The sequence below is a fragment of the Gilliamella sp. BG3 genome (genome assembly GCF_046635605.1).
Lineage (GTDB): Bacteria > Pseudomonadota > Gammaproteobacteria > Enterobacterales > Orbaceae > Gilliamella > Gilliamella bombi.
This window is the reverse complement of the sequence record NZ_JBIDFE010000017.1, coordinates 1-49,889: the sequence shown is the minus strand read 5'-3', so window position 1 is coordinate 49,889 and position 49,889 is coordinate 1. Positions and strand designations below refer to the sequence as shown.

Annotated in this window: 70 protein-coding genes, 1 tRNA gene and 1 pseudogene; 43 read left to right on the top strand and 29 right to left on the bottom strand. The window is 35.6% G+C overall.

The features are described from left to right. On the top strand, positions 1 to 1,095 hold a 1,095-nt coding region (locus ACGH6S_RS09025; protein ID WP_411578717.1), incomplete at its 5' end, for a hypothetical protein. Positions 1,096 to 1,266: 171 nt separating this feature from the next. On the opposite strand, the gene purM is transcribed toward ACGH6S_RS09025, so the two are convergent. The 6 genes from purM to rsmE all read right to left on the bottom strand — a co-directional run bounded on the left by purM (position 1,267) and on the right by rsmE (position 5,716). Further along, the gene (gene purM / locus ACGH6S_RS09020; RefSeq protein WP_411578718.1) at positions 1,267 to 2,304 is read right to left on the bottom strand and encodes a phosphoribosylformylglycinamidine cyclo-ligase; all 1,038 of its coding nucleotides are present in this window, start codon (positions 2,302 to 2,304) and stop codon (positions 1,267 to 1,269) included. A 98-nt stretch (positions 2,305 to 2,402) separates the two neighbouring features. Continuing rightward, the gene (ruvX, locus tag ACGH6S_RS09015; RefSeq protein ID WP_065609713.1) at positions 2,403 to 2,813 is read right to left on the bottom strand and encodes a Holliday junction resolvase RuvX; all 411 of its coding nucleotides are present in this window, start codon (positions 2,811 to 2,813) and stop codon (positions 2,403 to 2,405) included. 3 nt (positions 2,814 to 2,816) lie between these two features. Beyond that, positions 2,817 to 3,374 (bottom strand): YqgE/AlgH family protein, encoded by a 558-nt coding sequence (locus tag ACGH6S_RS09010; protein ID WP_034910961.1) that lies wholly within the window; start codon positions 3,372 to 3,374, stop codon positions 2,817 to 2,819. Between the two features lie 21 nt (positions 3,375 to 3,395). Continuing rightward, a complete protein-coding gene (locus tag ACGH6S_RS09005) occupies positions 3,396 to 3,848 on the bottom strand; it encodes a GNAT family N-acetyltransferase (protein WP_065609711.1) in 453 nt (150 codons plus the stop codon). A 3-nt stretch (positions 3,849 to 3,851) separates the two neighbouring features. Beyond that, positions 3,852 to 4,808 (bottom strand): glutathione synthase, encoded by a 957-nt coding sequence (gene gshB, locus ACGH6S_RS09000; RefSeq protein WP_065609709.1) that lies wholly within the window; start codon positions 4,806 to 4,808, stop codon positions 3,852 to 3,854. 182 nt (positions 4,809 to 4,990) lie between these two features. After that, complete coding sequence (gene rsmE / locus ACGH6S_RS08995) at positions 4,991 to 5,716, bottom strand: 16S rRNA (uracil(1498)-N(3))-methyltransferase (protein WP_174798120.1); 726 nt, start codon at positions 5,714 to 5,716, stop codon at positions 4,991 to 4,993. A 97-nt stretch (positions 5,717 to 5,813) separates the two neighbouring features. Here rsmE and folB point away from each other — a divergent pair, with 97 nt between their 5' ends. The 4 genes from folB to ACGH6S_RS08975 all read left to right on the top strand — a co-directional run bounded on the left by folB (position 5,814) and on the right by ACGH6S_RS08975 (position 7,917). Further along, the gene (folB, locus tag ACGH6S_RS08990) at positions 5,814 to 6,185 is read left to right on the top strand and encodes a dihydroneopterin aldolase (RefSeq protein WP_085163848.1); all 372 of its coding nucleotides are present in this window, start codon (positions 5,814 to 5,816) and stop codon (positions 6,183 to 6,185) included. After that, positions 6,163 to 7,218 (top strand): MBL fold metallo-hydrolase, encoded by a 1,056-nt coding sequence (locus ACGH6S_RS08985; RefSeq protein WP_411579502.1) that lies wholly within the window; start codon positions 6,163 to 6,165, stop codon positions 7,216 to 7,218. Before folB ends, ACGH6S_RS08985 begins: the two co-directional genes overlap by 23 nt. A gap of 62 nt (positions 7,219 to 7,280) precedes the next feature. Beyond that, positions 7,281 to 7,487, top strand: coding sequence for a hypothetical protein (locus ACGH6S_RS08980; protein ID WP_065590490.1), 207 nt, complete (start codon positions 7,281 to 7,283; stop codon positions 7,485 to 7,487). 1 nt (position 7,488) lies between these two features. After that, complete coding sequence (locus ACGH6S_RS08975) at positions 7,489 to 7,917, top strand: EamA family transporter (protein WP_065590491.1); 429 nt, start codon at positions 7,489 to 7,491, stop codon at positions 7,915 to 7,917. Between the two features lie 91 nt (positions 7,918 to 8,008). Here ACGH6S_RS08975 and moeA read toward each other — a convergent pair whose 3' ends face one another. From moeA to rsmI, 3 genes are all read right to left on the bottom strand, one after another. Further along, positions 8,009 to 9,235, bottom strand: a complete 1,227-nt coding sequence (moeA, locus tag ACGH6S_RS08970; protein ID WP_411578720.1) for a molybdopterin molybdotransferase MoeA — start codon at positions 9,233 to 9,235, stop codon at positions 8,009 to 8,011. Between the two features lie 165 nt (positions 9,236 to 9,400). Next, the gene (gene ychF / locus ACGH6S_RS08965) at positions 9,401 to 10,492 is read right to left on the bottom strand and encodes a redox-regulated ATPase YchF (protein ID WP_411578721.1); all 1,092 of its coding nucleotides are present in this window, start codon (positions 10,490 to 10,492) and stop codon (positions 9,401 to 9,403) included. A 205-nt stretch (positions 10,493 to 10,697) separates the two neighbouring features. Continuing rightward, positions 10,698 to 11,525 (bottom strand): 16S rRNA (cytidine(1402)-2'-O)-methyltransferase, encoded by an 828-nt coding sequence (gene rsmI / locus ACGH6S_RS08960; protein ID WP_411578722.1) that lies wholly within the window; start codon positions 11,523 to 11,525, stop codon positions 10,698 to 10,700. A 417-nt stretch (positions 11,526 to 11,942) separates the two neighbouring features. Between rsmI and nlpD the strand changes: the two genes are divergently transcribed. From nlpD to ACGH6S_RS08925, 7 genes are all read left to right on the top strand, one after another. Beyond that, positions 11,943 to 13,013, top strand: a complete 1,071-nt coding sequence (gene nlpD / locus ACGH6S_RS08955) for a murein hydrolase activator NlpD (RefSeq protein WP_065590494.1) — start codon at positions 11,943 to 11,945, stop codon at positions 13,011 to 13,013. A 118-nt stretch (positions 13,014 to 13,131) separates the two neighbouring features. After that, positions 13,132 to 13,884, top strand: a complete 753-nt coding sequence (gene gpmA / locus ACGH6S_RS08950; protein ID WP_065590495.1) for a 2,3-diphosphoglycerate-dependent phosphoglycerate mutase — start codon at positions 13,132 to 13,134, stop codon at positions 13,882 to 13,884. A gap of 113 nt (positions 13,885 to 13,997) precedes the next feature. Continuing rightward, on the top strand, positions 13,998 to 14,576 hold the full coding sequence (locus tag ACGH6S_RS08945; protein ID WP_034910926.1) for a thymidine kinase: 579 nt from the start codon (positions 13,998 to 14,000) through the stop codon (positions 14,574 to 14,576). Positions 14,577 to 14,754: 178 nt separating this feature from the next. Next, positions 14,755 to 15,963, top strand: a complete 1,209-nt coding sequence (locus tag ACGH6S_RS08940) for an aldose 1-epimerase family protein (protein WP_065590496.1) — start codon at positions 14,755 to 14,757, stop codon at positions 15,961 to 15,963. Between the two features lie 225 nt (positions 15,964 to 16,188). Further along, a complete protein-coding gene (locus tag ACGH6S_RS08935) occupies positions 16,189 to 16,782 on the top strand; it encodes a UbiX family flavin prenyltransferase (protein ID WP_034910921.1) in 594 nt (197 codons plus the stop codon). An 18-nt stretch (positions 16,783 to 16,800) separates the two neighbouring features. Then, positions 16,801 to 17,238 (top strand): hypothetical protein, encoded by a 438-nt coding sequence (locus tag ACGH6S_RS08930; protein ID WP_085163852.1) that lies wholly within the window; start codon positions 16,801 to 16,803, stop codon positions 17,236 to 17,238. A 656-nt stretch (positions 17,239 to 17,894) separates the two neighbouring features. After that, positions 17,895 to 19,340, top strand: a complete 1,446-nt coding sequence (locus ACGH6S_RS08925; RefSeq protein ID WP_411579501.1) for a hypothetical protein — start codon at positions 17,895 to 17,897, stop codon at positions 19,338 to 19,340. Between the two features lie 639 nt (positions 19,341 to 19,979). On the opposite strand, the gene fabB is transcribed toward ACGH6S_RS08925, so the two are convergent. Beyond that, the gene (gene fabB, locus ACGH6S_RS08920) at positions 19,980 to 21,191 is read right to left on the bottom strand and encodes a beta-ketoacyl-ACP synthase I (protein ID WP_034910913.1); all 1,212 of its coding nucleotides are present in this window, start codon (positions 21,189 to 21,191) and stop codon (positions 19,980 to 19,982) included. Positions 21,192 to 21,452: 261 nt separating this feature from the next. On the opposite strand from fabB, the gene ACGH6S_RS08915 reads away from it, so the two are divergent. Together ACGH6S_RS08915 and ACGH6S_RS08910 are read left to right on the top strand one after the other, a co-directional pair. Further along, on the top strand, positions 21,453 to 22,718 hold the full coding sequence (locus ACGH6S_RS08915) for a putative DNA modification/repair radical SAM protein (RefSeq protein ID WP_174798126.1): 1,266 nt from the start codon (positions 21,453 to 21,455) through the stop codon (positions 22,716 to 22,718). Positions 22,719 to 22,720: 2 nt separating this feature from the next. Next, positions 22,721 to 23,536: a TIGR03915 family putative DNA repair protein gene (locus ACGH6S_RS08910; protein WP_411578724.1), complete on the top strand. Its 816-nt coding sequence runs from the start codon at positions 22,721 to 22,723 to the stop codon at positions 23,534 to 23,536. A 116-nt stretch (positions 23,537 to 23,652) separates the two neighbouring features. On the opposite strand, the gene ACGH6S_RS08905 is transcribed toward ACGH6S_RS08910, so the two are convergent. Beyond that, on the bottom strand, positions 23,653 to 24,411 hold the full coding sequence (locus ACGH6S_RS08905) for an MlaA family lipoprotein (protein ID WP_411578725.1): 759 nt from the start codon (positions 24,409 to 24,411) through the stop codon (positions 23,653 to 23,655). 125 nt (positions 24,412 to 24,536) lie between these two features. On the opposite strand from ACGH6S_RS08905, the gene ACGH6S_RS08900 reads away from it, so the two are divergent. Together ACGH6S_RS08900 and ACGH6S_RS08895 are read left to right on the top strand one after the other, a co-directional pair. Then, positions 24,537 to 24,608 (top strand) — tRNA-Arg (locus ACGH6S_RS08900). A 147-nt stretch (positions 24,609 to 24,755) separates the two neighbouring features. After that, entirely contained in the window at positions 24,756 to 25,946 is a 1,191-nt protein-coding gene (locus tag ACGH6S_RS08895; RefSeq protein ID WP_411579500.1) for a tyrosine-type recombinase/integrase, read from the top strand. On the opposite strand, the gene ACGH6S_RS08890 is transcribed toward ACGH6S_RS08895, so the two are convergent. The 17 genes from ACGH6S_RS08890 to ACGH6S_RS08810 all read right to left on the bottom strand — a co-directional run bounded on the left by ACGH6S_RS08890 (position 25,935) and on the right by ACGH6S_RS08810 (position 34,739). Then, a complete protein-coding gene (locus ACGH6S_RS08890; RefSeq protein ID WP_065609681.1) occupies positions 25,935 to 26,150 on the bottom strand; it encodes a helix-turn-helix transcriptional regulator in 216 nt (71 codons plus the stop codon). The two genes, ACGH6S_RS08895 and ACGH6S_RS08890, sit on opposite strands and share 12 nt — an antisense overlap. A 125-nt stretch (positions 26,151 to 26,275) precedes the next feature. Continuing rightward, positions 26,276 to 27,124 (bottom strand): phosphoadenosine phosphosulfate reductase family protein, encoded by an 849-nt coding sequence (locus tag ACGH6S_RS08885; protein WP_411578727.1) that lies wholly within the window; start codon positions 27,122 to 27,124, stop codon positions 26,276 to 26,278. A gap of 121 nt (positions 27,125 to 27,245) precedes the next feature. Next, the gene (locus ACGH6S_RS08880) at positions 27,246 to 27,662 is read right to left on the bottom strand and encodes a single-stranded DNA-binding protein (protein ID WP_411578728.1); all 417 of its coding nucleotides are present in this window, start codon (positions 27,660 to 27,662) and stop codon (positions 27,246 to 27,248) included. 85 nt (positions 27,663 to 27,747) lie between these two features. Next, positions 27,748 to 28,047, bottom strand: a complete 300-nt coding sequence (locus ACGH6S_RS08875; RefSeq protein ID WP_174798449.1) for a hypothetical protein — start codon at positions 28,045 to 28,047, stop codon at positions 27,748 to 27,750. Position 28,048: 1 nt separating this feature from the next. Beyond that, positions 28,049 to 28,249 carry a hypothetical protein gene (locus tag ACGH6S_RS08870; protein WP_296318132.1) on the bottom strand — a complete coding sequence of 67 codons (201 nt, stop codon included), beginning with the start codon at positions 28,247 to 28,249 and terminating at the stop codon, positions 28,049 to 28,051. A gap of 2 nt (positions 28,250 to 28,251) precedes the next feature. After that, positions 28,252 to 28,473, bottom strand: coding sequence for a hypothetical protein (locus ACGH6S_RS08865; protein WP_411578729.1), 222 nt, complete (start codon positions 28,471 to 28,473; stop codon positions 28,252 to 28,254). Beyond that, positions 28,466 to 28,699 carry a hypothetical protein gene (locus ACGH6S_RS08860; RefSeq protein WP_411578730.1) on the bottom strand — a complete coding sequence of 78 codons (234 nt, stop codon included), beginning with the start codon at positions 28,697 to 28,699 and terminating at the stop codon, positions 28,466 to 28,468. The genes ACGH6S_RS08865 and ACGH6S_RS08860 overlap by 8 nt, the downstream gene beginning before the upstream one ends. Continuing rightward, positions 28,692 to 29,225 (bottom strand): DNA N-6-adenine-methyltransferase, encoded by a 534-nt coding sequence (locus tag ACGH6S_RS08855; RefSeq protein ID WP_411578731.1) that lies wholly within the window; start codon positions 29,223 to 29,225, stop codon positions 28,692 to 28,694. Before ACGH6S_RS08855 ends, ACGH6S_RS08860 begins: the two co-directional genes overlap by 8 nt. Positions 29,226 to 29,402: 177 nt before the next feature. Continuing rightward, complete coding sequence (locus ACGH6S_RS08850) at positions 29,403 to 30,011, bottom strand: lambda exonuclease family protein (RefSeq protein ID WP_411578732.1); 609 nt, start codon at positions 30,009 to 30,011, stop codon at positions 29,403 to 29,405. Further along, the gene (locus tag ACGH6S_RS08845; protein WP_411578733.1) at positions 29,992 to 30,600 is read right to left on the bottom strand and encodes a DUF1071 domain-containing protein; all 609 of its coding nucleotides are present in this window, start codon (positions 30,598 to 30,600) and stop codon (positions 29,992 to 29,994) included. The genes ACGH6S_RS08850 and ACGH6S_RS08845 overlap by 20 nt, the downstream gene beginning before the upstream one ends. A gap of 13 nt (positions 30,601 to 30,613) precedes the next feature. Beyond that, positions 30,614 to 30,790, bottom strand: a complete 177-nt coding sequence (locus tag ACGH6S_RS08840) for a hypothetical protein (protein WP_411578734.1) — start codon at positions 30,788 to 30,790, stop codon at positions 30,614 to 30,616. Position 30,791: 1 nt separating this feature from the next. Next, positions 30,792 to 31,082 (bottom strand): hypothetical protein, encoded by a 291-nt coding sequence (locus tag ACGH6S_RS08835; RefSeq protein ID WP_411578735.1) that lies wholly within the window; start codon positions 31,080 to 31,082, stop codon positions 30,792 to 30,794. 89 nt (positions 31,083 to 31,171) lie between these two features. Continuing rightward, positions 31,172 to 31,468: a hypothetical protein gene (locus tag ACGH6S_RS08830; protein WP_411578736.1), complete on the bottom strand. Its 297-nt coding sequence runs from the start codon at positions 31,466 to 31,468 to the stop codon at positions 31,172 to 31,174. 85 nt (positions 31,469 to 31,553) lie between these two features. Then, positions 31,554 to 31,838: a hypothetical protein gene (locus tag ACGH6S_RS08825; protein ID WP_411578737.1), complete on the bottom strand. Its 285-nt coding sequence runs from the start codon at positions 31,836 to 31,838 to the stop codon at positions 31,554 to 31,556. 2 nt (positions 31,839 to 31,840) lie between these two features. Next, positions 31,841 to 32,374, bottom strand: a complete 534-nt coding sequence (locus ACGH6S_RS08820; RefSeq protein WP_411578738.1) for a hypothetical protein — start codon at positions 32,372 to 32,374, stop codon at positions 31,841 to 31,843. Positions 32,375 to 32,792: 418 nt separating this feature from the next. Continuing rightward, positions 32,793 to 33,944, bottom strand: a complete 1,152-nt coding sequence (locus ACGH6S_RS08815) for a type I restriction endonuclease (protein WP_411578762.1) — start codon at positions 33,942 to 33,944, stop codon at positions 32,793 to 32,795. Between the two features lie 147 nt (positions 33,945 to 34,091). Then, a complete protein-coding gene (locus tag ACGH6S_RS08810) occupies positions 34,092 to 34,739 on the bottom strand; it encodes a helix-turn-helix transcriptional regulator (RefSeq protein WP_065652859.1) in 648 nt (215 codons plus the stop codon). A 128-nt stretch (positions 34,740 to 34,867) separates the two neighbouring features. Between ACGH6S_RS08810 and ACGH6S_RS08805 the strand changes: the two genes are divergently transcribed. From ACGH6S_RS08805 to ACGH6S_RS08690, 24 genes are all read left to right on the top strand, one after another. Next, entirely contained in the window at positions 34,868 to 35,086 is a 219-nt protein-coding gene (locus ACGH6S_RS08805) for a transcriptional regulator (RefSeq protein ID WP_411578739.1), read from the top strand. Further along, positions 35,083 to 35,310, top strand: a complete 228-nt coding sequence (locus tag ACGH6S_RS08800) for a helix-turn-helix domain-containing protein (RefSeq protein WP_411578740.1) — start codon at positions 35,083 to 35,085, stop codon at positions 35,308 to 35,310. Before ACGH6S_RS08805 ends, ACGH6S_RS08800 begins: the two co-directional genes overlap by 4 nt. Then, a complete protein-coding gene (locus ACGH6S_RS08795) occupies positions 35,310 to 36,026 on the top strand; it encodes a replication protein (protein ID WP_411578741.1) in 717 nt (238 codons plus the stop codon). Before ACGH6S_RS08800 ends, ACGH6S_RS08795 begins: the two co-directional genes overlap by 1 nt. Continuing rightward, the gene (locus ACGH6S_RS08790) at positions 36,023 to 37,432 is read left to right on the top strand and encodes a replicative DNA helicase (protein ID WP_411578742.1); all 1,410 of its coding nucleotides are present in this window, start codon (positions 36,023 to 36,025) and stop codon (positions 37,430 to 37,432) included. Before ACGH6S_RS08795 ends, ACGH6S_RS08790 begins: the two co-directional genes overlap by 4 nt. Then, complete coding sequence (locus ACGH6S_RS08785; protein ID WP_411579498.1) at positions 37,416 to 37,616, top strand: hypothetical protein; 201 nt, start codon at positions 37,416 to 37,418, stop codon at positions 37,614 to 37,616. The genes ACGH6S_RS08790 and ACGH6S_RS08785 overlap by 17 nt, the downstream gene beginning before the upstream one ends. 139 nt (positions 37,617 to 37,755) lie before the next feature. Further along, a complete protein-coding gene (locus ACGH6S_RS08780) occupies positions 37,756 to 38,010 on the top strand; it encodes a hypothetical protein (protein WP_085165771.1) in 255 nt (84 codons plus the stop codon). After that, complete coding sequence (locus ACGH6S_RS08775) at positions 38,003 to 38,200, top strand: hypothetical protein (RefSeq protein ID WP_085165770.1); 198 nt, start codon at positions 38,003 to 38,005, stop codon at positions 38,198 to 38,200. Before ACGH6S_RS08780 ends, ACGH6S_RS08775 begins: the two co-directional genes overlap by 8 nt. After that, a complete protein-coding gene (locus ACGH6S_RS08770) occupies positions 38,200 to 38,523 on the top strand; it encodes a helix-turn-helix domain-containing protein (protein WP_411578743.1) in 324 nt (107 codons plus the stop codon). Before ACGH6S_RS08775 ends, ACGH6S_RS08770 begins: the two co-directional genes overlap by 1 nt. A gap of 2 nt (positions 38,524 to 38,525) precedes the next feature. Continuing rightward, entirely contained in the window at positions 38,526 to 38,768 is a 243-nt protein-coding gene (locus tag ACGH6S_RS08765; protein ID WP_411578744.1) for a DUF3310 domain-containing protein, read from the top strand. Positions 38,769 to 38,771: 3 nt separating this feature from the next. Further along, positions 38,772 to 39,224: a recombination protein NinB gene (locus tag ACGH6S_RS08760; protein WP_411578745.1), complete on the top strand. Its 453-nt coding sequence runs from the start codon at positions 38,772 to 38,774 to the stop codon at positions 39,222 to 39,224. After that, positions 39,224 to 39,394, top strand: a complete 171-nt coding sequence (locus tag ACGH6S_RS08755) for a hypothetical protein (protein ID WP_411578746.1) — start codon at positions 39,224 to 39,226, stop codon at positions 39,392 to 39,394. Before ACGH6S_RS08760 ends, ACGH6S_RS08755 begins: the two co-directional genes overlap by 1 nt. 138 nt (positions 39,395 to 39,532) lie before the next feature. Next, entirely contained in the window at positions 39,533 to 39,820 is a 288-nt protein-coding gene (locus ACGH6S_RS08750) for a DUF1364 domain-containing protein (protein ID WP_411578747.1), read from the top strand. Further along, entirely contained in the window at positions 39,817 to 40,161 is a 345-nt protein-coding gene (locus ACGH6S_RS08745) for a DUF1064 domain-containing protein (protein ID WP_085165764.1), read from the top strand. The genes ACGH6S_RS08750 and ACGH6S_RS08745 overlap by 4 nt, the downstream gene beginning before the upstream one ends. 9 nt (positions 40,162 to 40,170) lie before the next feature. Further along, the gene (locus ACGH6S_RS08740; protein WP_411578748.1) at positions 40,171 to 40,671 is read left to right on the top strand and encodes a hypothetical protein; all 501 of its coding nucleotides are present in this window, start codon (positions 40,171 to 40,173) and stop codon (positions 40,669 to 40,671) included. Positions 40,672 to 40,869: 198 nt separating this feature from the next. After that, entirely contained in the window at positions 40,870 to 41,364 is a 495-nt protein-coding gene (locus ACGH6S_RS08735) for a hypothetical protein (RefSeq protein ID WP_411578749.1), read from the top strand. Positions 41,365 to 41,366: 2 nt separating this feature from the next. Beyond that, complete coding sequence (locus ACGH6S_RS08730) at positions 41,367 to 41,549, top strand: hypothetical protein (protein ID WP_411578750.1); 183 nt, start codon at positions 41,367 to 41,369, stop codon at positions 41,547 to 41,549. 31 nt (positions 41,550 to 41,580) lie between these two features. Then, a complete protein-coding gene (locus ACGH6S_RS08725) occupies positions 41,581 to 42,831 on the top strand; it encodes a hypothetical protein (protein WP_411578751.1) in 1,251 nt (416 codons plus the stop codon). A 455-nt stretch (positions 42,832 to 43,286) separates the two neighbouring features. Next, positions 43,287 to 43,979, top strand: coding sequence for an endonuclease (locus ACGH6S_RS08720; RefSeq protein ID WP_411578752.1), 693 nt, complete (start codon positions 43,287 to 43,289; stop codon positions 43,977 to 43,979). 161 nt (positions 43,980 to 44,140) lie between these two features. Beyond that, complete coding sequence (locus ACGH6S_RS08715; RefSeq protein ID WP_411578753.1) at positions 44,141 to 44,449, top strand: phage holin family protein; 309 nt, start codon at positions 44,141 to 44,143, stop codon at positions 44,447 to 44,449. Further along, positions 44,449 to 44,829 (top strand): DUF5675 family protein, encoded by a 381-nt coding sequence (locus ACGH6S_RS08710; RefSeq protein WP_411578754.1) that lies wholly within the window; start codon positions 44,449 to 44,451, stop codon positions 44,827 to 44,829. The genes ACGH6S_RS08715 and ACGH6S_RS08710 overlap by 1 nt, the downstream gene beginning before the upstream one ends. Positions 44,830 to 45,007: 178 nt before the next feature. Beyond that, positions 45,008 to 45,364, top strand: coding sequence for a hypothetical protein (locus tag ACGH6S_RS08705; RefSeq protein WP_411578755.1), 357 nt, complete (start codon positions 45,008 to 45,010; stop codon positions 45,362 to 45,364). Between the two features lie 426 nt (positions 45,365 to 45,790). Then, positions 45,791 to 46,351: a ParB N-terminal domain-containing protein gene (locus ACGH6S_RS08700; protein ID WP_411578756.1), complete on the top strand. Its 561-nt coding sequence runs from the start codon at positions 45,791 to 45,793 to the stop codon at positions 46,349 to 46,351. Beyond that, on the top strand, positions 46,330 to 47,013 hold the full coding sequence (locus ACGH6S_RS08695; RefSeq protein ID WP_411578757.1) for an ATP-binding cassette domain-containing protein: 684 nt from the start codon (positions 46,330 to 46,332) through the stop codon (positions 47,011 to 47,013). Before ACGH6S_RS08700 ends, ACGH6S_RS08695 begins: the two co-directional genes overlap by 22 nt. Next, on the top strand, positions 46,959 to 47,399 hold the full coding sequence (locus ACGH6S_RS08690) for a GNAT family N-acetyltransferase (protein ID WP_411578758.1): 441 nt from the start codon (positions 46,959 to 46,961) through the stop codon (positions 47,397 to 47,399). The genes ACGH6S_RS08695 and ACGH6S_RS08690 overlap by 55 nt, the downstream gene beginning before the upstream one ends. Here the strand turns inward: ACGH6S_RS08690 and ACGH6S_RS08685 are convergent. Beyond that, positions 47,352 to 47,660: a hypothetical protein gene (locus tag ACGH6S_RS08685; RefSeq protein WP_411578759.1), complete on the bottom strand. Its 309-nt coding sequence runs from the start codon at positions 47,658 to 47,660 to the stop codon at positions 47,352 to 47,354. The genes ACGH6S_RS08690 and ACGH6S_RS08685 overlap by 48 nt on opposite strands. A gap of 96 nt (positions 47,661 to 47,756) precedes the next feature. Here ACGH6S_RS08685 and ACGH6S_RS08680 point away from each other — a divergent pair, with 96 nt between their 5' ends. From ACGH6S_RS08680 to ACGH6S_RS08670, 3 genes and pseudogenes are all read left to right on the top strand, one after another. Next, positions 47,757 to 48,197: a hypothetical protein gene (locus ACGH6S_RS08680; RefSeq protein ID WP_411578760.1), complete on the top strand. Its 441-nt coding sequence runs from the start codon at positions 47,757 to 47,759 to the stop codon at positions 48,195 to 48,197. Between the two features lie 5 nt (positions 48,198 to 48,202). Next, the gene (locus ACGH6S_RS08675) at positions 48,203 to 49,432 is read left to right on the top strand and encodes a PBSX family phage terminase large subunit (protein WP_411578761.1); all 1,230 of its coding nucleotides are present in this window, start codon (positions 48,203 to 48,205) and stop codon (positions 49,430 to 49,432) included. Positions 49,433 to 49,434: 2 nt separating this feature from the next. After that, positions 49,435 to 49,889: pseudogene (locus ACGH6S_RS08670) on the top strand (DUF1073 domain-containing protein); the annotation flags it as partial.

Below are 49,889 nucleotides of genomic sequence, written 5' to 3'. Positions count from 1 at the left end.
TATGGTCGAGATGATGACGGGGATGATGGCATTAATGCAACTGGCAAATTAACGATTAAATGGCAAGATAGCAGTGGAAAAGATATTACGGAGGATGTTAAAGCTAACTCAAATAGGGAATTAGATTTTTGCAATGCACCTTATCAGCTCACATTAAGTGCAACGGAGGGCTACTTATCAACTGAATACGGTATACCTAAAACTACTTACTTTAATAATGCTAACCATAGTTACTATATTAATCCGAATCGAATAAATGCAAAAGTCTGTTTTGCACAGCCAAGTTTACACGCACAACAAGGTGATGAACAAAGGGAATATTGGGTTAGAAAAAAAGGTTTTAAAGTGCAACCATTTAACAACCCAACTAATAATTTTCCAACGACAGGCTCAAACAAAATGTTTTTCTACCTGCTGTTGGCAGGTATTACACCAGAGCAAGTTATTGCAGTCAATGGCTCAACAGTACAGGGAACTGAAGGGAACGTAACATTGCAATTAAGTGTGGCAACTACGCATGGTTGGGGAAGTATTAGCTATCCAGAGAGGGTGCGGGCTCTAAAAGTTGAACTAATTGGACCGACTCGAAGCTGGGAAAATAAAAAATTCTTACCAACAGAATTTAAATTATATTCTGATAATATTGGTGGTCACTTAATTTATAATTTTAAAATAGAGCGTTGGTTTATCCCTCTCTCTGGAGAAGCAAACGGGTATTGGAATGCACATAATTTTTGTAACAGTTTAGGATATGGTTATCGGATTCCTGGTGTTGAAGATTATACTAATGCGAATCGTCCAGATATTGGTTGGAATAGTGGTATACCTGGCAGAAATATCGATATGTACCGAAGAGCTTTAAGTTACCGAGACGGTAACCACTGGGTTGGAGGATTCTTTAATGAGTGGGGCGTTATGAGCGACGCAAATAGTGGTTATCCTGGTACTGACTGGAATGTCTACGACTATTGGGCTTATCAAATGCGAAGTAGGAATGAATGGTATAGCGTTGGTTCGGGTGGTGGTAACATTAATACTGTGGCTATTTCTAGTCATTTATATAATACAAATAGAGTAGCATGTGTAAGTCCTTAATGTGATAAAGTAACTCGATCGTTTGTCACAAAATAATAGCTAAAAAAGATTTATTAAATGGTACAGTTAGATGTTTGCAAATTGTTACCAGCTGGCAATAATGATCTGAAAAAGTAGCATATTATCCATCTAATTCATTATATTAATGGATGGATAATATGAAAATACAATTTATTTTATTACAACGCGCTCGCCTGATGTAGCGTGTTTAATTTCACCTAATAACCATGCCTTTTCACCATGATTATTTAGTAAAGTAATTGCTTTATCGGCTAACTGTTTTGGTAAAGCAATAATTAAGCCAACACCACAGTTAAAAGTTCGATACATTTCGTGACGGCTGACATTACCTGCTTTTTGTAACCAATTAAATATTTCAGGCCATTGCCAGCTTGCTTCATTAATTATGGCTTGTGTATTATCAGGTAATACGCGAGGGATGTTTTCCCAGAATCCGCCGCCTGTAATATGGGCAATGGCGTGCACGTCAACTTGAGCGATAAGATCAAGAACAGATTTAACGTAGATCTTAGTTGGTGCAAGTAAATGATCAGCAAGTGGTTTGCCGTTTAGTTGTTCGGTAGCAGGGTTTACGCCACTGACTTCAATTATTTTACGCACTAATGAATAGCCATTAGAATGAGCACCGCTTGATGCTAATGCAATTAATGCATCACCATCTTGTACTTTACTACCGTCAATCATAGCTGACTTTTCAACAACACCAACGCAAAATCCTGCTAAATCATAGTCATTACCATGATACATACCCGGCATTTCGGCTGTTTCACCGCCAACTAAAGCACAACCCGATTGTTTACAACCATCAGCAATACCAGTTACCACAGTGGCTGCAACATCAACATTAAGTTTGCCGGTAGCATAATAATCAAGGAAGAATAAAGGTTCAGCACCTTGTACAATCAGATCGTTAACACACATTGCTACTAAATCGATGCCGATTGATTCGTGGCGATTTAAATCCATGGCTAGACGTAATTTAGTTCCGACACCATCGGTACCAGATACTAAAATAGGTTCTTTATATTTTTGTGGAATAGCACACAGTGCGCCAAAGCCACCCAGTCCACCCATAACCTCAGGTCGTTTGGTTTCTTTAACAACAGATTTAATACGATTAACAAGTTCATTGCCAGCATCAATATCGACACCAGCATCTTTATAACTAAGAGAATTGTTGTTTGACACGGTAAGTAGTCCTTACAATAAAAAGTTGTTACTATTTTAGCAAGGATGAAATTTAATGGCGATTAATTATTTACAAAATAACCAATTAAATAAAATTACTAATTATTTTCAAACCAACTTTCCAAAATAATAATGGCAGAAGTTGCATCAACATGACCCTTTTCAAGTGCTCGATAACCTCGTGAAGCAAAAATATGTGATTTTGCTTCAACGGTCGATAACCGCTCATCTTGCAAATGTACTTGATAACCAAATCTGCCATGCAACCGATTAGCAAATTTACGAGCTCGGGCTGTTAATGGTTGTTCGGTGCCATCCATATTTAGGGGAAGCCCAACGACTAAAAAATCAGGTTTCCACTCATTTAATACCTTTTCGATAGCTTGCCAGTTAGGAATACCATCGCGAGCTTTAAACGAGCATAAAGGATTGGCTGTTTTAGTTATATCTTGTCCAATAGCCGCTCCAATACTGGCAGTGCCAAAATCAAATGCGATAATGGTTGCCATGGGTCATGCATTTCCCATTTGGTGTGAAATAGTATTCATATTGATTCCAAGTGATTGAGCGGCTTTTTGCCAACGTTCATCAATGGCAACTTCATAAATAATTTGAGGATCGGCATCAACCACTAACCAATCATTACGAGCAATTTCATTTTCGAGTTGTAGAGACTGCCAGCTTGAATAACCTAAAGCCAAAAAGATATTTTGGGGCTGTTCAGGAGAGCCGATTGATTTAAGTGCATCAAGCGAAGTACTAATCATCACATCATCTGAAATCTGAATACTAGAAGCAAACCCATCTAAAGGTGTGTGTAAAATAAAACCCTGTTCATCAGCAATGGGGCCACCACAAAATACAGGTTGTTCTAGTTCTGCGCAACTTGTAGGTGATGTAATTTCTAAACGTGCAAGAACGGTTGCCACATTAAGTTCAATAATTGGTTTATTAATCATAATCCCCATAGCGCCATCACGATTATGTTCACAAATATAAATAACTGAATGACTAAACATAGAATCATCAAGTGTTGGCATTGCGATAATAAAATGGTTTTTTAAATTCATAGTTTCACATTCAAGTTAATTTTATAATGCACATTTGCCAATTTTAACGTTGTGTTCAACATTACAGTGCATTAATAATTCTGGTTCATTTGTTTCTTCATTGATCGATTCTGAAACAATTTCAAAATTTTGAGAAAGATAAAAGTTAATCGCATTAGTATTTTTTTTATAAACATGTACCAACAGTTCGTTATGGCGTTGTTTTGCTTTTTCAACAAGAGCTTTACCTGTTCCTTGTCGGCGAAAAGCTTCATCTACAAATAGACCTGAAATATAATTTTCAGTTATACCGATAAACCCTTTAACTCCATCAAGGTCTTGAACGTATAAAGTAGACATTGGAATTAACATTTTTACTAAATCACAATTTTGTTTAAAAAACTCAGGATTGATAAAGTTATGAGCTTGCAAATTACCTTGCAACCATATTGTCATTACACTGTTTAAATCTGTGGTTTTATATTCTCTAATCATTGTTTAACTCTTTTTATTTAATCGATGTTCTATTGCGTCCATTAACATACCTGTAATTGAAAGGCCTGGGTTAGCTGCTTCAATTTCACGAACACAGGTTGGGCTGGTAACGTTAATTTCGGTTAACTTATCACCAATGATATCAAGTCCTACAAATAGTAGGCCTTTTTGTTTTAAAACTGGGGCGATGCTTTTAGCTATATGCCAATCGCTTTCGCTTAAGGCTCTAACTTCACCATGTCCTCCAGCAGCAAGGTTGCCACGAGTTTCACCTTTTTGAGGGATTCGTGCTAAACAATAAGGTACAGGTTCACCATCAACTACTAATACACGTTTATCACCGTCTTTAATCGCAGGAATAAAGTTTTGAGCCATACAATAACGTGTGTTATGTTCGGTTAACGTTTCAATAATCACTGAAACATTGGGATCGTCTTGTTTGATTCGAAAAATGGATGATCCCCCCATGCCATCAAGTGGTTTTAAAATGATATCATGGTGTTGTTCGTGAAAAGTTTTGATATGCTGCGTTTGACGTGTAACCAAGGTTTTTGGTGTAAATTCGGCAAACCAAGCGGTAAAAAGTTTTTCGTTACAATCGCGTAGACTTTGTGGTTTATTAACAATCAACACACCTTTAGCTTCGGCACGCTCTAGAATATATGTAGCATAGATATACTCAGTATCAAAAGGTGGATCTTTACGCATTAAAATTGTGTCAAGGTCACTTAGTGGAATCGTTTTTTCTTGCCCAAGTTCAAACCAATGATCTTTATCGTTATAAACTGTTAAAGCGCGAGTTGTGGCATAAGCTTCGCCAGTATCTAGAAAAAGGTCATTCATTTCAATATAAAAAAGTTCATAACCCCTTTTTTGCGCCTCAAGTAACATGGCAAAACTGGTATCTTTTTTTATTTTGATGTGACTAATTGGATCCATTACAATGCCCAGCTTTATCATGATGACTCCTTACCTATTTTGTCTTTATAAAATTGTTTTATACTGAAACATGGGTATTCCTGAAACTTTTTAACAGGTTTTTAATCATAATACCCAAATTAAAATTTAATATTTGTTGTTATCATACTCGTTACAAGTTCAGTTGCAAAGCAATCATTACTTATCATTTGTATAAGATATATTTATCCAAGATCGCCTAAATGTACTTGTAAGGCGGTGAGAGCCGTTAATGCTGCAGTTTCTGTTCGCAACACTCTAGGACCGAGTAAAATGTCAGAAAAATGATAGTTATGTGTCATGCTAATTTCATTATCAGATAAACCACCTTCAGGTCCAATTAGTAAGTAAATTTGTTTATGCGTATTAGTTAACTGTTTAATACCATATTCAGCTTTGGGATGTAGATTGAGTTTTAAGCCTTCGGTCAAACTAGCACACCAACTTTCTAACTTCATTACTGGATGAATAACTGGAATCACGTTTCGACCGCATTGTTCACAAGCAGAAATAACAATTTTTTGCCATTGCTGAATTTTCTTTTCGAGCCTTTCTTCATGAAGTTTGACGCCACAACGTTCAGAAAGGAGTGGGGTGATACTCGCTACGCCTAATTCGACTGATTTTTGAATTGTAAACTCCATTTTTTCACCGCGTGAAATCACTTGCCCTAAGTGAATATCTAATGGTGATTCACGATTATCTAAAATGGGCAAAGAGGTTTTTACTGTAACTGTTTTTTTATTGATTTCATGTATAACTGCAGGAGTAATATGGTTTGAACCATCAAATAAAATAATATTTTCACCTACTTTCATGCGTAACACGCGAATAAGATGGTTAAATGCATTATCATCTAGGGTAACAAGACTATTTGGCTCAATGGTAAATGGTTGAAAAATTCGAGTCATAATTTTGTATATCTTATATTATTTGCAATAAATTATAGCGTAATTTAACAAGATTCGGTAATCTCTATTTAATGTAACTTATGTTTTGGAATCAGGTATGAATACATATAGCAAAGATAGGGTATTAATCGAAGGATTAACTGTTTTAACCACCATCGGCGTATATGAGTGGGAAAAGACCATCAAACAAAAATTAATTATTGATCTTGAAATGGCGTGGGATAATAAACCTGCTGGAGAAAGTGATAACGTATCACTTTGCTTAGATTATTTTGTGGTTAGTCAAACTATAACACAATTGGTTGAATGTTCGAATTTTGAATTGATTGAATGTGTTGCTGAGCGTATTGCTGAGCGTATTATTAAACAATTTTCGGTTAATTGGCTTAAAGTTAAAGTATCCAAACCGAATGCAATAGCTAATGCTCGAAATGTTGCTGTAATAATTGAACGTACGGCAAATAAATAAACTAACTAGTGGTAAAGATACTGTAACAATGATAGATAATAAAAAGCAAGATTTAATTAATAACAAAAAACATCATACAGCTAAAGGGTTTAGGCACGACGAATCTTTTAAAATAAAAATAAGTGAGTTTTTGCGTTGGCGTTTTGAACGTAAAGTTTTACCTCCTAAAGAGGGTTATCACAACTTTAATCAGACGTGGTTTGAGAAAATAAATCTTGACTTGCCCGATGATAGAGTTTGGTGGATTGGTCACTCAACAACATTGATTCGTTTGGGCGGTAAAATGATTTTGACAGATCCTATCTTTTCTAAACGAGCTTCGCCATTACAATTGATCGGACCGAAACGTCGCACACCTCCAGCTTTAGAAATAGAACAACTACCGCAGATTGATTTTATTGTAATTTCACATAACCATTATGATCATCTTGATTATCATAGCATTCGGAAATTAATTGCGCGTTTTCCTAATATTGCAATAATGGCTCCTCTTGGTTTAAAAAAAGCATTATTAAAATTGGGAGCAAAACAGATTACTGAATTAGATTGGTGGGATAGTGTAACTGTTGATGGGCTTACTTTTTCCGCAACATCGGCTATACACTGGAGCAATCGTGGGTTATTTGATGTAAACAAAGCATTATGGTGTGGTTGGGTGATTCAATCTAATATTGATAATCAAGATCAATCAAAGATGGTCTATTTTATGGGTGATACATGCTACTCTGCTGAATTAAAAGAGATCGCTAAGCGTTTTCCTTCAATAGACTTGGCATTAATTCCAATTGGTGCTTATGCACCACGTTGGTATATGCAATCACAGCATATCGATCCTAAACAAGCTGTGCAGTTATATGACGAACTCAATTGTTATTGTGCAATAGCCATTCATTGGGGGGCATTTGAATTAGCCGATGAACCATTAGATGAACCACCTCAATTATTAATTGAATACAAAGCCGAGCGCGCTTTTCATCTATTAAAAATAGGTGGTACTTTAGCTATTAAACGTATCAATTATGAATTAAAATAACTTCAATAGAAACAAATGTAATACCTATAATTATTTAATGTATTTGCCAAAAGGAGAAAGAAATGAAAGTAGCAGTTATTGGGCTATCTTGTTTAATGTTTAGCCTAGCATTAGTTGGATGTGGAGGAAAAAACGACGAAGGCAAAACTTATCATTGGTCAAAAGCGCACGGTGTTTTAGAAGATTGTCGTGGTGTAATGAATAAATCTCAACAATGTAGCAATAATTCGAATAATCAACAATATTTATTCAAAGTAGATAAATATTAATATGAGTGCATGGCTGATTTACGCATTACTTTCTGCCATTACTGCGGCCAGTGTTGCTATTTTAGGGAAAATTGGTTTACAACATCTTGATGCTAACACCGCTACTGCAATTCGTGCCGTTGTAATGGCCATTTTTTTAGTCGGTGTGGTTGTTGTTCAAGGTAAATTAAATCTTATCAACACTTTTTTTAATGATAAAAAGGCATTACTTATTATTGCGCTAAGCGGTATTGCAGGTGCGTTATCTTGGCTATTTTACTTTATGGCGATCAAAGAAGGCAAGGTGTCGCAAGTTGCGCCAATTGACAAATTAAGCGTAGTTTTTGCTGTTGTGTTTGCTGCTGTTTTATTTGGTGAAAAGATCTCGTTGTTAGCTGGCGTTGGTGTCGCTATGATTGCAGTTGGTGCGATATTAGTGGCACTATTTTAATTGTGCACCAACGAACGCTATTGCCTTGGTTTATTGATATGCGTGGCTTTATAGGAGGCAGAATTCATAAACCATGGCTTGAACTATAACATCACTTAAGTAATGTATTAAACAGTTCAACATTCACCATTTCGCCTTCACTAACATTACCACGATCTTGTTCAAGCACAATAAAACAGTTAGCTTGGTTAAATGACTGCGTAATATGAGAACCTTGTTGACCAGTTGTTGTTACTTCTAACTCACCTTGTTTATTAATTTGTAATATTCCTCTTTGAAAATCTAATCTCCCGATTCTTTTTTTGACGCTGGTAGCAATTTTTACTTTGAAAGATAAATCGATTGATGTTAGTTGTTGTCCTGAAAGCACTAAAATAAGTGGTTGTACCAATTGATAAAAAGTCACTAAAGTTGAAACGGGATTACCAGGTAAACCACAAAATAGTGCATTGCCAATTTTGCCAAAGGCAAAAGGCTTGCCTGGTTTCATTGCAATCTTCCAAAAATTGATTTGTCCTAATGTTTCAAGTGCAGTTTTGGTATAATCAGCGTCACCGACGGATACGCCTCCACTTGTTATCACCAAGTCAGCTTGACTTGATGCAGTTATTAACGCTTTTTTGATTTCGGTAAGATCATCAGCAATAATACCGAGATCAATAACCTCACAGTTAAGTTTGGTTAATAATAATTTTAGTGTGAAGCGGTTGCTGTCATAAATAGCGCCATTGCCAGATAATGGCTGACCAATGGGGGTTAATTCATCACCCGTTGATAAGATGGCTACCTTTAATTTTTTAAAGACAACAAGATCACTAATGCCTAATGTTGCAAGTGTCGATAGTGTTGGTATCGTTAATTTAGTCCCTTTTTTGACTGTGATCGCACCTTTTTTAACATCTTCACCTATACGACGAATATTATCGCCAGCTTTTACGTTACTTAAAAAGGTAATCCCTAGATCAGATTTTTCGGTCTGCTCCTGCATAACAACCGCATCGGCATCATTTGGCACTGGAGCACCTGTCATAATGCGTAAACAAGTGCCTTGTGGCCAATGAAGATTGTTTATATCATCACCTGCAAAAATAGCACCAGCCAGTGGCAACAATTTTGATTGTTTAAAATCTGCTAACCGAACCGCATAACCATCCATAGCTGAATTATCAAAACTAGGTACATTAATAGGGGAAATTACAGGTTCAGCGGTAATCCTTTCTAATGCATCAAATAACGTAACTTTCTCACTATGCAGCGATTTTATGGTTGATGCGCTTTGAAGTAGTTGTTGCTTGGCTTGTTGAAAAGTGAGTAACATAAAAGTGGGCTGTCCTTATATTTACCAATCTATTATTGGTTCAGTTGACAAAAAGTTTCAGGTAACACTACGTTTAAGTAAAAAAATAAATTTTATATCAATATTAATTAGTTATTATGGACATCAATATAACAACGTCGCCAAAAGGCGACGTAAAATAATCAACTATACATTAAATAAGAAGTTCATAATATCGCCATCTTGCACGATATAATCTTTACCTTCAGCACGCATTTTGCCTGCCTCTTTAGCGCCTTGTTCACCACCGTATTTAATAAAATCATCAAAAGCAATGGTTTGCGAACGAATAAAGCCTTTTTCAAAATCGGTATGAATTTTGCCTGCTGCTTGAGGGGCGGTATCGCCAACCGAAATTGTCCATGCACGAACTTCTTTTACGCCTGCGGTAAAATAAGTTTGCAGATTAAGTAAGCTATAGCCAGCACGAATTACACGATTTAAGCCTGGTTCGGTTAAACCTAAATCTTGCATAAACTCATCACGATCGGCATCATCAAGTTCAGCAAGTTCTGCTTCAATGGCTGCACAAACAGGTACGACAACAGCTTTTTCTTGTTCCGCTATTGCTTTTACTTTATCTAAATAAGGATTATTTTCAAAACCATCTTCATTAACATTGGCAATGTACATAGTTGGTTTTAACGTTAAAAAACTAAGGTATTTGATGGCTTCAAGTTCTTCTTTGCTAAGATCTAATAAGAGTAGCTTTTTGCCTTGCTCAAGATGAGGTAAACACTTTTCAAGGATTTCCACTTCAAATTTGGCGTCTTTATCACCACCTTTAGCGCGTTTTTGTTGGCGAGTTATTGCTCGTTCACACGCTTCAAGATCGGCTAATGCTAGCTCGGTATTGATAATTTCGATATCTTCAGCAGGATCGATTTTACCCGCAACGTGGACAATGTTCTCGTTTTCAAAGCAACGCACTACATGACCGATAGCTTCTGTTTCACGAATATTAGCTAAAAATTGATTTCCTAAACCTTCGCCTTTTGATGCGCCTTTAACAAGCCCAGCAATATCAACAAATTCCATGGTAGTAGGTAATGTGCGTTGTGGTTTAACAATTTTAGCTAACTCATCTAAACGGGGATCTGGCATTGGTACAACCCCAGTATTTGGCTCGATAGTACAAAACGGAAAATTAGCCGCTTCAATGCCAGCTTTAGTTAGTGCGTTAAAAAGCGTTGACTTACCTACATTCGGTAATCCGACAATCCCACATTTAAATCCCATACTGTTTGTTACCTTTTTTGTTTTAAAATATCTTAAAAATAAGGGGCGATTATATACTAAATTGCACTATTTGTGCTAATCTTCTTATCAATAAATCAACCGATAATTAAGCAAATTAGTAATAATCATTTAGTTTATTATCCAGTCAACGCTTTCTAAAAACCGTTTTATAAGCCATACCAAGTAATGTAACTTAACGACCCAATTATTGTTCGGAATCTAAACCAATTTGATAAAGTTGATTCTTTTTAAGTCCATATATTTCAGCAGTAATGGCTGCTGCCTTTTTTAGCGGTAATTCTTTTTGCAATAGTTTAAGGGTACTAATTGCCTGAGGATCAATATCATCATCGCATTTGATATGACCTTGAACAATCAATACAAATTCACCTTTTTGGCGAGAAGTATCCTCGTTTAGCCAATTAATCAGCTCATTAACCTTAAAACTGACAATGGTCTCCCATGTTTTGGTTAGTTCCTTAGCTAAAATGATCTGCTTATTTGGTCCCCAAATAGTTTGCATATCGTTAAGCGTGTCTAATAAGCGATGTGTTGATTCATAAAAAATCATTGTTCGAGGTTCGTCCAACAATTTTACAAGACAATCTTGGCGAGCTTTAGCTTTAGCTGGTAAAAAACCTTCATAAATAAACTTATCTGACGGCAACCCTGATGCACATAAAGCAGCAATCGCAGCACAAGCACCAGGAACGGGAACTACTTTTATGTTATTTTCGCGACAAGCCTTAACTAAATGATACCCGGGGTCATTAATTAACGGAGTGCCAGCATCAGAAATCAAAGCAATTGATAAGCCAGATTTAAGTTTTTCAATCAAAATATTGGACTTTTCTTGTTCATTATGATCATGTAAAGAAAACAATTTTGCTTTTATTCCAAGATGTTGTAAAAGTAAACCACTATGGCGAGTATCTTCAGCCGCAATAAGATCGACACTTTTCAGTGTATTGATGGCTCTGAGCGTAATATCATCTAAGTTTCCGATGGGGGTGGCAACAATATATAAAGTCATTTTTTTAAATCACATTAAATTTTTATAGAAATACGGCAAAGGTACTGTACGAAAACCTATTTTATTGTATATACTCGTTACATTCAAAATAAATCCGACAAAGCCTGAATAATTAGTTAATCAAAAGTAGAAAAATAGCTTGCTTATAACAAAATTAAGTATAAGCTGATTGGGATTATACCTTTGGATAATAAAGAAATTATATTAGCTCAGTTTGAATTTTAGTGGTTATAGATCGCAAGAATAATCAAATAACAAATTTAAGGTTTTCATCGTGAAATTCTAGATGAATTTATTGATTTAACTAATAACTAATCAATATAATAGCGTTTTTACTATAAAAACGCTAAAATGTGCTGATAAAATAAGATGTATAAATGCTATTGGACGCAAAATAGTCAAAAACAAAATTTACGAATGAAAGGTGTTGCTTTGAAAAAAATACTTACATTAAGTTGCTTAAGTTTGTTGATTGTTGCTTGTACGCAAACTGAGCAGGCCGAAATTGAAGATATTTCTGGCGCAGGTGGATCATCAACTTCTTCTGTCTATACCAAACCACCTGCCAATATATCAACAGGCGGTAGAACAGTTTCTACTCCTACTAATCATAACCTTCCATCATCAAGGCAGGCGACGGTTTCAAATTCCAACACCGCTAATAATACTAGCACGGTGATTAGTAATGAGCGTATTGTCTATAATCGTAATTACGACGACATTCCAAAAGGCGGATATCAAGGCGATACTTACACTGTTAAACGAGGCGATACTTTATTTTATATTGCATGGGTAACTGGTAATGATTACCGTTCACTAGCAGCTAAAAATAATATCAAAGAACCATTTGCCGTTAATGTTGGGCAAGTATTAGACGTTAGTGGCGGAACTGTTGTGGTAACACAAAAAACCACAACCAATAATACAACGACAAATAAATCAAACAACAATAATTCATCTGTAGTGATTGGACAAGCTAAAACTAAACCAACAATAACCAAAACAACAACGACTTCAATTACCACAATAGATAAAAATAAACGTCCAACAACAACTGAAACAACTGAAACAATCACTGAACCGCTAGATGATTCTACTAGAAGTCCAACTATAAATTCAAAAGCAGTTAATATTTCATGGCGATGGCCTGCACGAGGCAAGATTATTGAGAAATTCTCAAAGGCAAGTAAAGGTATTGATATTTCGGGTTCAATTGGCGATAAGGTTTTGGCTGCGGCTGATGGACGCGTTGTTTATTCTGGTAATGCGTTACCAGGTTATGGTAATTTAATCATTATTAAACATAATGATGACTATTTAACAGCATATGCGCATAACCAATCTATATTAGTAAAAGAACAACAAGCCGTTCGCGCAGGTGAGCAAATAGCCACAATGGGTGCAACGGGCACTTCGTCAGTGAGATTACACTTTGAAATTCGTTACAAAGCGCAATCAGTTGACCCGTTAAAATACTTACCCAAATAATAAACGTTTTGAGTCAGTCTGGTTGGCTCAAAACAAATGAGCATGCACGGTAATAACCTAGTATGTCTATGACAGAATATACCAAAAATTTAATCTACGTAACAAAGGAGTTATATTCATGGCAGTTAAAAAATTAGTGCTAATTCGACATGGAGAAAGTGTTTGGAACCAAGAAAACCGTTTTTGTGGTTGGACTGATGTTGATTTATCTGATAAAGGTAACAAAGAAGCGGCTGAAGCAGGTAAATTACTAAAACAAGAAGGTTTCGCATTTGATTATGCTTACACTTCAGTATTAAAACGTGCAATTCACACATTATGGCACGTTTTAGACGAAGTAGATCAAGCATGGTTACCTGTTGAAAAAAGCTGGAAGCTAAACGAACGTCATTATGGTGCATTACAAGGTTTGAATAAAGCTGAAACAGCAGCAAAATATGGTGATGAACAAGTAAAATTATGGCGTCGTGGCTTTGCAATTACACCTCCTGCACTTGAAAAATCAGATGAACGTTTTCCTGGTCACGATTCACGTTATAGCAAACTACCTGAATCAGAATTACCATTAACCGAAAGCCTAGCATTAACTATTAAACGTGTACTACCTTACTGGGAATCAACAATTGCTCCACGTGTAGCTAAAGGTGAACGTGTTATCATTGCTGCTCATGGTAACTCACTTCGTGCATTGGTAAAACATTTAGACAACATCAGCGATGATGATATTATCGAACTAAACATCCCAACTGGTGTGCCATTAGTGTATGAATTTGATGACAATATGAAAGTTATCAAACACTACTACCTAGGCAATGCTGACGAAATCGCTGCAAAACAAGCTGCTGTTGCCAACCAAGGTAAAGCAAAATAATTATTCAATAAACTATTAAAGAGGTAGGTTATTTAACTTACCTTTTTTATTATCCAAATTATCATTTTATTTAACCACTTTTATTGATTTAATCTAATTTTGAGAATTTAATTTTGTCTAAAATCTATTATATATATGGCGTAATGAATGCCGGAAAATCCACAGAGCTTTTACAAATTGACCATAATTATTTAAGTAATAATATGCAGACTTTATTACTTAAATCATCAGTCGATACTCGTGACTCGGCAGTTGAAATTGTTTCTCGCTTAGGATTACGCAAAAAAGCGTTACAGCTTGATGACACAACGGTTGATGAAATTATTGAGCATATCAAACAAAGCAATTATGCCTGTATACTAATCGATGAAAGCCAGTTTTTATCGCGTAATACTATTTGGAAGTTATCTGATGTATGTGACGAATATGGCGTACCAATCATGTTTTTTGGTATCAAAACCGATTATATGGGACACCTGTTTGAAGGTTCTAAAACACTACTTGAAATAGCCGACAATTTTAGAGAGCTCAAAACTGTATGCTGGTGTGGCAAAAAAGCAACTATGATTTTATTGGAAGGACAAGACGGTAAAATTGTTAAATTCGGAAATTCTATTCATCTAGGTGATAGCGAATACCACTCAGTATGCCGAAAACACTGGAAAGCAGGGCAAATAAGGCCTAAAAACTGATCCTCTTAAAATTTCACACTTATTTCTTTCAACAAATTGCTTGTACATATGCAATATGCTTTTGGAAAAGTGTGAATAAACTCTCATTTTTGCGATTTTCTTTTTGTTGATTCTTTTTATTTTATGTCATATTAACTGACACGATTCAGTATTATTTTGTTAACTATGAGGAATCACCATGAAAATCAAAATTATTTCACTAGCTGTTGTGATTAGTTTAGTTAGTTATAATGCCAATGCTAAAGAATTTGTATTAACTGATAACGAAAAAGGTATTGCCAAAGGTAATTGGTCAGTTTCGAGTCAAGATTTAGGAATAAAAGGTTCAAAATTCGCTATTCAAAATACGATCCTTAAAGGTGGTAAACAAGACGGAACTGAACTACTAACAATTTCTAGTGATAATTTCACTATTAAATTAATTCCAACTCGTGGATTAGGTATTTTGTCTGTTGTTGGTGATGGTGTTCGCATGGGATGGGATTCACCAGTAGATGAAGTCGTTCATCCTAAATATATTAACTTAGAAAGTCGGGCAGGGCTTGGTTGGCTAGATGGCTTTAACGAAATGATGGTTCGTTGTGGTTTTGAATGGACAGGTCATGCTGTGCAAGATAGTGGCATCATGTATACGCTTCATGGTCGTGCGCAAAATACACCTGTTTCTAAATTAATTGTTGATGTATCGGACAAAGCACCGTACACCATTACAGTTAAAGGGTTAATTAAAGAAAATACTTTCAAAAAAAGCAATTTAGAAACTTGGGCATCGCTGATCTATGTGCCAGGAAGTAGAGAATTTACGGTCCACGACGTTCTCACCAATAAGAGTGATTATATCCGTGATTATCAAATTATCTACCATAGTAATTTTGGTACACCTATTCTTGAAGATGGTGCTAAATTTGTTGCACCAGTTAAAGAAATATCTCCATTTAACGATTATGCAAAAGGTGGCCTTGATACATGGCAAACTTATCTAGGTCCAACTAAAGATTTTGATGAAATGGTATTTAATGTTTATCCTTTTTCTGAGGAGAATGGCGAAACACAAGTTATGGTGACCAATAAAGCAGGTGATAAAGCAGCTGGTATTAGTTTTAATACTAAACAGCTACCCGTACTATCATTATGGAAAAATACCGATACCCTCAAGCAAGGTTATGTTACAGGCTTAGAGCCAGGTACCAGTTTTGCTTATCCAGTGACTATCGAACGTGAGCAAAAACGTGTACGTCAGCTTAAACCAGGACAAAGCACTGAATTTACTTTAACTTATAGTTTATTATCTAGCAAAGATGCTGTAACAAAATATGAACAAAAAATTAAAGCTATTCAAGGTAAGCAAGAAACAAAAATTGTAAATGAACCAATAGCTAAAGAATAAATTATTAAAAATGGCTACCAACCTTATATGGTAGCCATAAAACAACCTAATAATCTCAACACTTAATATTCATGATAGTAGCCTTAGCTACTTGATTCGCTATCAATAGATAGGTATAGTCACTAAATTAATAACTAGCTTTAATATCGCTTATTTTTAAATGTACAATATAATTTGTAGACTAAATAAAATAATGATTAACAATTTTATTAATATAGGATAAACATGACTCTCCAGCGGATAGTGATTGGCATTAGTGGTGCAACAGGGTTTGCTTATGGAATAAAAGCGTTAGAGCTTTTAAAATCACTTGATATTCAGACTCATTTAGTAATATCAAAAGCAGCACAAATAACGCGCGCTTACGAATTCCCTAACACCAGCATAGCACAAATAGAATCACTAGCTGATAAAGTATATTCTGTCAATAATATTGGTGCGGCCATTGCAAGCGGATCGTTTAAAACTATGGGTATGCTAATTGCACCTTGCTCAATGAGGACTCTAGCTGCCATAGCACATGGCTTATCAGATAACTTACTTACTCGTGCTGCTGATGTTGCATTAAAAGAGCGTCGTCGCTTGGTATTAATGGTTCGTGAATCACCCTTAAATTTAACGCACCTAAAAAACATGGAAACCGTGACACTTATGGGTGGTGTAATATGCCCGCCAGTACCAGCTTTATATCAGCATATTGAATGTTTGGATGATATCATCACCCATAGCGTAGCAAGAGCACTTGACCTATTTGATATTAACATCCCATCGCTACCACGATGGGGCGAAGATCTGCACCTAAACACTAAAACCGAATAACACCAATAAATAAAAAATATGCAAGCCGACTCTAAAATCATAAAATTTATTAAAAATAACCATGTATTATCGCTAAACGTAATCTTACCTGACAACAAACCATGGGCATGTAACACCTTTTATGTTTTTGATGAATCGGTAATGTGCTTGTATCTTCTTTCCGAATTAAAAACCGAACACGCTAAAGCCATGTTAACAAACCCACTAATAGCGGGCACCATCAGTATTACTCCTAAGACGGTTGCACAGATCCAAGGGATCCAATTTCAAGCTCAAGCAACACGATTACAAAAACAACAAGCTGAGCATGCCTATGCGCTATATTATCGGGCATTTCCCTTTGCAAGAGTTATTAAAGCACCAATTTGGGCATTACAGTTACATTATGTGAAAATGACGAATAATTTGCTGGGATTTGGGCGTAAAATTTATTGGAAAAAAGAAGAAGATTTTTAGATTTCTCTAAAAACTATAATTTTACTCATCCCTCCTGTAATTAACTTATTTGAATAAAAGCAAATAAAATTAATACCTTACCTGAATAATTTTGAGTAAAAACACACTTATAGCACCACAATGCTAATAAGTTTGCCTTATCAGAGCGCCAAAATATGCCGATAACGAAGTAAAGCTAGCACGCCAAACAGGGCTGTTTGGTGTGTTTGCGTGTTAGATGTTATCATCAATATTAATCATTCCGTAAAAGTCAAAAAGTCCTAAAGCTAACACCACATTTTAATTAAAAAATTCACCTATTTTTATAACTGAATTGTTTTTATCTTTATGTTTCTTTAAATTTATTTACATTTCTTTACAAAAAAGTCCGCAAAAAAACTAGCCAACTATTTTATAAATGGTTATACTTTCATCGCTTTAGTAAGGTAAGCTTATTAAATAAGCGAATAATTATAAAAATCGAAATAAAACAAAATATTACTTGACAGGTGGAACAAAATGCAGTACCATTTTAGGCACAAGGCACAAGGCACAAGCACTGGCAAACCTATGTCTTAAATTTATCAAATAATCCTATTCGACGAGTTTTTACCCGAAACTTATTTATATCATCGAAATTATCCACAAAATTATTTTCAAAAATCCCATTGGCATTAGTGCCGTTGTTGTTATTGTCGTACTCTTTTGAATCGCAGGCATTATCGGCCACGACTTCTGAGCGCATTCACGGTACTGCGCCTTATTTAACCTTTGATGGTGGTGTTACTAAAGTGACTAAAACAGAGGATTTATTAGGTATTAAGTTATCGGATGGTCGAACATTCGCACCGCAAGATAATCCTTCATCACCAACCTCGCCAATCGAGTTATCTAATGTAGGGGATACCTTGGCTGATATTGAAATGATAGTCCCGCCATCAAGCGACTCAATAAATATAAATGATTTAGTGACACAAGGTAAATGGAGAGACGATGATGGAGATGGACAGGGAGCAAGTGAAATTACTGCATCAGGAAGTATATCGTTAGCAATAACGGATAAAGATGGCAATACCATTAATCGTAGTGATGCATTAGATATATGTAATGCACCTTATAAGGTAACTTTAAGTAGTACTGGAGGTAGTTTAACTACACAATATGGTTTGCCAGATAGTAGTACTTTTAGTGGAGGAACAGCGGAGTATTATATCACTCCACCGTCACAACCCGTTATTTGTTCGGTCAGGCCGAATTTGTTGGTGGGTGGAACAAGTGGTATTGTTTCTTACGACGGCCCACGTTATGCAGGCCCAGCTAACATATGGAATCCAGCTAAGGGCTTTTTAGTTCAGTCAACAAACCCGTCATCTTACGGATTGAATTTTCCAACTACGGGGTCAGATGGATTGTATTTTGATTTGCTTATTGCTGGGGTAGATGCAAGTCAGTTGAGTTGGACAGTTACCACACGTGGTGATATAACGGCAACGGTGAGTTGGGTTAGGCCGCATACAGGAACATTCACAGACCCACAAGGGAGCACTATATCAGCTGATATTTGGATTAGAGATAAGTCCAAGAACGTAACGAGGGTAACGCTGAATGGTCCTAAAGCTAATAGTACTCAGATAAATTCAGATAATCCAAGTTCACTTAGACGTCCATCTTTGCCACAAACCTTTGAATTGGTTGGAAGGGATAGAAGTGGTAATGAGGTTCGGTATGGATTTGAATTGAGGCAGTGGTTTGTTAATCGAGGAGGTCAAAGAACTAGCCATTCTAATCAAACTACATGGTGTAATAGTTTGGGTTATCGAATGCCAAGGGTAAGCGATTTAACCAATGCGAAGTGTGGTGTACATAGTTACTTTCCTTGTATAAATGGCATAGATGGCGCCATTCCGTCGTCTGATGGTAATTATCACATGCGTCACATAGGAGCAGGCTTTTTCACGGAATGGGGCGTCATGCTCTACTACGCTGATGCGGGCTTCGTCTTCTACGATTACTGGACAAGTGACGCAGCAGGTAACTACTGGTTTGCTGTCGTCTCTCACTCAGGCGACCTCTACAGCGACAATCCTAACAAAGGCCTTTGGGCTGTTTGCACCACACCTTAGTTATTAGGTGTTTAGTCCTTAATCCCTAGGGCGAAAAGGGGGGGGCTTATGGTGCCTGAGAGGAAAATATAAGAAAAATAAAACCCCAGCGCATGTTGGGGCTTTGAGCAGGCAAAGCCTGCGAGCCTAGTGCTTTAATGACTAAAAGCCAAAATAACGCCAGACCGAGACAATTTTAAAGTTTGCGCTTTTGTTATTAACAAGTTGTTATTAAATAGCTATTATCAAATAACAAAAGCGCCTTTCTTAAAAAGCCAAATTCAATGTAATAAACAACTAGCCTATAAGTATATGACTTTATTTAAAAATAAAAAATCAATAAAATCAATAGTCTAACTGAACAATTTTAAAGTAAGAAAGACGTTTATAGCACCATAATTTTGATAAGTTTGCCTCATCATGGCATCAAAGCCGAATGCAGATAATTATATGGATGTCAAAAAGATGATTAAAATCGATGCTATTGCTAAAGCCGAAGCTTTGCTTGTTGCTATTGCCGTTGTTGATTAAGATTGCTGCTGAACAAACACGGCTATTTTTAAGTAACGTTTTATAAATATTTAATTTTTATTATCAACCTTACAAAAAACCGTTCAATCTAGAACGGTTTTTTTGATTGATATTAATTAAATTTACTTATCAAGCTTTATATTTTTTCATTACAATTGAGGCATTAGTACCACCAAAACCAAAGCTATTTGACATGACTGTTGTTAGTTCACGCTCGGTTGGTTCAGTAATAATGTTCATGCCGATTGCTGCTTCATCAAGTTCATCAATATTGATACTTGGTGTAATAAAGCCATGTTCTAACATTAATAATGAATAGATAAGCTCTTGCGCACCTGTTGCACTTAATGAATGACCAGTCATTGATTTGGTTGATGAAATAGCAGGGATGTTATCGCCAAATACTTGTTTGATTGCCCATAATTCTTTGACATCACCAACTGGGGTTGATGTGCCGTGGGTGTTGATGTAATCAACTGGAACATCTAAATCTTGAATAGCAAGTTGCATACAGCGCATTGCGCCTTCACCTGATGGGGCAACCATGTCATGACCGTCCGACGTTGCGCCATATCCAACCAGTTCGCCATAAATATGAGCACCACGAGCAAGCGCATGTTCTAATTCTTCAACTACAACCATACCTGCACCGCCAGCAATAACAAAACCATCACGGTTTTTATCATAAGCACGTGATGCTTTTTCTGGGTTGTCGTTATATTTGGTTGATAAAGCGCCCATGGCATCAAATTCGCAAGACATTTCCCAGCAAAGTTCTTCACCACCACCCGCAAAGACGATGTCTTGTTTGCCAAGTTGAATAAGTTCAGCAGCATGACCAATACAGTGAACTGATGTCGCACAAGCAGATGTCATTGAGTAGCTAATTCCTTTAATTTTAAATGGAGTTGCTAAGCAAGCCGAAATCGCCGATGACATTGATTTGGTTACAGCATAAGGACCTACACCTCGTAATCCCTTTTCTTTCATTCCAGCTACTACATTGTATTGTGTTTTAGTTGAGCCACCATAACCAGCAATTAAGCCAGTACGAGGGTTAGAGACTTGTTCAGGGGTTAATTTTGCGTCTTCAATAGCCTGTTGTAAAGCAAGATAACCGTAAATAGAAGCATCATTCATAAAACGAACAACTTTGCGATCAATGAGTCCAGTAGTGTCAAGTTTTACATTTCCGCATACATGGCTACGCATCCCGCTATCTTTCATTTCTTGAGAAAAGGTAATACCACTACGACCTACTTTTAGTGATTCTAAGACTTCTTTAGTATTATTCCCAATACTTGAAAGAATTCCTAACCCTGTAATTACAACTCGTTTCATTTACTATTTAGCTCCTAAGTTATCTGGCTTCATATAAAAAAGTTTGTTGATTATAGCGTACAGTTGTAAGCTGAACAATACCTTGCCATGTTTTTATTTATATCTTTTGATATTGTCTTAATTATTTATATAAAAGTAATCAAATCAATAGAATTGCCTAAGTAGCGTAGGTAACAGTGATTTTGTCGACAATATTTACTTGCTAAGCTTAATATAATTACTGTATACTGTATAAATAAACAGTTATTTTAATGGCACAATATGAACGAAAAAATGATAACTAAACTTGAGATATTAGCTGAATCGGCAAAGTATGATATTTCTTGCTCATCAAGTGGCACTTCAAGAGGTAATAAAGGTAAAGGCATTGGTAGTGCACATAAGTCTGGTATTTGTCATACATTTACTGCCGATGGGCGATGCGTTTCGTTACTTAAAATTATGCTCACTAATTATTGTATGTTTGATTGTGCTTATTGTATTAATCGTCAAAGTAATGATATTCCAAGAGCGGGTTTTACACCACGTGAGTTGGCTGATGTGACCATTGAATTTTATCGCCGTAATTATATTGAAGGTTTATTTATTAGTTCAGGCATTGTAAGAAGCCCAGATCATACTATGGAAAGAATGATTAAAGTGGTAAAGATTTTGCGAAATGAATATGGTTTTAATGGCTATATTCATATGAAAGCGATTCCTGGTGCTAGTAATGAGTTAATTAATCAAGCAGGTTTATTGGTTGATAGAATGAGTGTTAATTTAGAAATTCCAACTGAAGAAAATCTTAAATTATTAGCACCTGATAAAGATCATCAAAGTATCTATCAGCCTATGCGTCAAATACATCAAAATGTGTTAGAAAATATCGAAGATCGCAAAAAATTTCGCACTACACCCAAATTTGTACCTGCTGGGCAAAGTACTCAAGTTATTATTGGCGCAACCGATGAATCAGATAAACAGATTTTGCAATTAACCGCCAAGCTTTACAAACGCCCAAGTATGAAACGAGTTTATTATTCGGGATTTATTCCTGTTAATGGTTACGATAAGCGGTTGCCTGTTGTACAAGACGTACCAAGAGTACGAGAAAATCGTTTATATCAAGCCGATTGGTTATTGCGTTTTTATGATTTTAATGTTGATGAAATTGTTAACGATCAATATCCTGATCTTGATTTAAGCGTTGATCCTAAACTGGCTTGGGCTATCCGTAATCCGCAGTTTTTTCCCGTTGATGTTAACCGTGATAGCTATCAAAAAATTTTGCGAGTACCAGGCATTGGTGTTAAATCGGCCAAGTTAATTGTGATGGCAAGACGTCATCGTAAGCTTACTTTTGATGCGCTTAAACGTATTGGTGTTGTTTTAAAGCGAGCAAAATTTTTTGTTGTTTGTCATGAAATGAGAAAATTTAAATTGCTTGATTCTTCGGCCGAATATATCCGACTATCGTTGCAAGATCCGCCTTTGTTAGAAGATAAACAAGATAATATTTCACAGCAATTAGTCATGGAGTGGTAGACATGTTGGCGTTTTATTATGATAAAAGCTTTGAAGGATTGCTATGTGCGGTATTTGATGCTTTTAAACTCAAAAAGATGCCTGAATGCCTGTTGGCTATTGGGCAGGTTGAACCGCTATTAGTGTCTAATAGGCATAATGTTGAATTTTGTGATCTTAAATATGAGCGTGTACGTTTGGCGTTAATTAATAAGATTAGTAAAGCGGCGCTTCGTCATTTAATGTATGTTTGGTTATCAGAATTGCCTGAAAGTGATTTAATTGTTTTTCGTTATATTTGCAAGGTATTTAAATCATCTAAATCAATCGAAACGGATTTTGCCGATAAAGATGTGTTATTTGTACATGATATTGCCAAAAAAGTTAGTCGGGAGCGACATCGTATAATGCAATTTGTACGTTTTAGTGCAATTGACAATCCTCTTAAAGATACGACAATGCCTAATGAAAGGGAAGATAAGATCTATTTTTCGAATATTGCTCCTATTTATAACGTATTGCCTTTGGTTCTTAAATTTTTTAAAGATCGTTTTGCCGATCAAAAGTGGGTTATATATGATGAAAAGCGCAAATATGGTTATATCTATAATTTACACAGTATTGAACCGATCTCGCTCGTTGATAAAGATGATCTGATTATTAATAGTCAGGTGAATCAACATTACCTATCTAAGGACGAAGTACTATTTCAGAATATGTGGTTACGTTATTGTAATGCATTAACTATAAAAGAACGAATCAATCCTAAATTACAACGTCAGCAAATGCCAAGCCGATTTTGGCAATATTTACCAGAAATGAAATCAATATCAAAATAAATATGTAAATAAAAAATGACTAAATTAGTATCATCATAAATAAAAGAACATAAAAAAACCGCCAAATAACGGCGGTTTTTAACATGATTTAATAAAAGTACATAATTTAACAAAAGTTATTGCGAATCGATATCATTAATAACATCATTAATCGATTCTTCACGTTGTTTTTGTTTATTTTCATCTACTTTACCACCCGATGCAATAAAGTCATTACGCTGGAAGTAAGCATTACGCATAAAGTTATAAGGATCATCGCTATTTTTAATCAGATCTTCATACTCGATTGCCATTGCACGTGCTTCAACGCCATCAATTACACCACGTGCCAACATCCATTGCCAATCTATCCAAACAAGTGGAGGATAAAGGGTGTCAACAATACCACCACCTTCTTCTCTCAATGTTGCTGAACCATAAAATGGCAGTACAACATAAGGACCATAAGGTACATCGTAATGACCAAGAACATCACCAAAAGTTCGTTTGCCGCCTTTTTGTAATTGTGGATCAGACATGCTAGCAACATCCATCAAACCAGCAAAACCGAAAACGGTATTTAAAAAGAATCGTGCTAAATGTGTTCCAGCTTTATGAACGTCACCTTGTAATAAGTTGTTCACCATTGAAGCTGGTTCAGAAAGGTTAGATGAAAAGTTAACTACACCTGTACGAACAGGAGACGGAACATAATCTTTCCATGCTACTGCGGCAGGACGCAAAACATAGGGATCAAGCGCATGGTAGTTAACATCAAACATGGTTTTGTTAAAACCTGATAACGGATCACTATAGGAATTAGTTTCGGCTTGATAAGTAGCACAACTTGTGAGTGCCATTACAGAAAACATCATACCAACAATTCGTTTTTTCATAGTATCTTCGATTAAAAGTAATGAGGTTAATTATGATGCGATTGTATCATGATTACTTAAAATAGAAAATTTTTCGTTATTTAAATGGCATTATCTAATAAAATTTATTAAAATGTACAACCTATGACCTCATAGTTAAATGGATATAACAAGCCCCTCCTAAGGGCTAGTTGCAGGTTCGATTCCTGCTGGGGTCGAAATCGCAAACAAGATTAAAAACGATATTCTACGATTTAAGCTTTATTTTAACAGTGTTTTAAGGCATTTTGACACGATTCAGCACGATTCTAAACGATTGACAACGCAAACACTTAAACGGTATATTTACGGTATATTTTAATACCGTGACCAAAAATACCGTAATTATGCTAACTGTAAAAGCCATAGATTCAGCCAAGCCCAAAGAAAAACCGTACAAGTTACCAGACTTTGAAAACCTATATCTCTACATCACACCCACTGGCACTAAATCTTGGCGTTATGATTATCAGTTTAACGGCAAAAGAAAAACGTTAACGATCGGTAAATATCCGTATATTAGTTTAGCAGATGCACGCAACGAAAAAGAATTAGCTCGGCAGATGCTTGCTCATGGCAAAGATCCTGGCGTTGAGCGAAAAAGAAAAACTTTACTTGCTAATATCGCGCAAGGAAATACTTTTAAAAAAATAACCCTTGAATGGTTTGATACAAAAAAACGAAATTGGTCTATCAATACCCGAGAGATGATTATTCGGTATTTTGAAAAAGATATATTCCCGTTTGTAGGTGATATGGATATTGCGCAAATCAAGCCTCTAGAAATGCTAAACTGTTTAAAACAAATAGAAAATAGAGGCGCATTGGAAATTGCAAAAAAGATGCGTCAACGATGTACTGAGGTTTTTCAATATGCAATTATTACCGAAAGAGCTGAAAACAACCCCGCGCGTGAATTAGCTAAAGCTATGGTCACACATACACCAGAAAACTATGCGTTTTTAATGGAAGATGATATGCGTGAATTTATGAAAGCGTTACAATCGTATTCGGGTAATATTTTAGTTCGTTATGCTACAGAATTATTAATATTAACTGCTGTCAGGACCATGGAATTATTGAGCTGTAAATGGGAATATGTAGATCTGGATAAACGATACATAATTCTACCAAAAGAATCAATGAAAAAATCAAGGGTTCACGTGGTACCGCTATCTAATCAAGCTATTAATATTCTGAAATTTTTACAACCAATTACAGGGCGGGGAGAATATGTTTTTTCTGGTAGAAATAGCAGTTCAAAACACATGTCTAACGGCGCTATTTTAGGTTTAATAAAACGATTGGGATTTGCTAACCGTGCAACTGGGCACGGCTTTAGGCATCAGTTTTCAAGTGTGTTAAATGAGCATGGTTTTAATCGTGACTGGATAGAAAAACAATTAAATCACGAAGAAGGAAGTGTGCGTGGCATTTACAATCACGCACAATATTTGGAAGGACGTCGTGAGATGATGCAATGGTATGCGGACTATATAGATAGCCTAACCGCATGATTGATATTCTTGTTCTTTTTGGGCAAGATAAGCGTTGATGGTAGACAGCTTCCAACGCGGATGTCTACCTAAATATAAATCGGGCCTTGGAAATTCTCCTTTCGCCACCCATTTGTCTAACGTGGTTTGATCTAATCCGCCCATGTATCCGCAAACCTGTGATTTGCTATATCTTGGGTCTTCAATTGTTAAATTATTTACCATTATTTACTCCTATAATCTTTTCTCATCTCTCATCAACAAATAACACTAAGTAATTCGCTGTATTAAAATACTTTGATTTAATTTTTAGTTCGTGTGTAGTCATAATTGTTTCCTTTAGACATTAGTTATTCACTTAAATCAAAATCTAATTGACACGAGAATATTTCGCATGATTCAGAGCATGAGCCTGATTCAAATCCTTTATTGCCTTTGATTGTTGCCGCTATGTCTTCTCTTGAATGATTTTGATACATTGCCATAATTGAAATTAACGAATTATTACCTCGATACATGATTTTATTTTCCTGTTGTCGTCGTTCTACTACTCGGATGTTTGGGTCATTTATTAGATTAATAAAATCCTCTGCCATTTTCGGCTCATCACGAGTAGCTAAAGCAATTTTGTTAATGCCTTTTTTGATACAGAAAACACAGTTACCAAGATGGTCGGGTAGGTCTAAATCGAAAGGTTGGCTTTTCCAAAAGTCGATAACATCTTGTTTATCAAAATCGCATATGTCAGCCAAATAACGATAACCTTCTTTTTGTTTTAAGCGTCGTGGTTCATCAGCACGAATGCCAAGCCACGTTTGATAGTTGTTTTTGCCATATTTATCGTTACAGTATCGAGTAAATGGCTCAAGCTTCATCGTTCTTGTACAGAATGCACCATGTATGTACGGCGTTCCGTATTTATAACAAATATCACGGAAAGGCTGCAAATCTTGCGTTAATTCATCTAGTGAGATGATTCTGTATGAATTACCCTGTCCCAGTTCTGAATTAACGACTACACGCAAACATGTTAGATTTATATCAAAATGCTTAACTACATTTTTAACAAACTCATATGTTTTTGGATGTTCTGCGCCCGTGTCCATGAAAATAAAATCAGTATCTGGATATTGATTTTTCATTAAATAGACTAGTAAAGCTGACGAGCGACCGCCACTAAAGCTAACGACATTTTTCATGATTTTTACCAAAAGAAATAGCACGCCAAATAATCAGCGCAGATATTTAATAATTAATAGAATAGGGTGGTTGTTCAGTGAGTTATTAACAGATTTTGTGGGTAACTTTATAACTTATTGATTAAAAAGGAATCTCATCATCTATAAACTCATTTTGCTGAGCCTGAGCTGGTGCTTGCGGTTTAGGTTGTTGTTCTGACTGATTACCGCTTTTATCGAACGTTAACGCTTCGAAATCATCAACTATAAAATAAATAGCTGTTTTGTTGTTGCCGTATTGGTCCTGCCATTTATCTGTTTTGTATCGAGTTGTAACACGAATAAAAGCACCTTTGCCTTTATCTCGCACTTTTTCCGCAATCTTACCGAACGCTCGTAAGTTAGCCCAGTCTGTGACGTTTTCGTAGTTATCACCATTCTTCTTGTAGCTACCGATTGCCATAGTGAAATTAACGATTAACTTGTTATCAGAGGTGTAACGCTCCTCGATTTTCCCGATTCTACCCGTGAATAAACACTGATTTAAATTATTTGCCATTTTTTCGCTCCAGTTGTTCATAGCTCTTTGTAAAAAGAGATTTATTAGACTCTATTTCGTTTATCTTTTTTTATAATAATCATAATCACTCCGTTTTTTCAGCCCAATAACATGCTGAATAATAGCCATTATTCGAGCTTTCACAATGCACATAACCTGTAACGCCAAGTTTTTTATTAACAATAGCGATCCTGTCTTCACCGTCTATATTGCTTAAATCTGGAAATTCGCAAAACTCCCAATCAGTTAGATCATCATCTGTTATATTCTTACCGTTATTATCATGAACAGTTATACTTGCCCAGTCACAACAGCAACCACCACAATCATAGCCGACTAAATACTTATTTTTATCATCTATTAAATTGTTGTCTATCCATTGCATATTATTTAACCTCTTTTAACTCAAGCACTGCATCATTTGAATACACAGACTCTTTTATCTCACCCCAACAAATATCAACGAAATCATGATTGTCGTTTTGCAAATAAAAATCCAAGCATTGTTCAGCATAGCTTTTTGCTTCTTCTTCTGTGTTGTGATATTCAAAACCATCGCCGTTGTGGTCATACGTAAAATATTTCATAATTACTCCTCAGGTAGCGGTATCTCATCTGCATAAATCCAGTGAGTTATTTCATCGTGATGTATATCCCATTCATTTTTATTGTTGTCGTACCAGTCATAACAGATTGTCCGACATAGTTCACCCAGACTGTTTTTAAACTGAATTACAACAAAACACAATTTACTGCCGATCCCACCATCATTTTCGGGAGATTCTTTGCTAGCATCACGCCAATTAATCATTACCCACCTCCGTTAAATCAGTTTCTGGTACTAATTGAATGCTAATAAACCCGTCTATAAAGACTGGAATGTAATACCATGGGCACATATTGCCTGATTCATTATAAGCATAACCAATATAATCATTTGCGATTTCTGTTCTCATGCCACAATATAAAACAGCGTCGAACATTCCGAACTTGAACTTGGGTCTTGGAAAATCAATGTTATCGAATTTCTTACTCACTTAAACCTCGCTTATAATTAACAATTACATTTCCACATTTAAAAGGAACAAGTAGAATTAGACACGTATCAAAATTACAGTTATTTACAGACTTTTCACCGCTTGGTAGCAAATACTGATAACGACCGTCGGGAACGTAAATAATACAGTTTTGTCCGTGTACGTTGTCACTCCATGCTTTTGTTGCAGGAGTGTAGGGCAGGACCATTAATACCTGCTTGCTCCATTTATTCACTTGCTCAAGTGCTTTTTGGAAAAACCCCCATTTCCGTGAAAAAGGAGGGTTGCAAAATGAGGTATTACTTGGATAACTAGCTAAAAACCATAAATTACTCTCTAACGCATTGTCAGATTCAGTTATATAACAAGTTGCGCTATTTATTTTCACATCTTCACTTGAGCAACATACATCAGTATCAAAGCCTTTTATATTCAGCAGTGTTAACGCATCATTGATCAATAACTCTGATGTTCGCCAATAATCTTTATTCTGCTTCTCTGTTTGTGATTTGTTTAGAATAGCCATTATTTTTCCTCTAAAATTAATGTCACTCTGTCGCCAACGGCGTGACTACCGTCATGTCAAACAATACGGCTTGTATATTTCAAACTAGTGCGCTAACTGCAATTGCGGACAGTGTCTCTGCTAACACTAATCATCGACGCATATACCGGACGTTATTAAAAACCGTCCAAGTGACGGTTATGCGGCTTCTATTTGTTTGATTTTCTCATCTAGTTCTTGCAGAAATTTGATAACTTCTGCTTCTATCTCTTTAGCCAACGCTTCGTCGTAATGAATTCGTACGCATCTAAAGCTCAAATTATCTGGTAACCTATCGTCATAACTGACAAAATCGCACCATTTTCGACCCGTGCACATCATTTGCCATTGCATTTGTAAGATGTACTCACGCTTTGGCTTTAGTGATTGCATAAATTCTAAGTGCGTCCACGTGTTTGGGCATTTGATTTCAATTAATCCATCATCATTTACTAGCCCGTCTGGGCTTGCTCCTGCGTTTTCGATTATGGGGTGGGGGATAAAGCCAACTTCTTTAACGGTTACGTCAAATTGGTTTAGTATGTACATTTCTCTTGCTGTTGGCTCTAACTCTGTGCCGCGTTGCATAGCGGCATTGGAGTATGATTCGGTTGGTTTTTCTGTTAGACGTTCGCAAATTAGCTGAGCCATGTAATTTTGGCGGCTAGTTGAATAACCGCTTTTTGTTTTAGCCATCACATCACTAATTCGGCTAGCTGTAACTTTACCTAGTCGTGCGTTAAACCATTCATCCGTTCGCTGTTCCATTATCAGCCTCTTTTGCCATATCATAGATACGACGTTTTTCATTTGACCCGATAAGTTTTTGCTCTTCAATTGATAATGATTTCCAAAACTCACCCATTGCATCAATGCCTTTTTGTGCAGATTGTTCAACTGCTTTGATTAATGACTCGCGTTTTTTGTTTAACGCATCTTCATTGATTTTTTGCGCCTGCTTTTCTTCTTCTGGCAAATCCTCACCAGCGTAAATATAAAAACCCAATCCAAACATTGATATAGCCTTGGTTAAACATCGCATTGTCGCTTTGTTGATATCTACTGAATTTGGCGACTTAATAGCGTGGTTTTTAAAATCCATAACTGGTAGCCACATAAATCGAGTTGCTTCGTTGCTATCCTCTTTTATTGTTAGTGTTACGCTAACCATCATAGAGCCATCCAGTTCAGTTGTGGGTGGGTTAATTATGTATGATGATTGAGGGTAATATTCCATTAAAACACCCCATGCCCACGCCCAAGACAGATATGTTAATCCGTTCTTTTTTTCTACTTTGTCATTAACATTAACTTGTGATAGAGTTTCCCAAATTTTCTTTTCAAACGATTCTGCCATTTTTATATTTCCTTTAATTAGTTGCCACTTCTAACATCCAGCGAATAAGCATAAACAATCCGCCGAATGTCACAATTAAGACACAAAAAAGGGCGTATAGTTGTTCGCCCTTTGTCATTCTGTAATTAATATTAAATCGGTCTGTTTGATAAACATTACAGCCGACGTAGTCAATTGGTATTGTGTTCATGCTATTTCCTCAATTCTTCGAAAAACCAATCTGTTATGTCTTGATGTTGCTTTAAATCTTCATCAGTTAAACCAACATAAAAACACAGATTATCATTCCAATGTTTTGACGACTGCCCAATTAGAATGGGAAATGGATCACTGTATACAATATCTGTTGCACTTCTTCCATCGTACCAACCAACACTAGTATCTAAACAAGCATTTAACACTAACGCTAATTCATGCTCAGTTTTACATTCAACATACCAATCTAATTGCTGTAATCGCTCAATAATCTTTTTACTTGTCATTGTTTAATCCCCATGAATTCTAGCCGCTAAATCTGTAAAAAAGCCCGTTACTCAATTCACGGGCAAATACACTAAGAAAGGTGGCGTTTTTACGGCAGACGCCAAGCCGTGTTTTGTTTTAGAATTAAATTTAGATATATTATTCTTCTAGCAAAAACTATTGCGCTATCTAGAACGCTCATGAAATCTGGTCGGATGTTGATTTCTTTCTTTAATGCAATTTTTACATCATTAAATTGAGTAGCTCCGAGTTTTGCTTTGATTGATGATACTAATTCATCAAAATAATCTATGATGTAATCGTCGTTATTTGATTGAAGATTTTTAACAGCATCTGATATTAATTTGTTAGTTAAATCGCTAGCTTCTTTAATTTTTTTATTCATTTAATGAATCCCTCAAAAAAAGCCCTCAAAAGAGGGCAAAGGATTTGCATGTACTCGTCTTTCCGAGTTGTCAAAATTAGTTAGCTTAATAAAATGATTTTTTATTTTTTTCATTAAAAATAAATTCAGCTTTTTCATAACATATGAGCTTTAATGCTTTTTGAACTGAATCAGTGTCAACATCATCCCAACCAAACGCTTTCATTATTTTTTCTTCAATTTCTAGATAATCACTATCGCTGAGTTTGTCATAAAGTTCGTTTGATTGAGCTTTAATTTCTGCTTCTTTAGCGTCTTGCATTTCAGAATTATTCATCATTTTGCAATATGCTCTTTCGTAACTGTTCTCTACAGTTCTATGTAATTGCATTTTTACATCCTCACTGGCATTAGGATTGCTATTGCTTCTTGATTCCAAAACTCAAAAACAGCAGGACTTTTATCGTCCATCGGCATTAATATTTTTACCGAAGGGAATTTTGGATTGATTATTTTTCCAACTTTTAATATGTCACTGAGATATTCAGTATTAAAACCGATGCTAGACGTATGTTTTCCCTGTGAAAGCTTAGGTATTATCTTTTTATAATCAGGATAAACCCCGTCAACAACCTCAATTAACCCAACTGATAAAGTTTCATCTTTTTCTGATTTGTAAAAGATTAGTCCTTTTTGTGTGTTTATTTCTGCATAATAAAATTTTGTTGGGATTTTATCTTTTATTGATATAATTACGCCTGTTTTCATTTTACTTAAATGCTTTCCAACAAAAAGCTTGTGCCCGTTTGTTGCTGCTAATGTTCCGTCCTTGTCAAAGAAAAGTCCATTTAAGTAGTGTCTTACGTCTTGATATGCTCTAAACAATTGAGCTGACAATAATTGAGCTTTTTCAACTTTGATAATCATCTTTTTATCTCCTCTTACCTCAAACTCAAGCGCACTTTTTAAATGCGCTTTGATTTGAATACTGGTACATACCCCAGCAGGTGTTGCGCTCCCTTATTCCTTGTCATTCGTTCATCAGCTTAGAGGGAGCTAGGCATTTCGTTCTAAGATGAGCTTCGCTTTCACACTGTCTACTTGAATAACACTTTATAAGTTGTTCCGACTTTTCTAATTTTTAAAGAGCTTCAACTTTGGTAAGTTGATTTGTTTTGATGAAATAATAATAACTTTAGTTATCAAATTAGTCAATAACAAAAGTTATCAATATTTAAATAAAAGTTATCGTTTGGTTGTTTTTTAATCTGTTTGGTGAGTTTTTTTGGGGGGGGAGGTATAAAAAAAGCCCTTATTGGGCTTTGAAATAAATTAAAATAAAAGTTTATTTTCTTTTGAAATTTTCATCATTTTTTGTGTATTCATATGCGTCAAGAATCAATCCAGATATTCTTAATACGTTTTCAGGTTTATCAATAATAATTTGATCTCCTGCGCCAATTTCTAATCCAGCTCTCTTAACTTCGTCTTTTATGTTGTCTGTTAGATCAATGGGCAATTGAATTGATGGGCGTTGTTTATTATCAAAATATCGGACCATCCATCTGTTGGATTTATTTTGATAAAGCACACTAAAATATGATTCGGTATCTTTGTATGTTAATTCATCGTCATTTGTTATCGAATGTATGTGATCGAAAAAAACTCTTTCAGAGTAAGTTGTGATAATTTTATTATTTTCAGGATCTACAATATCGGCTTTTTCATCAATTATTGTTGTTTGTTCTTGGTCGCTTGGTGTATCGTCTGAAATTTCTTTTTTTCCTGTTAGACCCACAACCACCATATTGCTTACAGCTCTTTCAATTGCATTTTTTACAATTGGTGTAATACTATCAAGAAATTTTTGATTTAGTTGTCTTGATATGTTTGATTTGTTTGCTACATATTTAACAAAATCAATCGGAGCTTCTCTCAAGGTTGAAGTTATTGTTTTAGTGAATAATGAAAAATAAATACTTTCTTCTGCTAATGTTCTTAATGCTTCTGGTTTGAATTGATCGTATCTAAATTGATAAAGTTGTTCATAATCATTATCTTGTAATTCTTCGATCTTAATTTTTAAGAAAGGGCTTGAGTCCATAATGTTTTTTTGTTCTAAATCTGTAAAAAATCTCCATTCTCTACCATTTGTTATTGCCGCCACAGCTACTTCTGGGGTTGCATTAAAATATCTTGAAAGTTGTGGGCAGTGATTTGTTAATTCTTCATTCCATGATTTTGCCTCTATGAACATTACAGGTAAATCTTGGCAGAAAAGAGCATAATCAACTCGCTCATTAGCTTTTTCTCCGGGGAAATCAGCTTTAAATTCTGCTTTTACTTTTGTTGGGTCGTATGGTGTAAAACCTAATATATCCAAAAGTGGTAATATTAAAGCTTGTTTTGTAGTTTCTTCTGTAGTGCAGTGATTGCCAACTTTTTTTACATGCTCCGAGTGATTATTTAGTTTACTTTTGAAGGTATTCATATTTATTGCCTTATATTATGGGATTATTTGTTTTATTTTGATAAAAATTTTAAATTACTTCTATAATGCTAATAATTATTATTGTTTTCACGTAAATCTTCTATTTTTAATAACCGCCTATAAAGCGGTTATCTATTATACTTACTTTTAAGGTTAGATATCATGAACATCAATAAATCTTGATGATTTAACAATTGCAGCTACATACATAACTTTATCTACTAATTCATCACTAATTGTAATTGGAGGGTGATCTTGGTTGATGCTAGTGAAACGATATTCAGAATCTCTATGATACTCAAGTTTTTTTATCATATTTCTTCCGTCTTTCAGCCTTACAAAAACTTCATCTCCTGACGCTGGCATGACTTTTGGTTCGATGACAACAAACTCTCCAGAGTTTATTCTAGGAAACATTGAATCGCCCTTTACTCGTAAGCCGAATGCGCTAGGATCGTCACTATAAAATTTTAAATAACCATTTAAAGATTCGTCCATTTCAAAAGCTCCATTAGCTCCCATTACAGCCTCTCCTTTAACTTTTACTGCTCCATTCTTAACTGTGCCTACAAATTCAAATTGTTGATCATCTAGTCCAGAATCACCCGTTCCAGCAGACAACCACTCTAAATTTACTTTTAGAGCCTGAGCTAATTCAGATATTTTTCTAAAACTTTTTGACTCACCTGCTACCAACTTTCTGATTGCTGGTTGAGAAACATTAACTGCCTTAGCTAAATCGTGCTGTGATAAACCAGATTTATCAAATGCAATTTTAAAACGTTCATTAAATGTATTCATAACGACTCCTTATGTTTTGATTATATAACTTTTGTTATAAAAAATAAAAAAACATAAGTTATCACAATATTGACTTAACCAATAACTTTAGTTATCATTATCTTAGTTGTTAAATAATGGAGGGCAAAATGGAGCCTTTAAAAAAAGCAATAATCGCCGTTGGAGGACAGAGAGAGTTAGCTTGCCTTTGCGGTGTTAGTCAGGCAGCAGTAAGTAAATGGCTGAATGGCATTAGTAAAATTGGGGAAGATAAAGCTATTTTGCTGGAGCAGGCTTTAAACGGTTTAGTAACGTGCGAAGAGCTACGCCCTGATGTCAACTGGTCCGTTATTAGAGGTCGCGCATGAGCACATTGAACAATGAAAGCACACAAAGCCAATGCAAAAACATTTTGCGGCATTTGCAAAGCGGTAAAACCATTAATCCGTTACAAGCATTGAATGAATATTGTTGCTTTAGACTTGGTGCGCGTATTTATGACTTAAAAAAACGTGGTCATTCAATTAATAGTCGCATGATAAGAGCTAAAAACGGCAAGAAGTATGATGAATATTCGATGAGGGTTAATTGATGAATAAGTTTATATCTAACTCATTTCAAGTTCCCAACGCTGTTATTGATGAATTAATGGCTGATATGTCAGCTAATGCGTTACGTTGTTATTTACTGATTACTCGCAAAACCACGGGGTGGGGCAAAACAAGCGATAAAATCAGCATATCTCAATTTATGCAATATTTAGGGATAAAAGACAAGAGAACTGTTTATGCCGCTCTATCTGAATTAACAAATTTAGGTTTGATCAATGCAATTAAAAATAATGGTGAAATTACTGAATATTCACTAGTGTTAGAAACATCAGAACCAGTAGCAAAAAATGTAGGTACAAAAAATGCTACTGGTAGCAAAAAATGCATGGAACCAGTAGCAAAAAATGTTACTGCCACCAGTAGCAAAAAATGTCACTCTACAAAAGACACTATTAAAAACAATATTACAAAAGAAAATAACATTGATTTTGATTTGGTCATGGATGCATACAACGATGCTGTAGAAAACAGATTGCCTCAGATTCAAAAAATGACCACCGCACGAAAAAATCTAGTTAAAAAATTTTTTAAAGACAACAAAAAACTAAATATCAATGATTTGATTAACTATTTTTATGATTTTGTAGAAAGAGCACCAGCTTGGATGTTTGGTGAAAACCAGAGAAACTGGGAGGCTAAATTTGAATACATTGTTAAGGATGAAACTTATACAAAATTCAAGGAGGGTACGCTATGAACGTGATTCCACATGACTTAGTTGCTGAACAAGCCGTGCTTGGCTCAATGATGTTAGATTTTCAATCAGACCGCTGCCAAAAAGCGATCTATTCATTGAAGCCAGAATCATTCTACAGCAGACATCATCAAGTTATTTTTGCTGAAATGCTTGAATTAAATCGTAAAAACTACCCAATTGACCTGATTACCTTGTCAGACAGTATGGAAGCAAAAGGAACTTTGAAAGATTGCGGTGGTTTAGCTTATCTAGCTGAATTATCCAAAAATACGCCGTCGATGATCAACGTTACAGCCTATGCTGGAATTGTTCGAGATAAAGCGATTGAACGCTATACATTGCAAAAATTAAACGACTGTAGTGCGATGATTTTTGAAAAATCAAATTTATCTACTAGCGACAAAATATCGGCTATTCATGCGCTATTTACGCAAATTGATGACTATAACAAAACTGGTAAAACAACTGGACTTAAGTCGTTAAAAACAATCGCTGATAAGTGGACCGAAACCCTTGGGCAACGATTAGAAAACGCAGATAGTGCACGTGGTTTATCAACTGGAATCAAAGCATTAGATGAGAAATTAGCACCTAAAGGGTTGGTTAGAGGCTCGCTGTTTGTGGTTGGTGCTCGTCCAAAAATGGGTAAAACCACTTTTGAAATAAACATGGCTCGTCATTGCGCTATGAATGAGAAATTACCTGTACTGATGTTTTCGTTAGAAATGCAAGATGAGCAAATGCTTGAAAACATTTTAGCCCAAGAATCTGCTGTAAACAGCAATATTTTCTATGACGGTGGTTTAGGTTCGGATTCAGAGTTTGCGCGCGTTATGCATCATCTCAACGAATTATCAAACACCGATAATATTTACATTGATGATACACCTGCAATCACACTATCGCATGTCCGCTCAGAAGCTCGCCGCATGGCAAGAGAAAAAGGTCAAATCGGCATGATCATGGTTGACTATCTAACTCTAATGGAAAAAGAAAAAACAGGTGATGACACGCGTAACGACTTGGCTTACGGAGCAATCACTAAAGGGCTAAAAGCATTGGCTAAAGAGCTTAATTGCGTTGTTGTTATGTTAACTCAATTAAATCGTAATCTTGAATCAAGAGCGGATAAACGACCGATACCAAGCGACAGCAGAGATACGGGACAAATTGAGCAAGATTGTGACTACTGGGTGGGTATTTATCGTGATGCAGTTTACAACGATAACGCAGATATGAACCTGATGGAAATAAATGTAGCTTTAAATCGCCATGGCTCAGGTAATTTCACTGTTTTTGCAGGCATTAGCAATGGTCGCATTTATGAAGTAGATCAGCTCGAATCACAAGCTAGAGCAAACCCAGAACCAGTTAAGAAAGAGCGTAAATATGCGAGAGCAGGTTAACCACTGCCCGCTTGGACGTTATCACATGCTCGACAAAATAGCGTACGACTATGTGAGAGAGATAAAGAGCAGGGGGGCAAATACGGCAAAGATTAAGCAGCAATTAGCAGAACGAGTTAAAAAATATTCAGAAGAAGATAAGGCAAAATTGAGGGAGTTGATACAGAAATGGCTTACAAAATAACAGCAACAGTACAAGTAGGGCTTCAGGAGCAAGTAAACATTACCATGTTTCGTGTTAACAAGATAACTGAATCAGACATCAAGAAGATATACAAAGGCGCGACAGTTGATAATTATTCTTGTGTAAAGGTGGCATAAATATGGATTATTTTTTTGCTGTAATGATTTTTATAGCTTTAACTTTAAATTTTACTTTACTGTGCGGATTAGTTGGATCAGGTGCAAGTTCATCAATTCTTGATTTATTTGACAAAAAATTTAAGCAGTATCGATTAGCTGGAAGTTTGGCTAAAGCAGTAGAGAAAGCTAATAAGGACTTTAAAGCTGTGGTGATTATTCATGGTGATTATGAAATTTTAGTTGCCAGGAAAGTAAAGGACTCAACCAATGACTAAATTAACACAGCAAGAGTTAGAAAAAGAGCGCGCTCTTTTTGAAAAATGGCTTTCGAGCTTTTATGGTTATAGTTTTGTTTTTGGTCACGATTATTTAATTGATGAAAATCGTTATGTGAGCGGACCAATAAACATGCGTTGGTCAAGTTGGCAGGCACGGGCTGAATTAGACGGGGATCGGGGTGAGTAATGAGTGATTTATTAATAATTGGTGGTGTAGTTATTGTACCACCCGTGGAACGAACTGGAGAACTCGGTAAATTTATTGCTAAAACTAGAATAGATTTAGGGTTTACTCAGGCTCAACTGGCGGAAAAAATGGGTGTGAGCAACACAATGATATCAATGATTGAAAAACGACAAAAGCCAATTAGTGCAGAATTAATTGAGGCATTTTTCAATGCGGTGAATCTTGATGCTGGTGAGCGCACTAATTTTATTCAACTAGCGGTGACGAATAACGTAGCAATATACGCAGAAAAAACTATAAAAAAAATAGTGTGTAGATGTTGATTATGAACGACAACGTAAAAAAACCAAAGCACTATCAAATAATCGAGGGTGTCGAATCTATCGACATCATAGCACGAAGCATGACTGTAGAGCAGTTTAGTGGCTTTTGCCTAGGTAACATTCTGAAATATCGAATTAGAGCAGGTAAAAAAGATGCTTTGGAGCAAGACATTGCAAAAGCGAATGAGTACGAGAAGATTTTTGAAAATAAAAAACATCTTTGCATTGATTTGGAGGGCAACTAAGTAATGGCAAATAAGAAAATATTTAAACTAGTTAGCGAAACAGTAAAAAACAATTTAATTAATTTTATTCGCTCATTACCAGTTGATAGTAAAAATCCATTAGTAGTTTGTATTCAAGAGATGACTAGAACTTTAGAGCAAAACGCCCGCATGTGGGCAACATTAACGGATATATCGGAACAAGTTAATTGGCACGGATTAACGCTAACTCCAGAAGAATGGAAGCACGTTTTTACTGCAACACTAAAAGGACAAAAAACGGTACCCAATTTAGATGGGACAGGCTTTATTGTTTTAGGTCAATCAACAAGAAGAATGAGTAAAAAAGAATTGAGTAATTTATTGGAGTTAGCATATGCATTTGGAGCTGAGAAAGGCGTTAATTGGAGCGAGCAGTCTAAGACAGATTTATTAATATTTGATTGGTACAAAGACCAATTATCAAAGGTGGCATGATGAACAACGAACACAAAGAACAACTGAAACTATATGATGATAAAGAGCAAGAATTAGAACGGGCAATAGCAATAGTTAGAGAACAACGTAGAGAATACATTAATCAGCATAATTTAAACAAGGTTAACGACAATGCCGAAAAAACACAAATTAATCAAAACGGATTTTAAATGCCCTGAATGTAATGGTGCTTGTTTATATAACGTTGATTGGGATTTGTATGTCTGTAATAGACCATTGGTTGGTGTTAACGGAGAAGTAAAAGGCTCTTGCGGTAAGTTTTACAAGAATAAAATAAGGGTGAAACAATGAGCAGACTAACTAAAGAAGCAAGAGGGCGAGAGTGCACGGTTCGATTACCGTGCTGTAATCATAATCCAGAAACTACGGTGCTAGCGCATTATCGATTAGCGGGAACGTGTGGCGTAGGAATGAAACCGAATGATTTGCAAGGTGCGTGGGCTTGCTCTGCTTGTCATGACGAAATCGACCGCAGAACACGAATATTTGAGAATAAACTCGTTAGATTAGCTCACGCTGAGGGCGTTATTAGAACACAAGACATCTTGGTTAAAGAGGGGAAAGTTAAATTATGAGACCAGCAACGTTTGCACTCGGTAGATTGAAATCTGGGCAGATGAATAAAACTGAAACTGAATACTATCAGTATCTAAAAACGCTTGAACAAGCTAACGAAATAACATGGTTTAAATTCGAGGGTCTAAAATTCAAATTAGCAAATAACACAACATACACACCCGATTTCGTTGTAATGAATAAAGATGGATTAATTGAATTGCATGAAGTTAAAGGGTTTTGGATGGATGATGCAAGGGTAAAAATAAAAGTGGCTGCCGACATGTATCCGTTTAAATTTTTAGCGATAAAAAAGAAAGCGAAAAAACTAGGTGGCGGTTGGGAAATTGAAGAATTTTAAGGATAACAAATGCTAGCAGAATATGTATACGTTGATGATGAGCCAGATGTTAAGCAATTTGAAAATTATCTCAATAGTAAAAATTTATTTATTGAGAAAGCTAATGAGAACAATTTACTAGCCAAAGCTATTGATTTGTTAAAAATGTGGGGTGCATGCAATGCATATTCTAGCAGATGTGGCTATAAAAATGTTAGCGCTATGTTTTCAGAATTATACCCTAAACATAACCTTGTTTATATAGAAAACGAGCTAGAATTTATTGATGAATGCATGAGAAATGCTAAAAATTCTAAAGATTTAGCGTTAAGAGAACAATGGGAATTAGCAGATTTGTATTACCGCGGCATTGATGTTGTTATTGATGGCTCAGATGGGAGCGAGAGATTAACATTAAGAGAAATAGCAAAAATGAAAGATATATCAAAAGATACAGTTGACAGGCGGTTAAAATCATTTGAAAGTTATATTGTTGCTAATTTATCAAAAAGGAATGATATTTTTTATTAAATGCTGTTGACATGAGACAGAAACTGTACTAAATTAGCCATGATAGGATTTTTATATATAAAGCTCGCAAATGCGGGCTTTTTTATTATCTTCTTAGAGATAAATTTATTCAATAGCACAAAAAGCTAAAAAACAATAGTTGACATATAACGCCCGTTATATTATTATATACTCATAAATTGATGAGAGGGCGTAAAAATGAAATTATTCCATGGTTCAAAAGAAAACAACTTAAAATATGATAATGGTGACATATGTAATATCTATAGTGGTTCATTGTTTTTTTCTGACTGTAGAGAGTCCGCAGCGTCTCATGGTAATTACATCTATTCAGTAGATGTTGATGAGGATGACATTTTAAGTCACAAAAAACTAGTTTCTATGCAATATTCTGGTGATATTAATATATTCGAAATGTTGCGAGAAGTGGCATTAGATGAATATTTAAATATTGATACTGATGAAAAATTAGAAAGATTAGCGGAGTTAGTTATTGATAATATCGGTACTTATGATTGGTGCGATGAAGATGTTGAATTATTAAATGCGTTTGATTTAACTTACATGGGTTGGGAAGCGCAGCGTCTTCGCTCTATTTTAGCTAAAAAATTAGGTTATAATGCTGTTGAAGTTTTAGATGAGCACGGAATCAGTTATATGGTTTTAAATCCATCGCTAAAAAAGGAGTTTTAATAATGGCAACAGAAGCGCAAAAAAGAGCGGTTGCAAAGCGTAGGGCTAAACTGGAATCATTAAGATTTGATTTTAATGTTGAGAAGCAGTCTGATATTGAAGCGCTTGATAAGTTTAATAGATTATCAGAGCAGTTTAATAGTAAAAAAGAGGCGTTTATCTATTTGCTAAATAGATACAATTAATTTTTAATAAATAGCTTAAGATGAGGTAGCTATGATTATCACTCACTCAAATAAATTTTTAACACCAAAAAGTAAGGTTATAGGCTGTCTGTTTAATTCTAGTCTAGATATACCTGATTTTCTAATTAGTTCAAACTGTGTAACACAGTCCAAAAAGTTTTGGGCTAACCCTGTTTCCGCTGCTTATTACAAAGAAGCAAAAGAAATGGCTGAAAAAGCAAATATAGATGGGGTGGATGGTAGTGGCTTTCCTGATTTTATTGATACATACACTAAACAATTGTTTTTAAAAACTAAATCTGGTTATATTGTACATTCACCGCTAACCTCATGCGCGTTAGTTGATGAGTTTACAACAAAGGCTAGAGCTTTCCATCAAATTTTAATGGATAGATATTTAGAGCTTAAAGAGGTTGGTAAAAAAAATAAAAATTTTAAATATAAATTTATTGGTTCCGGTTATTTTAGTCATCAAATACAACCGCGGGGGGTTGCTCTAAGTAATCGCGGCGAATTAGCCTTGGCTCATGGCGGGGTGTTTTTTGTAAAACAAACTCCTTTTTTGAGGTCATCTAAAAAAAGGGTAGTTAACTTAAATGAAAATAAAAAATATCTCTTTTTTTACGGAACGCTCAATGATGCTAATTTTAATTCCGGATTCATATCGTCAGGATTGCCAGCGTTAACGGCTATCGGCGGTATGATTGAGTCTATTGAGCTTAAACTTGGTTATGAAACTCCGATACCGTTTGCTTTTGGGTTAAAAAATTACAGTGCATCAAAAGGAGGTAAGCTTGGCTCAATTTTTAATAAAAGCAAAGTTACACCTCACCTTGCATTAGAAGAAAAAACTGGCTCTTTAGATTTTGTGGTTGTTTTAGACGTTACTAAATTTAATAGCGATGATATTGCTACTGAATTAATGAAAGTAAGGAGATTGGCTGGCGGAGCAATATTTAATTATCATTGCACTAATGAAATGATAAATGAAGATAGTAACTATTTTTTCATTAGAAATTTTAAATCAAAGATGAAAAATGCAATTGATAGCAAGGATGTTATTAATTATATTATCACTCGCCGTTTGCATCCGATTGCGTGCGGTTACGCCTTATTGCAGAGACCAAATTTTAAAGGAGGGGTAAGGGTTGATAAAGCTAATGAGCAACACCTCCACGCTTTTTCTGAAACGTTATTTATTCCTGTTCGATTGAGCAAGAAACTTGATTCTAAATCTTTTTTTAAGAGGCGGATTTATGAAAATTGCACCGCTTATATTTAATTAACGTTTGCAAAAATTTGTTGTACTTGTTATATTTATATTGCCGCTGAACAAGCGGTCTAGAAATATTAAATATTGTCAAGTTAAATAATGTTGACCTTCAATGCCGTGCAGGCAGTTTATAAAACATTTCGATTGATATAACAGCCGAATAGGTTGCTGAGAAATTTTAAGTATTTACTTTTCTTTGAATGAAAAATTACAGCTGAATAAGCTGCGGAAAGCCCGACTTTAATAAGCTGGGCTTTTTTGTTTTCATTTTGTAATTTTTTATATTAAACTGCGTGTTTTTTAAACGCAGGTAATATTAAATTATGAAAAAAATAGCTTTAATTTTGGTTTTATTTTTATTATTCCCGTCGATTTCAAATGCTAAGAATTGCAGAAAAGGCATACCGTGCGGCAATTCTTGTATATCAGCGTCTAAAACTTGTCGAATTGGAACGCACTCAGTAGTGCCGACGCCCAAGGCGAAAAAGTCAAAATCAACACCAACAGCCGAGCAGGTTGCAATTAGTAAGCAAAATTTTGACAATGCGAAAACTCAGCTGACTAAATTATATAAATTAAATTCAACACAAACCGAATTTTACTGCGGATGTGATATTTCATGGGCAGGTAAAAAAGGTGTTGTCGATTTTGGTAAATGCGGATATGAGCCAAGAAAAAATCAAACAAGAGCAGAACGCATTGAATGGGAGCATGTTATGCCTGCCGAAAATTTTGGTAGACATCTGCAATGTTGGCGAGACGGTGGACGTAAAGCGTGTAAAAAAGATGTTACTTTTAATAAAATGGAAGGTGACATGCACAACTTGCAACCAGCTATCGGTGAGGTAAACGGTGACCGTTCTAACTATCGTTATTCGCTGTTTACAGATATGTTTGATCAATACGGACAGTGTAAAACTGCTGTAGATTTCAAAGAAAGAAAATTCCAACCTCGTGACGAAATTCGGGGTATAATAGCACGCACATATCTATATATGTCTGATAAATACAAAATTAATTTATCTAATCAAGAAGAAAAATTGATGGCAGCGTGGGATAAAATGTTTCCGCCTGAAAAATGGGAATGCGAGCGCAACAAGCTAATAGAAAAAATTCAGGGTAATGATAATAAGTTCATTACTTCACAATGTAATTAATTCAAGCCGACGAAAGTCGGTTTTTTCATGTCCAAATTTCATGCATGTTGGCGACATTGATGTCGTCAACATCTACAGAATCGACAGCAAAGCTAGACACACACATAACTAACATTTAGCTAGTACGCTGTCACATCATTAACTAACAAGAAGATTTAATTATGCCAATAAAAGACCCTGATAATGTCAACTGGGTTGTTGTCATTTATCTATTTATTATTACATCCCTCGGCTCATTAGCTAGCTATTGCTACCATGTGCTGAATGGCGACAAATTCAATATTTGGGGGTTAATTGCTCAGATATTTATTTCAACGTTTGCTGGTGCTTTAGTTGTTTTGGCCGCAAGTTATTTTAATTGGCAATTCGAGTTTGCTGGCGGTGTAGCTGGTTTAGCTGGTTGGTCTGGCGCTACTCTTATTAAAGCGCTGGAGGAGCGACTAATTAAAAAAGCGAAAGGAGGAGATTAATGAAGCTAACAAGATTAAAAACAAGTGAGCGCGGTACGTTTGGTAAACTAAAACTACCATCGGGTACGATTTTATCAACATTAGAGCTACCGTGGAAAGATAATCAGCGTCAGATTTCATGTATTCCATCTGCTATGTATCAATGCGATATTGTTAACTCACCAAAGTTTGGTCGAGTATATCAAGTTAAAGACGTCCCTAATCGCTCTCATATTTTAATCCATGCAGGTAATTGGACCAAAGATACACAGGGCTGTATTTTAGTCGGCATGAGCAATAACGATACCCAGTTATTTGAAAGCAGAAAGGCGTTAAATTTGCTGATGAACGAACTTAATGGACAGTCATTTAAGTTGGAAATTATAGAAGCTTATGAATAGATATAGTTGAGTGATTCGTCATGTTCAAATTGTCTAAAGTAAAAAGAGGTAAGTATGAATATAAAAATGAGTAAGTTCGATGATTTATATAGAGCTATTATTTTGTTTCTCATATGTCTTGGCTTGTTTGTGTTTGGTTCGGGGTTATTTATTGGTTGGTTAATCTGGGGTTAGCTCTATGTCTAATATGTCCAAGCTGAACGCATCGCTTTTGGTGATTCTTGTTTTCATTAGTTATTTTGCATACAACAATTATCAAGAGAAAAAGCAGCTCAAAAAAGATAAAGCTGAACTGTTCGGAAAAATCGAACGGTTAGAGCAGAACATTGCTAAAAACAATCAAATCATAGCAGATAATGAGCAAAGCAAACGCGAGCTAGAAAACCAATCACTAGAACGTCAGGAGCGAATCAATGAGCAACTCAAGAATAATGACTGTGCTAATCAGTTTGTGCCTGTGTCTATTTCTAGTAGCCTGTACAACCGAGCGAAAAGTTTACGTCAATCGACCGATACCAGCAAATCTATTAAATGACTGTTTACCGAATTTACCACCCAAATCGATGACGTTCGGAGATAGTCTCAGATATAACGAGCATTTGCTAAATGTTATTGAAAAGTGCAATGCGGATAAAAGGGCGATAAGGGAGATTAGTTATTAGTTATTGCATTATTGCTAATCAGGGAAAAGTAAGTTATCATCTAATTGCGTTTTAGGTTAACTCACTTATTAAACATGTTACATTTTTATCCGTATCATGTTTAATTTCTTCGTACTAGGGGATCTGGCTTCTAAGTTTGGCGACCGTGAACCAACTCCCCTTAAAACTATCAACTTAGATACTCCTCATTAATAGCTTTTCAATAATAAATAACTATTCACTTTTACCGCATAAAGTATAAAAAATCCTGGGCGGTTATAAAAAATAACTGCATATTTAATCAAATTAGCGACATTCTAATGAATTCATTAAAAATTACTTATAAAAAAGTTAGCGACTTAAAAAAACATATCAAAAATTCAAGAACGCATTCAGACGATCAGATTCAGCAAATAATTAATAGTATTATAGAGTTTGGTTGGACAAATCCGATTTTAATCGATGAAAACGATATTATAATTGCTGGACATGGACGTCTAGATGCGGCAGAAAAGCTCAACCTTGATAATATCCCTTGTGTTGTTTTGAGTGGTTTAACGGATGTGCAAAAAAAGGCTTACTTAATCGCTGATAACCAGTTGGCTCTTAATGCTGGATGGGATTTTGATATTTTGCAAGCTGAGATTGAGAGCTTAAAATTTAATAACTTTGATATTGATTTGTTAGGATTTAGCAAGTCAGATCTAAACAAGATTTTTTCAAATGAAGATCTTAGTATAGATTGCGATAGTAATCTGCCAGATAAATCTTTAGAAAATAAAATTATAGTTGAAATTGAAGTTAAAACGGAAAAAGAGCAAGAGCAGTTATATAATGAAATGACAGAGAGGGGGTACGTATGCCGTCTTTTAACATTGTAAGAACAACACAGCCTAGCAACTCATTTAGAGTAAAATCAATCGCTGGTAAGTTTGATTTAGATGATAATCACAACACGGAACATTTTGACGGTAATATTGATCTACCAGAACATTGGAATGTAGGTCTTATTGTGGGCGCAAGTGGTACTGGTAAAACAACTATAGCCAAGGAATTGTTTCCTGATAGTTATGTTTATGGTTATGAATATAAAGAAAAATCAGTAATCGATGATATGCCTAAAAACTTATCTGTTGATGAAATTTGTAAAGCGTTTAATTTGGTTGGTTTTTCTTCTCCTCCTTGTTGGATAAAGCCCTATCATGTATTAAGCAATGGTCAAAAAATGCGTGTTGATCTAGCAAATGCTTTACTATCAGATCAGGAAGTTGTTGTTTTTGATGAGTTTACTAGTGTAGTAGATCGTCAAGTCGCTAAAATTAGCAGTTTCGCAACACAAAAAGCTGTTAGAAAAAAGGATAAAAAATTTATAGCTGTTGGTTGTCACTATGATGTAGAAGATTGGTTGATGCCGGACTGGGTATTTGACACCAACACCATGACATTTCGTATAGGGAATAAAAAAAAAGACCAGATATTAGTTACACCTTGGCTAGAGTACATAGAAAAGAGTGGAACAGGTTTAGTAAGTACCATTATCTAAGTCATTACCATCACCCTGCAGCTGAATGTTACGGTCTTTTTATTGATAAGGAATTAGCTGGGTTTTGTAGTGTTTTGCGCTTTCCTCATCCAATATTAAAAAACCTAAAAAGAGTTCACCGCCTAGTTATACACCCTGATTATCAAGGCTTAGGGATAGGTTTGAGGCTGTTAAATGATGTAGCAAAGTTATATATACCTAAATTCAAATTTGGTATAATTACATCGTCTCCTCCGTTAATACTATCACTATCTAATTCCCCTGATTGGGTTCTTATTGATCAAGGTAGAAAAGTATCAACAGGAGGCAAGATACACGGCTCAAAAAGAAGCAAAACATCAGACAGTCGATACAGATATACAACTTCGTGGAGATTTAAACGCTAAATGTATAGCAAGTAAATCAGCATCTATTGGTAGAGCTTGCTTCACATACTCAGGAGCTTCAATCCACTTTATTACTTCAAGTTTTACAATTTTAGCCTCTATTCTAGGGAAATTATATCCATTGGCTAATATTGCGATTTTCCCAACGGATAGAGTTTTAAAATTCCACCTTTTCCCAAAGTAGCGGTATTCAGTGTTTTTATCTCCACAAAGAAACATGTTGAAATACTGCTTTTTAAGTGGAAAAAATGCTTTAGTCATATTACACCTCTTTATTAAAAGTTAGCTTAAAAATTGTAAGATTCTAAAATTAAAAATAATAGAGGTAATTTAAAAAAAAGAATATTAGGTAAGAACATGGCAAGACCAACAAACTACAGAGAAGAATACGCTGAACAGGCTAGAAAACTGTGCTTGTTGGGTTATACAGATAAGCAATTAGCTGATTTTTTTAATGTTTCAGAGCAAACTATTAATACATGGAAAACTAAACATCCTCAGTTTCTTGAGTCCATAAAAAAAGGTAAGGAGATCGCTGATGTTAATGTAGTTGAATCATTATATAAAAGAGCCATTGGCATTGAATATGAAGAAGTTGAGCTGAAAACTGACGGGGCAAATAAATCTAAACGAGTAATAAAAAAATTAATTCCACCTGATACAACCGCTCAAATATTTTGGCTTAAGAACCGACAGCCTCAAAAATGGCGAGATAAACAAGAAATCGATCACCAGTCATCAGACGGCTCGATGTCACCAAAACCAACACGAATAGAGTTAGTAACACCAAAAGAGTAATTATTATGACAACAGCACAAATACAGTTACCTAAAAAATTGATATCTGTGTTTGTGGCTGAAAATGTCAGATATCGTGGTGCGTACGGCGGTCGAGGTAGTGCTAAAACCCGTACATTTGCATTAATGACGGCGATTAAAGGCTATCAATTTGCAGAGGCAGGGGTAAGCGGTGTAATACTATGCGCTCGTGAGTTTATGAATTCGTTAGCTGATTCTTCTATGGAAGAAGTAAAGCAGGCTATTCGCTCGGTTGATTGGTTAGCTGATTATTACGATATTGGGCAAAACTATATCAGAACAAAAAACGAATTAGTTAGCTATGTGTTTTGTGGTTTACGTCATAATCTCGACAGTATTAAATCAAAAGCACGCATATTACTATGCTGGGTTGATGAAGCGGAAAACGTATCCGAAATAGCGTGGCGAAAACTCACTCCAACAGTTCGTGAGACTAATTCTGAAATATGGGTAACATGGAACCCTGAAACCGAGGGAAGCCCGACTGATGTAAGATTTAGGCAAAAACCGCCAGATAATGCCATCATCGTTGAGATGAATTATAACGATAATCCTTTTTTCCCCGATGTATTAGAGCAAGAGCGATTAAACGACTTAGCCAGATTGGACTATGCCTCCTATGCTTGGGTGTGGGAGGGTGCTTATCTTGAAAACTCAGATAAACAAGTTTTAAGCGGTCGATATGTTGTTGAAGAATTTGACGACAACCTGCACAAACAAGCTGACCGTTTATTGTTCGGTGCTGACTTCGGCTTTGCTAATGACCCGAACACATTAATCCGCTCATTTATTCTTAATGATTGTCTGTACATCGAATACGAAGCGTACGGCGTTAATATCGAACTTGACGAAATGCCAACTTTTTATGATTCAGTACCAGAAGCGAGAAAATGGCCGATTAAAGGTGACTGCTCAAGACCTGAAACAATTAGCCATATCAAGCGCAAGGGTTTTAATATCTCAGCCGCAAAAAAATGGCAGGGCAGTGTTGAGGATGGTATCGCATATCTGCGAGGATTTAAGAGAATTATTATTCATCCTCGTTGTAAACATACTGCAACAGAAGCGCGGTTATATAGTTATAAAACTGATAGGGTAACAAGTGAAGTGTTGCCCATCATTGAAGATAAAAACAATCATTGTTGGGATGCGGTCAGATATAGCCTAGATGGTTATATTAAACATAAACGTTCAGCAGGATTATTTATGAGGTAACAATGGGTTATTCGAATTTAACAGATGAACAGTTATTAAATACTGCCCAAACAGCAATTAATAGCAATCAGGATATAAGTAGACAACGGTTAGCGTATGCATCACAAGGATTGGTTAATAACACTAAAAGGGCATTTATCGATCGCGAGTTTGGTTATCCAGAAAATCTCACTTTCTCAGATTTCTATAAACTATATAAGCGAAACAGCGCAGCCCGTGGCTTTGTTGAGCGATTGAGTGATATTTGTTGGCTAGATTACCCTAAATTTATAGATGGCGATATTCGAGAACAAGACTCAAAGCTAACAACTTGGGAGCAAATAGTTACTGATTTATTTAACGATAAATTGTGGTCAGCTATCACCGAAGCGGATAAGCGTGGAATTGTGGGTAGATATTCAGGACTCATTATTCAATTACGAGATAGCAGAAAATGGGAAGAACCAGTTGATACGGT

Coding starts and splice junctions, on each gene's coding strand:
- ruvX (WP_065609713.1), bottom strand. CDS start 2,813: ATGGCAACCATTATCGCATTTGATTTTGGCACTGCCAGTATTGGAGCG.
- ACGH6S_RS09010 (WP_034910961.1), bottom strand. CDS start 3,374: ATGAATTTAAAAAACCATTTTATTATCGCAATGCCAACACTTGATGAT.
- ACGH6S_RS09005 (WP_065609711.1), bottom strand. CDS start 3,848: ATGATTAGAGAATATAAAACCACAGATTTAAACAGTGTAATGACAATA.
- gshB (WP_065609709.1), bottom strand. CDS start 4,808: ATGATAAAGCTGGGCATTGTAATGGATCCAATTAGTCACATCAAAATA.
- rsmE (WP_174798120.1), bottom strand. CDS start 5,716: ATGACTCGAATTTTTCAACCATTTACCATTGAGCCAAATAGTCTTGTT.
- folB (WP_085163848.1), top strand. CDS start 5,814: ATGAATACATATAGCAAAGATAGGGTATTAATCGAAGGATTAACTGTT.
- ACGH6S_RS08980 (WP_065590490.1), top strand. CDS start 7,281: ATGAAAGTAGCAGTTATTGGGCTATCTTGTTTAATGTTTAGCCTAGCA.
- ACGH6S_RS08975 (WP_065590491.1), top strand. CDS start 7,489: ATGAGTGCATGGCTGATTTACGCATTACTTTCTGCCATTACTGCGGCC.
- moeA (WP_411578720.1), bottom strand. CDS start 9,235: ATGTTACTCACTTTTCAACAAGCCAAGCAACAACTACTTCAAAGCGCA.
- ychF (WP_411578721.1), bottom strand. CDS start 10,492: ATGGGATTTAAATGTGGGATTGTCGGATTACCGAATGTAGGTAAGTCA.
- rsmI (WP_411578722.1), bottom strand. CDS start 11,525: ATGACTTTATATATTGTTGCCACCCCCATCGGAAACTTAGATGATATT.
- nlpD (WP_065590494.1), top strand. CDS start 11,943: ATGAAAGGTGTTGCTTTGAAAAAAATACTTACATTAAGTTGCTTAAGT.
- gpmA (WP_065590495.1), top strand. CDS start 13,132: ATGGCAGTTAAAAAATTAGTGCTAATTCGACATGGAGAAAGTGTTTGG.
- ACGH6S_RS08940 (WP_065590496.1), top strand. CDS start 14,755: ATGAAAATCAAAATTATTTCACTAGCTGTTGTGATTAGTTTAGTTAGT.
- ACGH6S_RS08935 (WP_034910921.1), top strand. CDS start 16,189: ATGACTCTCCAGCGGATAGTGATTGGCATTAGTGGTGCAACAGGGTTT.
- ACGH6S_RS08930 (WP_085163852.1), top strand. CDS start 16,801: ATGCAAGCCGACTCTAAAATCATAAAATTTATTAAAAATAACCATGTA.
- fabB (WP_034910913.1), bottom strand. CDS start 21,191: ATGAAACGAGTTGTAATTACAGGGTTAGGAATTCTTTCAAGTATTGGG.
- ACGH6S_RS08915 (WP_174798126.1), top strand. CDS start 21,453: ATGAACGAAAAAATGATAACTAAACTTGAGATATTAGCTGAATCGGCA.
- ACGH6S_RS08910 (WP_411578724.1), top strand. CDS start 22,721: ATGTTGGCGTTTTATTATGATAAAAGCTTTGAAGGATTGCTATGTGCG.
- ACGH6S_RS08905 (WP_411578725.1), bottom strand. CDS start 24,411: ATGAAAAAACGAATTGTTGGTATGATGTTTTCTGTAATGGCACTCACA.
- ACGH6S_RS08890 (WP_065609681.1), bottom strand. CDS start 26,150: ATGGTAAATAATTTAACAATTGAAGACCCAAGATATAGCAAATCACAG.
- ACGH6S_RS08885 (WP_411578727.1), bottom strand. CDS start 27,124: ATGAAAAATGTCGTTAGCTTTAGTGGCGGTCGCTCGTCAGCTTTACTA.
- ACGH6S_RS08880 (WP_411578728.1), bottom strand. CDS start 27,662: ATGGCAAATAATTTAAATCAGTGTTTATTCACGGGTAGAATCGGGAAA.
- ACGH6S_RS08875 (WP_174798449.1), bottom strand. CDS start 28,047: ATGCAATGGATAGACAACAATTTAATAGATGATAAAAATAAGTATTTA.
- ACGH6S_RS08870 (WP_296318132.1), bottom strand. CDS start 28,249: ATGAAATATTTTACGTATGACCACAACGGCGATGGTTTTGAATATCAC.
- ACGH6S_RS08865 (WP_411578729.1), bottom strand. CDS start 28,473: ATGATTAATTGGCGTGATGCTAGCAAAGAATCTCCCGAAAATGATGGT.
- ACGH6S_RS08855 (WP_411578731.1), bottom strand. CDS start 29,225: ATGGCTATTCTAAACAAATCACAAACAGAGAAGCAGAATAAAGATTAT.
- ACGH6S_RS08850 (WP_411578732.1), bottom strand. CDS start 30,011: ATGGAACAGCGAACGGATGAATGGTTTAACGCACGACTAGGTAAAGTT.
- ACGH6S_RS08845 (WP_411578733.1), bottom strand. CDS start 30,600: ATGGCAGAATCGTTTGAAAAGAAAATTTGGGAAACTCTATCACAAGTT.
- ACGH6S_RS08840 (WP_411578734.1), bottom strand. CDS start 30,790: ATGAACACAATACCAATTGACTACGTCGGCTGTAATGTTTATCAAACA.
- ACGH6S_RS08835 (WP_411578735.1), bottom strand. CDS start 31,082: ATGACAAGTAAAAAGATTATTGAGCGATTACAGCAATTAGATTGGTAT.
- ACGH6S_RS08830 (WP_411578736.1), bottom strand. CDS start 31,468: ATGAATAAAAAAATTAAAGAAGCTAGCGATTTAACTAACAAATTAATA.
- ACGH6S_RS08825 (WP_411578737.1), bottom strand. CDS start 31,838: ATGCAATTACATAGAACTGTAGAGAACAGTTACGAAAGAGCATATTGC.
- ACGH6S_RS08820 (WP_411578738.1), bottom strand. CDS start 32,374: ATGATTATCAAAGTTGAAAAAGCTCAATTATTGTCAGCTCAATTGTTT.
- ACGH6S_RS08810 (WP_065652859.1), bottom strand. CDS start 34,739: ATGAATACATTTAATGAACGTTTTAAAATTGCATTTGATAAATCTGGT.
- ACGH6S_RS08805 (WP_411578739.1), top strand. CDS start 34,868: ATGGAGCCTTTAAAAAAAGCAATAATCGCCGTTGGAGGACAGAGAGAG.
- ACGH6S_RS08800 (WP_411578740.1), top strand. CDS start 35,083: ATGAGCACATTGAACAATGAAAGCACACAAAGCCAATGCAAAAACATT.
- ACGH6S_RS08795 (WP_411578741.1), top strand. CDS start 35,310: ATGAATAAGTTTATATCTAACTCATTTCAAGTTCCCAACGCTGTTATT.
- ACGH6S_RS08790 (WP_411578742.1), top strand. CDS start 36,023: ATGAACGTGATTCCACATGACTTAGTTGCTGAACAAGCCGTGCTTGGC.
- ACGH6S_RS08785 (WP_411579498.1), top strand. CDS start 37,416: ATGCGAGAGCAGGTTAACCACTGCCCGCTTGGACGTTATCACATGCTC.
- ACGH6S_RS08780 (WP_085165771.1), top strand. CDS start 37,756: ATGGATTATTTTTTTGCTGTAATGATTTTTATAGCTTTAACTTTAAAT.
- ACGH6S_RS08775 (WP_085165770.1), top strand. CDS start 38,003: ATGACTAAATTAACACAGCAAGAGTTAGAAAAAGAGCGCGCTCTTTTT.
- ACGH6S_RS08770 (WP_411578743.1), top strand. CDS start 38,200: ATGAGTGATTTATTAATAATTGGTGGTGTAGTTATTGTACCACCCGTG.
- ACGH6S_RS08765 (WP_411578744.1), top strand. CDS start 38,526: ATGAACGACAACGTAAAAAAACCAAAGCACTATCAAATAATCGAGGGT.
- ACGH6S_RS08760 (WP_411578745.1), top strand. CDS start 38,772: ATGGCAAATAAGAAAATATTTAAACTAGTTAGCGAAACAGTAAAAAAC.
- ACGH6S_RS08755 (WP_411578746.1), top strand. CDS start 39,224: ATGAACAACGAACACAAAGAACAACTGAAACTATATGATGATAAAGAG.
- ACGH6S_RS08750 (WP_411578747.1), top strand. CDS start 39,533: ATGAGCAGACTAACTAAAGAAGCAAGAGGGCGAGAGTGCACGGTTCGA.
- ACGH6S_RS08745 (WP_085165764.1), top strand. CDS start 39,817: ATGAGACCAGCAACGTTTGCACTCGGTAGATTGAAATCTGGGCAGATG.
- ACGH6S_RS08740 (WP_411578748.1), top strand. CDS start 40,171: ATGCTAGCAGAATATGTATACGTTGATGATGAGCCAGATGTTAAGCAA.
- ACGH6S_RS08735 (WP_411578749.1), top strand. CDS start 40,870: ATGAAATTATTCCATGGTTCAAAAGAAAACAACTTAAAATATGATAAT.
- ACGH6S_RS08730 (WP_411578750.1), top strand. CDS start 41,367: ATGGCAACAGAAGCGCAAAAAAGAGCGGTTGCAAAGCGTAGGGCTAAA.
- ACGH6S_RS08725 (WP_411578751.1), top strand. CDS start 41,581: ATGATTATCACTCACTCAAATAAATTTTTAACACCAAAAAGTAAGGTT.
- ACGH6S_RS08715 (WP_411578753.1), top strand. CDS start 44,141: ATGCCAATAAAAGACCCTGATAATGTCAACTGGGTTGTTGTCATTTAT.
- ACGH6S_RS08710 (WP_411578754.1), top strand. CDS start 44,449: ATGAAGCTAACAAGATTAAAAACAAGTGAGCGCGGTACGTTTGGTAAA.
- ACGH6S_RS08705 (WP_411578755.1), top strand. CDS start 45,008: ATGTCTAATATGTCCAAGCTGAACGCATCGCTTTTGGTGATTCTTGTT.
- ACGH6S_RS08700 (WP_411578756.1), top strand. CDS start 45,791: ATGAATTCATTAAAAATTACTTATAAAAAAGTTAGCGACTTAAAAAAA.
- ACGH6S_RS08695 (WP_411578757.1), top strand. CDS start 46,330: ATGCCGTCTTTTAACATTGTAAGAACAACACAGCCTAGCAACTCATTT.
- ACGH6S_RS08685 (WP_411578759.1), bottom strand. CDS start 47,660: ATGACTAAAGCATTTTTTCCACTTAAAAAGCAGTATTTCAACATGTTT.
- ACGH6S_RS08680 (WP_411578760.1), top strand. CDS start 47,757: ATGGCAAGACCAACAAACTACAGAGAAGAATACGCTGAACAGGCTAGA.
- ACGH6S_RS08675 (WP_411578761.1), top strand. CDS start 48,203: ATGACAACAGCACAAATACAGTTACCTAAAAAATTGATATCTGTGTTT.